The 57,671-nt window shown below is 48.6% G+C and carries 54 protein-coding genes, 1 pseudogene and 1 riboswitch (1 of these 56 running past the window's edge); of the genes and pseudogenes, 30 read left to right on the forward strand and 25 right to left on the reverse strand.

Translation table 11 applies throughout. The features are described 5' to 3' along the window. Positions 1 to 275: pseudogene (locus ACG2E4_RS05220) on the reverse strand (hypothetical protein); the annotation flags it as partial. 339 nt (positions 276 to 614) lie between these two features. Between ACG2E4_RS05220 and ACG2E4_RS05225 the strand changes: the two are divergent. Then, positions 615 to 1,493 (forward strand): hypothetical protein, encoded by an 879-nt coding sequence (locus tag ACG2E4_RS05225; RefSeq protein WP_395260902.1) that lies wholly within the window; start codon positions 615 to 617, stop codon positions 1,491 to 1,493. Positions 1,494 to 1,673: 180 nt separating this feature from the next. Further along, positions 1,674 to 2,057 (forward strand): transmembrane 220 family protein, encoded by a 384-nt coding sequence (locus ACG2E4_RS05230; protein WP_395260904.1) that lies wholly within the window; start codon positions 1,674 to 1,676, stop codon positions 2,055 to 2,057. Between the two features lie 555 nt (positions 2,058 to 2,612). Here ACG2E4_RS05230 and ACG2E4_RS05235 read toward each other — a convergent pair. Next, entirely contained in the window at positions 2,613 to 3,467 is an 855-nt protein-coding gene (locus ACG2E4_RS05235) for a ThuA domain-containing protein (RefSeq protein WP_395275912.1), read from the reverse strand. 365 nt (positions 3,468 to 3,832) lie between these two features. Between ACG2E4_RS05235 and ACG2E4_RS05240 the strand changes: the two genes are divergently transcribed. Further along, a complete protein-coding gene (locus ACG2E4_RS05240) occupies positions 3,833 to 4,624 on the forward strand; it encodes a DUF1080 domain-containing protein (protein WP_395260908.1) in 792 nt (263 codons plus the stop codon). 331 nt (positions 4,625 to 4,955) lie between these two features. On the opposite strand, the gene bioB is transcribed toward ACG2E4_RS05240, so the two are convergent. Then, positions 4,956 to 5,960, reverse strand: a complete 1,005-nt coding sequence (bioB, locus tag ACG2E4_RS05245; protein ID WP_395260909.1) for a biotin synthase BioB — start codon at positions 5,958 to 5,960, stop codon at positions 4,956 to 4,958. 194 nt (positions 5,961 to 6,154) lie between these two features. Here bioB and ACG2E4_RS05250 point away from each other — a divergent pair, with 194 nt between their 5' ends. Next, the gene (locus ACG2E4_RS05250; protein WP_395275913.1) at positions 6,155 to 6,499 is read left to right on the forward strand and encodes a dienelactone hydrolase family protein; all 345 of its coding nucleotides are present in this window, start codon (positions 6,155 to 6,157) and stop codon (positions 6,497 to 6,499) included. Between the two features lie 51 nt (positions 6,500 to 6,550). On the opposite strand, the gene ACG2E4_RS05255 is transcribed toward ACG2E4_RS05250, so the two are convergent. The 3 genes from ACG2E4_RS05255 to lysS form a co-directional block, all read right to left on the reverse strand. After that, on the reverse strand, positions 6,551 to 6,910 hold the full coding sequence (locus tag ACG2E4_RS05255) for a hypothetical protein (protein WP_395260912.1): 360 nt from the start codon (positions 6,908 to 6,910) through the stop codon (positions 6,551 to 6,553). Between the two features lie 72 nt (positions 6,911 to 6,982). Next, on the reverse strand, positions 6,983 to 8,209 hold the full coding sequence (locus ACG2E4_RS05260) for an FtsX-like permease family protein (RefSeq protein ID WP_395260914.1): 1,227 nt from the start codon (positions 8,207 to 8,209) through the stop codon (positions 6,983 to 6,985). Between the two features lie 249 nt (positions 8,210 to 8,458). Further along, positions 8,459 to 10,000 carry a lysine--tRNA ligase gene (gene lysS / locus ACG2E4_RS05265; protein ID WP_395275914.1) on the reverse strand — a complete coding sequence of 514 codons (1,542 nt, stop codon included), beginning with the start codon at positions 9,998 to 10,000 and terminating at the stop codon, positions 8,459 to 8,461. A gap of 254 nt (positions 10,001 to 10,254) precedes the next feature. Between lysS and ACG2E4_RS05270 the strand changes: the two genes are divergently transcribed. From ACG2E4_RS05270 to ACG2E4_RS05305, 8 genes are all read left to right on the forward strand, one after another. Further along, positions 10,255 to 11,286 (forward strand): TIGR00341 family protein, encoded by a 1,032-nt coding sequence (locus ACG2E4_RS05270; RefSeq protein WP_395275915.1) that lies wholly within the window; start codon positions 10,255 to 10,257, stop codon positions 11,284 to 11,286. A gap of 126 nt (positions 11,287 to 11,412) precedes the next feature. Continuing rightward, positions 11,413 to 12,048 (forward strand): 4'-phosphopantetheinyl transferase family protein, encoded by a 636-nt coding sequence (locus tag ACG2E4_RS05275; RefSeq protein ID WP_395275916.1) that lies wholly within the window; start codon positions 11,413 to 11,415, stop codon positions 12,046 to 12,048. A 197-nt stretch (positions 12,049 to 12,245) separates the two neighbouring features. Then, complete coding sequence (locus ACG2E4_RS05280) at positions 12,246 to 13,112, forward strand: Rossmann-like and DUF2520 domain-containing protein (RefSeq protein ID WP_395275917.1); 867 nt, start codon at positions 12,246 to 12,248, stop codon at positions 13,110 to 13,112. A gap of 5 nt (positions 13,113 to 13,117) precedes the next feature. Then, the gene (locus tag ACG2E4_RS05285) at positions 13,118 to 13,480 is read left to right on the forward strand and encodes an MGMT family protein (protein ID WP_395260921.1); all 363 of its coding nucleotides are present in this window, start codon (positions 13,118 to 13,120) and stop codon (positions 13,478 to 13,480) included. Beyond that, positions 13,473 to 13,988 (forward strand): TlpA family protein disulfide reductase, encoded by a 516-nt coding sequence (locus tag ACG2E4_RS05290; RefSeq protein ID WP_395260923.1) that lies wholly within the window; start codon positions 13,473 to 13,475, stop codon positions 13,986 to 13,988. Before ACG2E4_RS05285 ends, ACG2E4_RS05290 begins: the two co-directional genes overlap by 8 nt. Positions 13,989 to 13,993: 5 nt before the next feature. Continuing rightward, a complete protein-coding gene (locus ACG2E4_RS05295) occupies positions 13,994 to 14,626 on the forward strand; it encodes a thioredoxin family protein (protein ID WP_395260924.1) in 633 nt (210 codons plus the stop codon). Between the two features lie 107 nt (positions 14,627 to 14,733). Next, a complete protein-coding gene (locus ACG2E4_RS05300) occupies positions 14,734 to 15,117 on the forward strand; it encodes a 6-pyruvoyl trahydropterin synthase family protein (RefSeq protein ID WP_395260926.1) in 384 nt (127 codons plus the stop codon). A gap of 2 nt (positions 15,118 to 15,119) precedes the next feature. Then, positions 15,120 to 15,770 (forward strand): 7-carboxy-7-deazaguanine synthase QueE, encoded by a 651-nt coding sequence (locus ACG2E4_RS05305; protein WP_395275918.1) that lies wholly within the window; start codon positions 15,120 to 15,122, stop codon positions 15,768 to 15,770. A 164-nt stretch (positions 15,771 to 15,934) separates the two neighbouring features. Here ACG2E4_RS05305 and ACG2E4_RS05310 read toward each other — a convergent pair whose 3' ends face one another. From ACG2E4_RS05310 to ACG2E4_RS05330, 5 genes are all read right to left on the reverse strand, one after another. Next, a complete protein-coding gene (locus tag ACG2E4_RS05310) occupies positions 15,935 to 17,098 on the reverse strand; it encodes a citrate/2-methylcitrate synthase (protein ID WP_395275919.1) in 1,164 nt (387 codons plus the stop codon). A 188-nt stretch (positions 17,099 to 17,286) separates the two neighbouring features. Continuing rightward, positions 17,287 to 18,054, reverse strand: a complete 768-nt coding sequence (gene mazG / locus ACG2E4_RS05315) for a nucleoside triphosphate pyrophosphohydrolase (RefSeq protein ID WP_395260930.1) — start codon at positions 18,052 to 18,054, stop codon at positions 17,287 to 17,289. 112 nt (positions 18,055 to 18,166) lie between these two features. Next, a complete protein-coding gene (locus tag ACG2E4_RS05320; RefSeq protein WP_395275920.1) occupies positions 18,167 to 19,435 on the reverse strand; it encodes an asparagine synthetase B in 1,269 nt (422 codons plus the stop codon). A gap of 2 nt (positions 19,436 to 19,437) precedes the next feature. Then, complete coding sequence (locus ACG2E4_RS05325) at positions 19,438 to 21,375, reverse strand: tetratricopeptide repeat protein (protein WP_395275921.1); 1,938 nt, start codon at positions 21,373 to 21,375, stop codon at positions 19,438 to 19,440. Next, positions 21,368 to 21,991, reverse strand: a complete 624-nt coding sequence (locus ACG2E4_RS05330) for a Maf family protein (RefSeq protein WP_395260935.1) — start codon at positions 21,989 to 21,991, stop codon at positions 21,368 to 21,370. Before ACG2E4_RS05330 ends, ACG2E4_RS05325 begins: the two co-directional genes overlap by 8 nt. Before the next feature lie 554 nt (positions 21,992 to 22,545). Here ACG2E4_RS05330 and ACG2E4_RS05335 point away from each other — a divergent pair. The 6 genes from ACG2E4_RS05335 (at position 22,546) to ACG2E4_RS05360 (ending at position 29,569) form a co-directional block, all read left to right on the forward strand. Beyond that, positions 22,546 to 22,788, forward strand: coding sequence for a DUF3098 domain-containing protein (locus ACG2E4_RS05335; RefSeq protein ID WP_395260937.1), 243 nt, complete (start codon positions 22,546 to 22,548; stop codon positions 22,786 to 22,788). Continuing rightward, on the forward strand, positions 22,789 to 23,622 hold the full coding sequence (locus ACG2E4_RS05340; RefSeq protein ID WP_395275922.1) for a DUF92 domain-containing protein: 834 nt from the start codon (positions 22,789 to 22,791) through the stop codon (positions 23,620 to 23,622). It begins immediately after the preceding gene. Beyond that, positions 23,619 to 24,923, forward strand: coding sequence for a dicarboxylate/amino acid:cation symporter (locus ACG2E4_RS05345; RefSeq protein WP_395260941.1), 1,305 nt, complete (start codon positions 23,619 to 23,621; stop codon positions 24,921 to 24,923). The genes ACG2E4_RS05340 and ACG2E4_RS05345 overlap by 4 nt, the downstream gene beginning before the upstream one ends. A gap of 667 nt (positions 24,924 to 25,590) precedes the next feature. After that, positions 25,591 to 28,368 (forward strand): lamin tail domain-containing protein, encoded by a 2,778-nt coding sequence (locus tag ACG2E4_RS05350; protein WP_395275923.1) that lies wholly within the window; start codon positions 25,591 to 25,593, stop codon positions 28,366 to 28,368. Between the two features lie 70 nt (positions 28,369 to 28,438). After that, positions 28,439 to 28,642 (forward strand): PID-CTERM protein-sorting domain-containing protein, encoded by a 204-nt coding sequence (locus tag ACG2E4_RS05355; RefSeq protein WP_395260944.1) that lies wholly within the window; start codon positions 28,439 to 28,441, stop codon positions 28,640 to 28,642. A gap of 111 nt (positions 28,643 to 28,753) precedes the next feature. Next, entirely contained in the window at positions 28,754 to 29,569 is an 816-nt protein-coding gene (locus ACG2E4_RS05360) for an aldo/keto reductase (RefSeq protein WP_395260945.1), read from the forward strand. Between the two features lie 131 nt (positions 29,570 to 29,700). Here ACG2E4_RS05360 and ACG2E4_RS05365 read toward each other — a convergent pair whose 3' ends face one another. Further along, entirely contained in the window at positions 29,701 to 30,000 is a 300-nt protein-coding gene (locus ACG2E4_RS05365; protein ID WP_395260946.1) for an acyl-ACP thioesterase domain-containing protein, read from the reverse strand. A gap of 83 nt (positions 30,001 to 30,083) precedes the next feature. Further along, entirely contained in the window at positions 30,084 to 31,748 is a 1,665-nt protein-coding gene (locus ACG2E4_RS05370) for an amidase (RefSeq protein WP_395275924.1), read from the reverse strand. 397 nt (positions 31,749 to 32,145) lie between these two features. Next, positions 32,146 to 32,362: riboswitch (cobalamin riboswitch) on the forward strand. Positions 32,363 to 32,386: 24 nt separating this feature from the next. Between ACG2E4_RS05370 and ACG2E4_RS05375 the strand changes: the two genes are divergently transcribed. The 5 genes from ACG2E4_RS05375 to ACG2E4_RS05395 all read left to right on the forward strand — a co-directional run bounded on the left by ACG2E4_RS05375 (position 32,387) and on the right by ACG2E4_RS05395 (position 37,235). Further along, positions 32,387 to 33,574: an ABC transporter substrate-binding protein gene (locus ACG2E4_RS05375; protein ID WP_395275925.1), complete on the forward strand. Its 1,188-nt coding sequence runs from the start codon at positions 32,387 to 32,389 to the stop codon at positions 33,572 to 33,574. Then, positions 33,574 to 34,653 carry a FecCD family ABC transporter permease gene (locus tag ACG2E4_RS05380; protein WP_395275926.1) on the forward strand — a complete coding sequence of 360 codons (1,080 nt, stop codon included), beginning with the start codon at positions 33,574 to 33,576 and terminating at the stop codon, positions 34,651 to 34,653. Before ACG2E4_RS05375 ends, ACG2E4_RS05380 begins: the two co-directional genes overlap by 1 nt. Next, the gene (locus tag ACG2E4_RS05385) at positions 34,653 to 35,657 is read left to right on the forward strand and encodes an ABC transporter ATP-binding protein (RefSeq protein ID WP_395275927.1); all 1,005 of its coding nucleotides are present in this window, start codon (positions 34,653 to 34,655) and stop codon (positions 35,655 to 35,657) included. The genes ACG2E4_RS05380 and ACG2E4_RS05385 overlap by 1 nt, the downstream gene beginning before the upstream one ends. 70 nt (positions 35,658 to 35,727) lie before the next feature. After that, the gene (locus ACG2E4_RS05390; RefSeq protein ID WP_395275928.1) at positions 35,728 to 36,429 is read left to right on the forward strand and encodes an alpha/beta hydrolase; all 702 of its coding nucleotides are present in this window, start codon (positions 35,728 to 35,730) and stop codon (positions 36,427 to 36,429) included. A 128-nt stretch (positions 36,430 to 36,557) separates the two neighbouring features. After that, positions 36,558 to 37,235, forward strand: coding sequence for a response regulator transcription factor (locus ACG2E4_RS05395; RefSeq protein ID WP_395260956.1), 678 nt, complete (start codon positions 36,558 to 36,560; stop codon positions 37,233 to 37,235). 12 nt (positions 37,236 to 37,247) lie between these two features. Here ACG2E4_RS05395 and ACG2E4_RS05400 read toward each other — a convergent pair whose 3' ends face one another. The 6 genes from ACG2E4_RS05400 to ACG2E4_RS05425 form a co-directional block, all read right to left on the reverse strand. Beyond that, positions 37,248 to 37,697, reverse strand: a complete 450-nt coding sequence (locus tag ACG2E4_RS05400; protein ID WP_395260988.1) for a CBS domain-containing protein — start codon at positions 37,695 to 37,697, stop codon at positions 37,248 to 37,250. A 305-nt stretch (positions 37,698 to 38,002) separates the two neighbouring features. Further along, positions 38,003 to 38,977: a M23 family metallopeptidase gene (locus ACG2E4_RS05405; RefSeq protein WP_395260958.1), complete on the reverse strand. Its 975-nt coding sequence runs from the start codon at positions 38,975 to 38,977 to the stop codon at positions 38,003 to 38,005. A gap of 107 nt (positions 38,978 to 39,084) precedes the next feature. After that, the gene (hprK, locus tag ACG2E4_RS05410) at positions 39,085 to 40,113 is read right to left on the reverse strand and encodes an HPr(Ser) kinase/phosphatase (protein ID WP_395260960.1); all 1,029 of its coding nucleotides are present in this window, start codon (positions 40,111 to 40,113) and stop codon (positions 39,085 to 39,087) included. 9 nt (positions 40,114 to 40,122) lie between these two features. Further along, entirely contained in the window at positions 40,123 to 40,422 is a 300-nt protein-coding gene (gene hpf, locus ACG2E4_RS05415) for a ribosome hibernation-promoting factor, HPF/YfiA family (RefSeq protein WP_395260962.1), read from the reverse strand. Between the two features lie 28 nt (positions 40,423 to 40,450). Continuing rightward, positions 40,451 to 41,368: a tyrosine recombinase XerC gene (locus ACG2E4_RS05420; protein ID WP_395275929.1), complete on the reverse strand. Its 918-nt coding sequence runs from the start codon at positions 41,366 to 41,368 to the stop codon at positions 40,451 to 40,453. 348 nt (positions 41,369 to 41,716) lie between these two features. Then, on the reverse strand, positions 41,717 to 42,889 hold the full coding sequence (locus ACG2E4_RS05425) for a glycosyltransferase (RefSeq protein WP_395275930.1): 1,173 nt from the start codon (positions 42,887 to 42,889) through the stop codon (positions 41,717 to 41,719). Between the two features lie 96 nt (positions 42,890 to 42,985). On the opposite strand from ACG2E4_RS05425, the gene ACG2E4_RS05430 reads away from it, so the two are divergent. Then, entirely contained in the window at positions 42,986 to 44,083 is a 1,098-nt protein-coding gene (locus ACG2E4_RS05430) for a hypothetical protein (protein ID WP_395275931.1), read from the forward strand. 21 nt (positions 44,084 to 44,104) lie between these two features. On the opposite strand, the gene ACG2E4_RS05435 is transcribed toward ACG2E4_RS05430, so the two are convergent. Continuing rightward, positions 44,105 to 44,773 (reverse strand): lysophospholipid acyltransferase family protein, encoded by a 669-nt coding sequence (locus ACG2E4_RS05435; protein WP_395275932.1) that lies wholly within the window; start codon positions 44,771 to 44,773, stop codon positions 44,105 to 44,107. 84 nt (positions 44,774 to 44,857) lie between these two features. On the opposite strand from ACG2E4_RS05435, the gene ACG2E4_RS05440 reads away from it, so the two are divergent. From ACG2E4_RS05440 to ACG2E4_RS05460, 5 genes are all read left to right on the forward strand, one after another. After that, positions 44,858 to 45,490 carry an O-methyltransferase gene (locus ACG2E4_RS05440; protein ID WP_395275933.1) on the forward strand — a complete coding sequence of 211 codons (633 nt, stop codon included), beginning with the start codon at positions 44,858 to 44,860 and terminating at the stop codon, positions 45,488 to 45,490. 154 nt (positions 45,491 to 45,644) lie between these two features. Continuing rightward, positions 45,645 to 46,343, forward strand: coding sequence for a PspC domain-containing protein (locus ACG2E4_RS05445; protein WP_395275934.1), 699 nt, complete (start codon positions 45,645 to 45,647; stop codon positions 46,341 to 46,343). A 538-nt stretch (positions 46,344 to 46,881) separates the two neighbouring features. Further along, complete coding sequence (locus ACG2E4_RS05450) at positions 46,882 to 48,156, forward strand: NAD(P)/FAD-dependent oxidoreductase (protein ID WP_395275935.1); 1,275 nt, start codon at positions 46,882 to 46,884, stop codon at positions 48,154 to 48,156. A 358-nt stretch (positions 48,157 to 48,514) separates the two neighbouring features. Then, the gene (locus ACG2E4_RS05455; RefSeq protein WP_395275936.1) at positions 48,515 to 49,819 is read left to right on the forward strand and encodes a ferric reductase-like transmembrane domain-containing protein; all 1,305 of its coding nucleotides are present in this window, start codon (positions 48,515 to 48,517) and stop codon (positions 49,817 to 49,819) included. A gap of 288 nt (positions 49,820 to 50,107) precedes the next feature. Beyond that, positions 50,108 to 51,367 (forward strand): MgtC/SapB family protein, encoded by a 1,260-nt coding sequence (locus ACG2E4_RS05460; RefSeq protein ID WP_395275937.1) that lies wholly within the window; start codon positions 50,108 to 50,110, stop codon positions 51,365 to 51,367. A gap of 59 nt (positions 51,368 to 51,426) precedes the next feature. Here ACG2E4_RS05460 and ACG2E4_RS05465 read toward each other — a convergent pair whose 3' ends face one another. Together ACG2E4_RS05465 and ACG2E4_RS05470 are read right to left on the reverse strand one after the other, a co-directional pair. After that, complete coding sequence (locus tag ACG2E4_RS05465) at positions 51,427 to 51,633, reverse strand: dodecin family protein (RefSeq protein ID WP_395275938.1); 207 nt, start codon at positions 51,631 to 51,633, stop codon at positions 51,427 to 51,429. 54 nt (positions 51,634 to 51,687) lie between these two features. Further along, positions 51,688 to 51,996: a hypothetical protein gene (locus tag ACG2E4_RS05470; protein WP_395275939.1), complete on the reverse strand. Its 309-nt coding sequence runs from the start codon at positions 51,994 to 51,996 to the stop codon at positions 51,688 to 51,690. 796 nt (positions 51,997 to 52,792) lie between these two features. Between ACG2E4_RS05470 and tmk the strand changes: the two genes are divergently transcribed. Then, entirely contained in the window at positions 52,793 to 53,416 is a 624-nt protein-coding gene (gene tmk, locus ACG2E4_RS05475; protein WP_395260984.1) for a dTMP kinase, read from the forward strand. On the opposite strand, the gene ACG2E4_RS05480 is transcribed toward tmk, so the two are convergent. The 3 genes from ACG2E4_RS05480 to ACG2E4_RS05490 form a co-directional block, all read right to left on the reverse strand. After that, entirely contained in the window at positions 53,325 to 55,670 is a 2,346-nt protein-coding gene (locus ACG2E4_RS05480) for an RND family transporter (protein ID WP_395275940.1), read from the reverse strand. The two genes, tmk and ACG2E4_RS05480, sit on opposite strands and share 92 nt — an antisense overlap. Before the next feature lie 245 nt (positions 55,671 to 55,915). After that, on the reverse strand, positions 55,916 to 56,659 hold the full coding sequence (locus tag ACG2E4_RS05485) for a hypothetical protein (protein ID WP_395275941.1): 744 nt from the start codon (positions 56,657 to 56,659) through the stop codon (positions 55,916 to 55,918). A gap of 130 nt (positions 56,660 to 56,789) precedes the next feature. Then, positions 56,790 to 57,671, reverse strand: the 3' end of a protein-coding gene (locus ACG2E4_RS05490; RefSeq protein ID WP_395275942.1) for a carboxypeptidase-like regulatory domain-containing protein. Its footprint extends 1,452 nt past the window's final position; only the last 882 of its 2,334 coding nucleotides appear in the window; the start codon falls outside the window, past its right edge; it ends in the stop codon at positions 56,790 to 56,792.

The raw sequence follows: 57,671 nt of genomic DNA on the forward strand, positions 1-57,671 counted from the left end.
GAACCTATCTCAAACACGCTGCTTTTATTGTCGATGGTTTTCAGCGTGTCATTGGTTCTCACGGCCCCGTAAAAAGTGGCGGTACTGTCATGAATGAGAGCGATTGAACATTGGGTTTGATTGGGGAAATAGCGAAGGGTTTGAAAGATGCTGTCGATCTGCGTACTGGATACGCCGGGACGTGGTTCAAGGTGGTTAACAGCTGTTTCCGGATTACTTACGCTGCCACAGGCGGTACATATGGCTAAGAATATGATCAGGTGTAATCGTTTCATTGGCTTGAAATTCAATGCTTGTCTACCGTTGGCAGGTATGCACTTCTGCAAAATTTGTGCTGTTGGTTCGTTGCAAGACTGCAATAGCGAGATAAAATATAGTGTTTCAGAGGAGTTTTGAAAAACCGGGTATTCTGGCGGATTCAACCCTTGAGGGCATTCAAAACCGCAGATTGTATCTTATGGATGAAGGTTTTGATATATAAAAATACCGATTTTGGATAAACCAGTGGTTATGCAAAGTCCTGTTTCCTAATAATAAAGGCGGGGATACGCATATTGGCATAAAATTTTCGGTATCAATAAGTACATTTTGAAAGAATTAATAATCGATTCGCCATGAAATACCGGAAATCCATAACCATTCTGTCCTCGATAATAATTATTCTGGCAGTTGTCGCGGCATCGATGGGCATTTTTTCGACCGGCGGTCCCGGTCCCTATGATCTTGAAACGGTAAGAGGGGAAACGGTGACTGTTTACGGGAAAGGACTTTATAAACACATGTCGCAGGATGTTGCCCCACAGGGTATCGCCCAGGATTATGTGACTCTGTTTGCTGGAGTGCCATTGCTGTTGCTATCGCTTTTTTGGGCCCGCAGTGGGTCTCTCAAAGGCCGGTTTCTCCTGGCGGGTACGCTGGGTTATTTTCTGGTCACGTACCTGTTCTACCTTGTGATGGGGATGTACAACGTGTTGTTTTTGGTTTACGCCACACTGCTTGGTACCACCTTTTTTGCCTTCGCCCAGACGCTGCTTTCTTTCGACCTCTCCAATATTTCTGAACACTTTGGGGAAAGCACACCGGTAAAATTTATGGGCGGATTTCTGATATTCAACAGCATCGCCATTGGACTCATGTGGCTGCAGGTGGTTGTGCCGCCCCTGCTGGACGGATCGATCATCCCCGGGCAAGTGGAGCATTACACAACATTGATTGTACAAGGGCTGGACCTCGGGTTGCTGTTGCCGCTCGCGTTTGTTTCCGGGGTGTTGTTCATTCGAAAAAAGCCATTTGGGTATTTGCTTGGCCCCGTTTATTTCGTCTTTCTGTCTATATTGATGACCGCCCTGACGGCAAAAGTTGTTGCGATGGGGATGCTTGGACAAAACATTATGCCGGCAATCGTGATTATTCCATTATTCGGGATGGTCTCGATTATCTGCTCGGTTTTGATTTTTAAAAATATCAGGGAGCCAGCTCATGAATACGCCTGACAAAAGACCTGTCAGTCTTTATGGGAATAAATTTTTTTGCACGAACTGGAGCTGTTAAAGGCATTGAAATCTTATCAAAATTATCGTATTAAAGGGCAGAAGAGACAATCGTTCAATTTTTAAAAGAGATATTGGAAGTATTGCAAGCCTCGTTAAACATTGAAAAAAAATAGTTTGACCATGAGTATCATGAAAGACAAAGTTTTGACGGTGTTAAGTTATTTTATGGCCATCGTATTTGTATTTGCGGCCTTTGCCCAGTACAACGACCCGGATATGTTCGCGTGGATGGGAATATACCTTGCGGCTGCCGTGGCGAGCCTCCTGCATGCCACCGGGCACTACAGGAAAGCGGTTCCTGTTGTTGTACTGGTCGTTGCCCTGGGCTGGGCGGCATTCATATTCCCGGAATTTTTTGAAGGTGAAAGCTTCAGTTTCAGGACGTTCAGCTCCGTAAAAATGACAAATATGGAGTTTGAAACAGCCCGGGAATTTGGGGGACTCATAATTATTTCACTATGGATGGGCGTGATTACAGCGTTTCCGCCCGGAAAAGAGAAGTAAAAGCGTATTAACCCGAAGGCATGGCTGCAGGTGTATTAAAATGCCACTGTTCCCGGTTAGGTATCCTTCCTTATATCCCTATGTCCGAAAGACTCCTGGGCTGAGATTTTCGAGTTGGGGAGCCCGGTTTAGCTACACGGATTTTCTGGACTGGGGAGCTGTACAGAAATTGTATCATATCCTTCGGAATGTGGAATTATGAAGCTGGCCTGGCATACGCAGCTAGCCCGGATTTCTCACGAGTATTTCGGATAAGATCATGTCACATTATGGATGACCATACCTTATCCCATTTTTTACTGCCAAATTATCATAACAGTCTGTAAAAGGCTGCGAAATGGGCCTTTCAGCTGCGTTGAAGGGCAAATGACCTGCTCAACGTACCAACGTGCATCTGCGCGGCGATTTGCCCTTCGCCTTGCTAAAAAATAAATTTCTTGGTGAGCCGAGCCAGGCGAATAGATCTTCAGGTGAAAAATTTTTGAGGTTCGTTTTGTTTTTAAATGAGCATCTCTGCCACGGCAGTCGGCAACAAGACTTTTTGAGGAGGAAACCCTAATCAAAGTGGGGCAACCCCGTGACAGGTTCATTTTTTCCCGGAAAGTTGGAGGGGACAGGTAGGGTGACCGCACCCGTGGCTGCCCATTCGATTCCGCGGGCCAGCAGGGTGATGAAACCGACGGATGAAGCACCAGGCGCATGATGACCGGGTGTCAGACAAAAAATTCGACCTTCCCCGTGGTGGCGTACCCAGGCTTGGGGGGCGAAGGAGCCATCCGGGGCCCGGGCGGTCGCCAGCACCTGCAGGTTGGTATTTGGGCCCCGAAGATTGTAGTAGAGCTCATCAGGCGACTGCATCCACGATGCCGGCAAGTCTTTCATGATCGGATGTTCAGGAAGCCGGGTATGAATCCTGAATGTGTCAATAGAGGCGTGGGCAGAACCGCCGCCTTCGCCGGGTGGTTGTATGACTCGGTGTTGCTGCTCGTTGAAGGAAAGCGCATGGCCGTAGTCGGCATCTCGTTCCCGGTAAGCGATGCCGGTCCACTGGTCAAAGAGCGCCTGCTCCCAAAATCCGGCAAGGGAGGAGTGCACGATAACCAGGGATCCGCCTGACCGCACATATCGATCCAGCTTTTCGAGCTCCTCCCGGGGAGCCTGCGACCAGTAATAAATGATGACGATTGCGTCGTAATTGGAGTAATCTCCATCCCATTTTCGCCAATCTTCGAGTCCGCGGGCAATGTGGTATTCTGTATCAGCGACATCAAACGCCTCAAGCCGAGGTTTGATCAGTTCAATATTCTCTTCCCACGGATGATAACCATATGGAGCCGCTCCGGTAATGATAAGGGTCTGAACCGGCAAATCATCTTGAGCTGATACCTCCAGCGTTAATGAGCAACTCAATGCCAGTATTATAAACGCAAGTCTGTACACCTTCAAGATTGCACTTCTCCTTCTATTTGTCGTGGACTGTATGTTGAACGACTATCCATTGACCAATTAAATTATTACTGAGATAAGTAACAAGCTTGTATTGCCCTCTTACAATGGCTCCTGGCAGGCCTTTGTGATCCGGCCCGGTGTCGATACTTTTTCCCATCTTGTAATTATCTTGTCAGGTTCATTGTTCCTGACGTTTTGAAAATCACGGTGGAAAAGTCGCTGAATAATCCTGTTATTGGAAGTTTTCCATAAGGATTTGTCCCAAATTTGATGGACTCCGAGACGATAAGAATAAAACAAGATCAGGAACCAGACAGAATCATATAATGAAAAAAATGCAGACTATTTTATTGCTGGCCGTAGCAGCAATCATCATCTCCTGCGGCTCCAAAGATCAAAACTCTCAGAGTGGGGAGTGGAGGACACTCTTCAACGGCAAAAACCTTGATGACTGGATCGTCAAAATACACCATCACGAGGTAGGTGATAACTACGCCGGCACCTTTCGGGTAAAAGATGGGATAATACAGGTGAACTATGATGACTATGACGAGTTTAACGAGCGGTATGGGCATCTTTTCTACAAAGAGCCATTTTCATCCTTTCACCTGAAGTTTGAGTACCGGTTCACCGACCAGTGGCTTGATGACGCCCCCGGATATACCTATCGAAACAGTGGAGTCATGTTTCATTCGCAGGATCCCAACACTATTTTGAAAGAACAGGACTGGCCCATTTCTGTTGAGTACCAGATGCTTGCCGCCGCAGAAGATGGCGAGCCCAGGCCTACCGGCAATATGTGTTCGCCCGGCACCGAGGTATTTTACCAGGGGGAGATGGATCCGCGGCACTGCATCAACTCATCCTCTGAAACCTATCCGTGGGACCAGTGGGTGCAGGCCGAGCTCATAGTGCACGAAGACTCCCTGGCCATTCACAAAGTCAATGGAAACACGGTGTTGGAATATACCAAACCTCAGATAGGTGGAGGCGTGGTCAACGGGTATGATCCGGAGATTAAAGTGGATGGCAAACCCCTTACCGTGGGCTATATCGGGCTGCAGGCCGAAGGGCAGGGCGTTGAGTTTAAAAATATAAGAATCAGGAGACTGGAGTAGTGCCATGTCAACTATGACCATCAAGTTTGCCGGAACGCAGATGACATCGATGCTGCAGATCATCAGGTATACGGTTGAACAGCATTCTTTGCTATCATGCCTGCATGGATCGGCGTGACCGGTGTTTAACCGCATCCCGTCAGGTAAAAACGGAAGCAGGGATTTGACGTCACAGCAGTATGAGGGCTTTTGCAAAACCCTCAATTCCTCGTTCTGGTGGAGTTTTCCTTCCGTTTAAAAGGTCAACAAGGTCGGTGGTACAACTACCTTCCAACAAAAAGGAAGTTGGAGCAGGGTTAATCAGATTGTTGGGATTCGAATTTGATGCCGTCTACTCTGCCGCTTCGATGCTTTCGGGGAGGTGCTCCTCCCGGGCGTCTTTGAACGCTTTTCTTGGGGTTATCCCCAGGATGTCGAACATCTGTTGATCTTCAGAGAGGTCGTTGTTGTCGGTAGTCAGCAGTTTTTCACCGGTAAAGATGGAGTTGGCGCCGGCCATAAAGCAGAACGCCTGTTCCTGCATGCTCATGTTTACCCGGCCGGCGGAAAGACGCACCATGGAGTCAGGCATCGTGATTCGGGCTGTGGCAATCATCCGGGCCATTTCGTGCCAGGGCACCTGTTCCTGGGTCTCCAGCGGGGTGCCGTCAACAGGAAGCAGGGCGTTTATCGGTACAGACTCCGGGTGTTGCGGCATGGTTGAGAGATTGTGTATCAGCTCAATTCGATCTTCATCGGTTTCCCCCATACCGATAATTCCGCCACAGCATACGCTGATATCATTATTTCGGACTTTTTGGAGTGTATCCAGCCGATCTTGGTATGAACGGGTTGAGATGATTCGATTGTAAAAATCTTCACTGCTGTCCAGGTTGTGGTTATAGGCATAGAGCCCGGCATCTTTCAGCTTCCGGGCCTGCTCGTCCGTCAGCATACCGAGCGTGCAGCAGACCTCCATGTCCATGTCGGTAATCTGTTGCACCATATCGAGTACTTTTTCAAAATCCTTGTTGTCGCGAGCACAACGCCATGCAGCTCCCATGCAGAACCGGGTACTCCCGGATTCTTTGGCTTTGCGAGCGGCCCCCAGAATTTCTTCGCGGTCCAGCATCGGCTCGGCTTCAACATCGGTGCTGTGGTGAGCGCTTTGGGGACAGTAGGCGCAGTCTTCGGGGCATCCGCCGGTCTTGATGGAGAGAAGGGTACATACCTGCACCTCTCCGGTTGCGTGATGTTCGCGATGCACTGTTGCCGCCTGGTACACCAGCTCCATAAGTGGCGTGTTGTAAATTTCAGTGATCTGTTCTTTGGTCCAGTCGTTTCGGATGTCAGCCATGGAATACAGAGTTTGTCAATACCTGATTTTAATTTCGTTCGGAAACAAGCAACCCTTGGTAAAGCTATTGCCTGTTCCGTGTTTCGGTTCCAAAAGTAACAGGCGCGGAGCGCAAATACCAGTGTAAAATAGGAATCCGGGTTTGCTTCACCTTGTAAAAATCTGCTTGATGTCCAAAAGGACTGAGAGGCTGTTTGCAAAAGAGAATTCCTGTAAAGTTCTACGGCGGAGATGATCAGCGTGTGAATGCGACCATTTCCGAAACGGTGCGGATGATGCAAAAAGCGGGAATCCCATATAATTATGAAATCTACGAAGGGGCGGGACACGCTTTTATGCGCAGCGGCGGTGACCCCGGCGGGGAAAAGGCGAATGTGGGAGCCCGCAACAGAGCGTGGCAAAGGCCGTTAAACTGCTCAATGATTTATAGAGTATTCTATCAACTGGCAGTCCCTGAGCGCATTCGAAATCGCAGTTTATCCTTCATAGATGAAGATTTTACAGGAAATTCCTCAACCGTTGATTTGAGATGTTGTTAAATTCCCAAATGGAATTAAACAGCAGTGTAAGACGGACTCGCGCTATCGGTGTTATTCGAGAGGATTGGTCCACTGGTCAGATTCTTTGGGAGGCAGGGTGGCAGTAAATTCAATACTTTGCGTAATAAATTTATGGAGTGCTTTCCTGTGTTCATAGATCCCTGAAACCACTGAAAGTATCTTTCCTTCGGTATGGTCGGCCTGCCGAAAATGTTCTATACCCGGTTTTTCCGCCAGGGTATTACCCAGGGAATCACTCAGGCGCACGATGAGCAAATCATCGAAGATGCCAAAGCAGAGATTGCCATTCAGGAGCCATCCCACCCAGCCGAGATTTTTATTTTTGACCAGGCGTTCATTTTCGATCAGGTAGTGATCAATGCGGTCTTCCAGCTTTTGGTTGTAGGACATTTGGTGATACTATATGATTGACAATAGCTCGGAGCAACAAGGTCCGGCAGTACTGTGAGATCCCGATCGGGCTCAACGACCAAAAGCGATAACCTTAAGCGGATCGGTTTTGGCCGCCACTCTCGAGGGGAGCCACGATGCCAGCCCGCACAGCAGAAAAGTAACCAGGGAGACGATCACAAAATCCAGCCCGTGCGGTTCCACCGGGGCGTAGGCCATGTAATAGTTTTGTTCAGAAAGCGGGATGATATGCCAGGTCGACTGCAGCCACACAAATAACAGGGCCAGAGCGATGCCGATCAGGAGTCCCACCGCAGCCACAAAGAACCCTTCCAGCAGAAACACCCATTTGACGCTGCCGTCGGGGGCCCCGATCGTTTTGAGGATACCGATATCTTTGGTGCGTTCCAGTACCATCATCAGGATGGTGCCGATCAGGTTAAACGCCGCCACGATAATCATCACGCTGATCACAAAAGGAATGGTGGATTCCTGCAGGTCTACCCAGGCAAAAATATTGCCGTACCGGTCGTAGATGGTTTCCGTAAAATAGGGAAATGGCATATCGGAGGTCAGCTGGGCGTCGAACACCTGAATTTGATCGGCGCTCTTTAATTTTATCTCTACAGAGGTCGCCTCCCTTCCGGATATTTTAAATAGCGACCGCGCGTACTCGCGATCTACCATCGCGAAGACATCGTCAAACCGGTCGATGCCGGTCTGGTAGATGCCGGAGACCCTGAACTGCTGGATATCAGGTGAATTGAGAGGCGTGGGTATTCCATCAATGGTATAGGAGGTGAGTACGGACCCCACATCCGTTTGCAGGTTCCGGGCCAGCTCGGCGCCCAGGATGATGCCCGGCATTCCCGTGGAATCGACCTCCAGGTCATAGGCACCCCGGCTGATGTAGGAGCGCATGTCGGAGATATCTCCCCCGCGGTCCACCCCTTTCATGAGAATGCCGCTAATTTCCTCCGGCGACTGTATCATCGCCTGTCCGGAGACCACCGCCTGTGCCTTGTCTATTTGGGGATACTTCTGGAGCGTCGTCAGGAGGGTGTCAGCGCGGTAGATCGGGTCGTCGGAGAAGGTGGTTATCGTAATATGGGGTGCGAATCCAAGTATTTTGTCATTGATAACCGACTTAAATCCATGAACGATGGAGAGAGCGATCAAAAGTCCGGCAGAACCGACGGCCACCCCGGTAATGGCCATGGTTTTGATAAAAGAGAGAAAGCGGGATCCTTTCCGCTTTCCCCTGAAATACCGAAGGGCCAAATACCACTCAAAGTTCATTTTGTTATCGGTTTTTCGTTATCAGAGGACTTTGCAAACCTAACTTCCTCTTTTTGAGGGAGTTGTACTCCCGGTTAAAGATCAATACGGTCGGTGGTACAACCACCTCCCAATAACATAGTATATTCCGCAAAGGTCCCTATTCGTTATCTGGGATATTGAGAAGTTGAAAATTCAGATGAAGTTTTCAAAAAGTAGAGCATCATTGGAAGATGTGATACTAATAACTATTCAACCAAGAACAAATAACTAATCTTTTTCCGGTTTCATCTGCGGGAAGAAGAGTACGTCTCGAATGGAGTCCGAGTCGGTCATAATCATCGCCAGCCGGTCGATGCCGATACCGAGCCCGGCCGTCGGCGGCATGCCATACTCCAGTGCCCGCAGGAAGTCCTCGTCCAGCTCTTCAATCGCTTCCTCATCGCCCTGAGCCCGAAGCCTGAGCTGCTCTACAAACCGCTGTCGCTGGTCTACGGGATCATTGAGCTCGGTGAAGGCGTTGGCGATCTCCTTGCCGTTGCAAATACACTCAAACCGTTCCACCAGTCCCTCCTTTGTACGGTGCTTCTTGGCCAAAGGACTCATTTCCACCGGGTAATCGGTGATAAAGGTCGGTTGTATAAGGTTCGGCTCAACAAATTCACCAAAAATTTCATCGATAATTTTCCCTTTCCCGGTTCCTTCCTCCAGTTCAATATTGAGCTCTTCGGCGACCTCCTGCAGCTCATTGAGCTCCTTTTGATAGAGGTCGTAGCCGGTTGCTTCTTCGATCGCCTCCAGCATCGGGATGCGGGGCCAGGGACGTTTGAAGTCGACCTCGTTTCCGCCCACCGTCACTTTTGTAGAGCCGTGCAGCTCAATGGCCACCTTTTCGAGCAGCTCTTCGGTGAAATCCATCATCCAGTGGTAATCCTTGTAGGCCACATACAGCTCAACCTGGGTGAATTCGGGATTGTGAAAGCGCGAGAGGCCCTCATTGCGGAAATCTTTTGAAAACTCATACACCCCGTCATACCCGCCCACGATCAGTCGCTTCAGGTAAAGTTCATTCGCGATACGCAGGTAGAGCTTCATGTCCAGCGCGTTGTGGTGCGTTTCGAAAGGCCGGGCCGTGGCACCGCCGTAGATCGGCTGAAGGATCGGGGTTTCCACCTCCAGGTAGCCCCGCTCATTCATGATGGTGCGCATCGCCTGTACCATCTCGGTCCGCTTGCGGAAGGTCTCCCGCACTTCCGGGTTTACAATCAGGTCGAGATACCGCTGCCGATACCGTTGCTCCTTGTCGGTAAACGCATCGTACACCTTCGTTTTACCCTCGTCGGTTTCCACCTCTTTGGGGATCGGAATCGGGCGCAGGGCTTTGCTGAGCAGCACAAACTCTTCGGCGTGTACGGTGGTTTCTCCGGTACCTGTTTCAAAGACAAAGCCTTTGATACCGACGATATCCCCGATGTCAGTCAGCTTTTTGAAAACGGTGTTGTAATTTTCTTTGCCCACATCGTCGCGACGGATGTACACCTGGATCTCCCCGGCAGAATCCTGCAGGTTAAAGAAGGTCGATTTCCCCATGATACGGCGGGTCATAATTCGCCCGGCGATGGAAACGCGCTCCAGCTCTTCTTCATCCTGCCCGTCCTGGCGCATTAATTTGGGATTTTCCAGGATCTGCCGGCTGGTGTGGGTTACGTCAAATTCATAGGGGTAGGGGTCGACATCCATGGCCCGGAGCTGGTCCAGTTTTTCCAGTCGAATTTCATGTTGTTCGCTGACAGTTGAATCGGCGTTGCTCATCAGGGTATCTGTAAAATTGTTTTAAATTTGTGACTCTTTGATAGTCGCGCAAAATAGGGAATTTATTTGACAGATGAGTATATCGATTTGGGAAATCCAGCCTGCATATTCCTAGATGGAAACTTGATCATGTTCCATCCTGATATTTTAATAACTTCACTTACCAGCAGGTATGAGCCAGGGGCGAGTTTATCCTTTTTTCTTATTCATTTCCTTTGTACTCTGTCACCGAACAGTCACCAAGATTTTCGCTGATGGATTATAGAATGCTCGAGTTGATGGCACCCCCGGATACGATCAGGGAGGCGCGGAAGATTGTGGAACAGGAGCAGGTACTGGGAGTATGGACCGATACCCTGGATGACAGCTGTTCCATCCTGCGCGTATTGATTAACACCAATCGAACGGAAGCGCTTTCCGACCGGCTGACCCAGAAGTTTTCCAGTGCCGACGGATTCCGAATCATGCTTTTTTCTGTTGAGGCGACGGTACCGCAGCCGGAGGTTGACCAGGAAGATGAAACGGCGGATGACACGAACGGCGAGAACGACTCCTCGAAAAGCGACTTGGGTCGAATAAGCAGGGAAGAGCTCTATGCGGATGTATCCAGCGGAAGCGATCTGAACTGGGTGTATATCGGAATGGTTATTTTGTCGACGATTGTGGCGGGCGTGGGATTGGTTCGCGATGATGTCGCCGTTATCATCGGCGCCATGGTGATCGCCCCGCTGCTGGGTCCCAATGTTTCAATGGCGCTGGCTGCTACGCTGGGCGACCTGAAACTGGGCTGGCGGTCGCTGAAGGCCAATGCGGTGGGCGTGTTTTCATCTTTGGCAGTGGCTTTATTGATGGGATTACTTATGGAAGTGGACCTGAATTCCCAGCAACTCATCAATAAAACAAACGTTAGTATGGGAGATATCAGCATCGCCCTGGCGGCAGGAAGTGCTGGCGTACTTGCGTTCAGCCGTGGCGTGCCGGCAGCGATCGTGGGAGTAATGGTGGCGGTTGCCCTGTTGCCGCCGCTGGTTAACGTGGGGCTGCTTCTTGGGGCTGGATATACGGGCTTGGCGGTCGGATCCATGATCCTCACGTTTACCAACCTGATCTGCATCAACCTGGCCGGTATCCTTACCTTCTTGATGCAGGGCGTTCGGCCCCGAACCTGGTGGGATGCTCAGAAAGCCAAAAAGGCGGCTCGTACGGCTATCGCCATATGGTTGGTCTTGCTCATAATTTTAGCCGTTATTATCTGGTTCTGGAACCTGACTTTCAATCCCCTGTAACATTACGATTCAAGCTGGCATGGATGGTCGGCAGATATAGCCCGGATTTTTCGAGAACTTTGATGTTGGTTTTCAACCAGCGTAGTGAGACTTTCAACCAAGGATTCATTAATCAAAGGTATAAGTTTGGAAAATATAACAGCTCTGTACCGATCTCTATTACCGGAAGATTTGCATGTAGCGATGGGAGCGATTGGCCGGCAATACTCCGCTGGCTTGTTGTCCCCGCCCGAACGGGAGGAATACCGGCAGATCAGTCACCAGCGCCGCCGCGATGAGTTCCTTACCACGCGGGGCCTGATAAAAGAGCTGGTCGGAGAGATGGGGCTGGATCAAACCGTTTTTGAAATACAGAAGGATGGGTTTGGTAAACCGTTTGGGATATATAGCAATGCCCGCTATCACCTCAGTTTGGCTCATACCTCGGAAAAGGTGGTGTGCGGAATATCGCCCACTCTCCCGGTAGGGGTGGATATTGAGCCGGTCGGACGTACGGTGGCAGAACGGTTGAGGAGGCGGATTCTGCATGATGAAGAGCGCGCTTTGCTGGCCGATCAGCCGATTGTGCGGATCTGGACGCTAAAAGAAGCGATGGTAAAGCTCGAGGGAAAAGGGCTGCGCACCAACTTGAATAAATTGAAATTACAGGTGGAGAGTGACCGGCTGTTTACCGGCTTTTTTGCTGATGATAAAACGGCGATAATTTGTAGCTTACGGCATCGCAACCACTGGGTGGCGGTGGCGTATTACAGCCGGGGATAGAGCCAAAACAGGCGGTCTATTTTCTATGAAGAGAGCTCTGCCGAATCTCCGTTTCTCCCGTTATTTTAAATCAAATCCTCATTTATGAGGGATCAACTTCCGTCTCGAATTTGTTCAGTTTCCATAATGGACCACCTGGTGGTGTAAGAAATCACCTGAAATTGAATGTCTGATACTTAAAATATAATCTTCACAGTATGGGAAAAACGGTATCGATCATTGGAATCGGGGCGCTGGGAAAGACGCTGGCCCGGGCACTCGAGCTGCAGGGGTATAAAATCTACAGCCTATTTAATCGGACGGTATCAAAAGCGGAAGACCTGGGGAGTGAGCTCAATGCCGGCATCGTCGGCTCAATCCCGGAATCTGCCGGGGATTTGGGGGAACTCACATTTATAACGGTTGCTGACGATGCGATTGGAGCTGTGACAGGTCAACTGGCAGGTCAACTGTGGGACCTCTCTTCGTGTACGATTGCGCACTGCTCCGGAAACGAATCATCGGAAATACTGGAACCCCTGAGTGGCGCCGGAGCGGAAATTGCTGCATTTCACCCGCTGCAGACTTTCAATCCAACCTCTGCACCCGGTATTTTCCGGGACATCTATATTAGCCTGGAAGGACAGGCGGGAGCGGTTGATCAGCTGGAGCTGGTGGTTTCCCGCCTGGGAGCGCATCCACTTCATGTAACGCCGGAGGCCAAATCGTACCTGCACGCCGCGGCCGTGATGGCATCGAACTACCTCATTACGCTGGTGCACCTTTCCGGAGAGATTGCCGGGCTGGGAGGAGTCGATCCATGGGAGGCGCGTAAAGCCCTGCACGCGCTTGTGCGTACAACCGCCGAAAATGCGTCTGCCGAAAAGTTGTCTTCGGTGCTGAGCGGTCCCATTGCCAGGGGAGACCTGAAGACGGTGAAAAAGCATGTGCAACTGCTGGAACAAAATGAGCATCTTGCCTCGTTATACAAACGACTAGGGTTGGAAACGGTAGCTCTGGCAAGACAAAAAGAGGGGATTACCGATGAGGAAGTCGTACAAATAACGAAGTTGCTGAAGGATTGAGTACCGTGAAATATTCTGATGCTAACCGCAAAGATTTTTATGACCGTGTTTATGAGGTGGTGGAGCAGATCCCAAAAGGTAAAGTGACCACCTACGGGGCTATAGCTTCGTATCTGGGTGTGGCCTCCGGGGCGCGGATGGTTGGATATGCCCTGAATAATGCCGCCGAAGCGGAAATTCCGGCCCATCGTGTACTGAACCGGCTGGGAGAGCTCACTGGACGGGGGCATTTTCCCGGCGATACGATGCGCGAGCGGCTCCGGCAGGAAAATGTGACATTTGTTGCAGAATACACCGTTGATATTGAGCAGCATTTTTGGAATCCGGAAGAGATGAAAACCGAATCTAATCAGACTTCGCATGAGTGAAAAAATTGTGTTTCAAGCTGTGTTGGCATCTTTAATTTTCTGTTTCGTATTCCTGGAGGGAGAGCTGCGGGCGCAGCAGGTACCAGACGCGCAGCTGATAAAAGATATTAACGGGGAGGAACTGCAGGAGCTGGTCGACTCCTACCAGGGAGAGAAAGCCGTGTTGGTAAATATGTGGGCGACGTGGTGCGGCCCCTGCGTTGAGGAATTTCCTCACATCATAAAACTGCAGCGGAAATATGTAGAAAAACTGCAGGTTATTTTTGTTTCTGCGGATTTTAAAAAGGAAGATGCCCTCCGGTTCCTGCGCGAGCAGGGGGTAGACTGGACGACCTATTTTAAAACAGGCGGTGACGAGGCGTTTATCAATGCGATCTCTGACAAGTGGTCCGGCGCAATGCCGTTTACAAAGATTCTTGACGCCAGCGGTAACCTGGTGGCAAGTTGGGAAAACAAAGCTGATTTTTCTACATTTGAAACGAATGTCAAACAAGCCATAAATCCTTAAAAATCATGAAGAAAAGAACCTTGACAACTACCGCGTTATTGAGCTTGCTTATCGGAATTACAGCGTGGGCTTTTTATCCCGCCGATACTGCCCCCGTCGAGGAGCTTGAGCTCGGCAGCCAGGCCCCGATGACGGAGACCGAGGTAAAAGATGTATCAGGTGAAATGCTGACCCTTGCCGGGGTGGCTCAGGAAAACGGACTGCTGGTTATTTTCAGCTGTAATACCTGTCCGTGGGTAGAAGCGTGGGAGGATCGGTACAACCCGATTGCCAACCTCGCAGCGGAGAAAGGGATCGGGATGATCGCATTAAACCCGAATACGACTTACCGCGACAGGGGGGATGGATTTAAAGATATGAAGCAGCGTGCGCAAGAGATGAACTACCAGTTCCCCTATGCGCTGGATGAAAGCAACAGGCTGGCCGATGCGTTCGGGGCCAGCAAAACACCCCACGTATTCCTTTTTAACTCCGACCTGGAGCTCGTATACAAGGGGGCTATCGACGACAATGCCAAGTCGGCGGAGGAGGTGAGCCGGCACTACCTGCGTGATGCAATTAATGAACTGGCGGCCGGAGAAGAAATTTCGACCAGGAGTTCGCAGTCGCTGGGTTGCTCCATTAAACGGGCGCGTTAGAGCTGTTTTACATGCGGTCAACCTGAGAAATTACCGTACATCACGGGGAAAATTTTATGAGGTTTGTCTATTGGGCAAACCTCATTTTTATTTTATTTTGAGGGGTTATGCCAACATGGAAACTTCATACGGAATTTACGTTCGACGCCGCCCATTTTATTGAAGGATACGACGGGAAATGCGGTCGCATGCACGGCCATTCCTATCGGGTGCAGATGAGAGCGGAGTCAAGCGAGCTGAATCCCTCAAAATATTTGGATTCTCCGGACATGGTATGCGATTTCCGGGAACTAAAATGGGCCTCGAAAGGGGCTGAAAAAGGAGGATTGGATCACAGTCTCCTGAACGAGGAGCTGCCCTGCGCGACCACCGCTGAACGCATAGCGGAATTTATTCACCAGGAAACCAGCAAGCGCATTCCGGATAATATAAGACTGACGGTTACGGTTTGGGAAACTGAAGACAGCTGGGTTGAATACACCGAAGACTAGCCATGTTTACTTCTACAGAAATAGCAGACGATCTACTGAATGCGGAATCCTTCGGAGAGGAGGAATACCCTTTGATGGAGGATTTCTATACCATCCAGGGTGAGGGAGCCCATACGGGAAAGGCCGCCTACTTCATACGAACGGCCGGTTGTGATGTCAACTGCTGGTGGTGCGATGTCAAGGAGAGCTGGGATGAGGATGCGCATCCCCGGGTAGCGGTTGAAGAGATTGTACGCCGGGCCAGGGAGAGTGGCGCCCCGATGGCGGTCATAACGGGAGGCGAGCCACTGTTGCATGACCTCGATCCACTTACCTACAGGCTCAGGGAAGCGGGGCTCAGCGTCCATATCGAAACCAGTGGTTCTTCACCACTCTCCGGGTATCTTGACTGGATCACGCTTTCTCCCAAACGGTTTAAAGAGCCGGTCGAAGAGATTTTTCCCTACGTGGATGAACTTAAAGTCGTGGTGCTCAGGCAGAAAGATATTGAATGGGCGGAAAAAAATGCCGATAAATGCCCAGATGACACCACACTCCTGCTGCAACCCGAATGGGATACGCCCTCCTCAATGGAGCTTATTGTGGATTACGTCAAAAAAAATCCCAAATGGGGCATTAGCCTGCAGACGCATAAGTTTTTGGGGGTTAGATAGTAAAAAGTGATAAGTAACGAGTGAACCTTTGCAAAACCCTCTAACGAGTAATAGATAAGGAAGTATCACCTTTTCATTCGTTACTCCCGGCTCGTCTTTATAGTAAAAAAGCCCGCACCTTCAAAAGGCACGAGCTTTGTAAAACGTTAAGAAGTGCTAAAGAACTATCGCTCCTCAACCGGTACCCAATCCTGGTTTTTTTCTCCGATGTACAGTGCTCTTGGGCGAATCAACCGGTTGTTTTCAGCCTGTTCAATATAGTGGCCGGTCCATCCGGAAACTCGGCTCATGGAAAAGATACAGGTGTAAAGGTCAGGCTTGATCCCCATCGAGTAGTAGACTGTAGCGGAGAAAAAGTCGACATTGGGGTCGATATTTTTCTCACTTTTCATTGTTTCGAGGATCGCCTCCGACCAGTTGTAGAGCTCAACATGACCCGTTTCCTCCGAAAGCTGTTTAGACATGCTGCGCAGGATTCTGGCCCGCGGGTCCATAGTTTTGTATACGCGGTGACCAAAACCCATTATTTTTTCCTTGTTGGCGAGTCGCTCCTTGACAAACTCAACCGGGTCGGCATCTTGTTCCTCAATTTCAAGCAGCATATTCATAACCGCCTGGTTGGCTCCCCCGTGAAGAGGACCTTTCAGCGCACCGATCGCCCCGGTAATGGCAGAAAACATATCCGATTCGGTGGCACAAATGGTACGGCTGGTGAAGGTGGAGGCGTTCATGCCGTGTTCGGCATGGAGTATCAGGCAGAGATCCATGGTCTTGGCAGCCTGTTCACCCGGATGTTCGCCATTGAGCATGTAGAGAAAGTTGTGGGCGGTATTCTTGTCGCTCAGCGGCGAGACCGGTTCTTTGTCGTTTCTTATTCGATCAAAAGCCGCAATAATCGTGGGCATTTTGGCAGCGATTGTAATCGCTTTGTCAACCCAGCCGTCGGGGCCGCTTTTTTTTCCCGTTTCATAAAAGTCACCCAGCATAGACACGCCGGTGCGGAGCACCGACATCGGTTCCGCCGAGGCTGAAGTATTGCGGATATACTGGAGCACCGGTTCGGGGAGGGAGCGCGCTTTCTGCATTTTTTTGTTGAGCTCATCGAGCTCTTGTTGGTTCGGCAAACGGTCGTGCCAGAGCAAAAAACAGACCTCTTCAAAGGTGGCATTTTCAGCCAGTGTTTCTATGCTGTACCCGTCGTAGATAAGCTCACCTTTCTGTCCATCAATAAAACTTTTCCGGGAGCTAAATGCGACGATACCATCCAGCCCCTTGTTAATGTGAGGATACTGACTTAAATCAATCTCTGTTTTTACACTCTCGGCCATGCCTGTTCTCCGGTTTTAAATTGGTTTTATCGGTTATAAAATTCGGTCCAATATAATATGGAAGCGATAAAATATCAGGTCCTAACTTACGTAAATGCTTTAGCTACTTCCATTTGCTACTCTTCAAACATTCAGGAAGTTATGAACGTTTGCAATGTATTGAACAAAATTGAAGAATGTATGAAAGGTTATTCGCTGGATTTGGCCTCTTCCCAGTAGGCATCCATCTGTTCTAATGTAGCTTTGTTGATCTCAAGTCCCTCTTTGTCTAACTTTTCTTCCACGAAGCGAAATCGCTGTTCAAATTTTCGATTCGTTATCCGGAGAGAATCTTCTGCATCTAGCTCATAAAATCGCCCGAGGTTGACGAGCGAAAACAGCAGGTCCCCAAACTCGTTCCGGCACTCTTCCCGGTCTTGGTTTTCAAGCGCTTCCTTCAGCTCATCCAGCTCCTCTTTTACCTTGTCCAGCACCTGCTCTGCTTCCGGCCAGTCGAAGCCCACATTTGCGGCTTTCTCCTGCATGCGTTGGGCTTTGATCAAGGCGGGCAGATGATTCGGAACGCCCTCCAACACCGAGGTTCTGCCTTCTTTCATCTTGATGGTCTCCCAGTTTTCCGCGACCTGCTGTTCATCACGTACGACTTCATCCCCAAACACATGCGGATGACGCTGGATTAACTTCTGCTGGATTGACAAGATCACATCTTCGATCGAAAATGAATCGGTTTCCGAGGCCATGGTGCTGTGGAATATCACGTGAAGCAGCAGATCGCCGAGCTCTTTTTTGAGTTCCTCAAGATCATTTCGGTCGATCGCTTCTACCGCCTCATAGGCTTCCTCAATAAGGTTGTCTTTTATGCTCTGGTGGGTCTGTTTACGGTCCCAGGGACACTCTTTCCTGAGAATTTCAATAATTTCAACAAGATCGTTAAAGTTTTTCGATGCCTCAATCATTACAAACTCGTACGGGTTGAAGGTTGAAGGTTACAGGTTGAAGGTTATAGGTTGCAACTGTGTCAAACATCCTTCAACCTGTAACCTTCAACTTTTAACCTGTAACAGATAATCAAGTTTTCCGTTTTTTCTTTGTGGCGGCGGGAAAGAGGATATTATTGAGAATCAGACGGTAACCGGGGCTGCTGGGATGCAGACTCAGGTCGGTCGGCGGATCATCCACGCGGTGGGTGTAATCTTCGGGATCATGTCCGGCGTAAAAGGTAAAGGTGCCGCGACCGTAATTTCCATGAATATATTTCACCATATCGCGCCCCGGACTTTCCCCGAGTACTACCACCGACTCTTTAATCTTGTCTTTTTGAAAAGCGGTGGTCTGCCCGTAAAATCCCTTAATGCTGCTCACGTGATTCTGGGTAAGCATGGTGGGTACCGGGTCCCATTTTGCTGAAAATTCAAACAGGGTAAAGAAATCGAGCTTTTGATCCACCTCGTTCAGCTGTACCGGCACATCAATATCGGCGTGTTCATATTCCGTGGGATCAAGGCTGATCGTGAAATCGGTAAATGCAAGCGTTTTGGAGTAATCCAGCATTTCCTGGGCATTGGGATCGGCCGGATCCCCGTCAAAGGGGGTGGGTGCAATATCTACGCCTTCAGCGGCCAGGGCGATATCAAACGTATCGGTACCGGAGCACATGGAAAAAAGGAACCCTCCGTTTCCCACATATTCCTTGATCTCGCGGGCCACCGCTTTCTTTTCGTTGCTCACCTTGTTGTAGCCCATCTCTCTGGCCATTTGTTCCATCTGGTTAACCTGGGTGATATACCAGGGATGGTTGCGGTAGGAGACCCAGAATTTGCCGTATTGCCCTGTAAAATCTTCGTGATGCATGTGCAGCCAGTCGTATTCCGAGAGCTTCCCGTTCAGCACCTCGGGGTCCCATATTTTGTCGTAATCCACCTCCGCATATTCCAGTGCAAGTGTTACGGCATCGTCCCAGGGGAGGGCCTGTTTTGGGGTGTAAACGGCAATTTCCGGAGCCTTGTCTAGCTGTACTACGGATGTATTTGCCTGAGGCTGCTCCACGTCCGCAATTATCCTGGAAGCTTCGGCTGCTCCTATGGTGCGGGTTTTAACGTTTTTCAGCCGGGTTTCGCGGATCAGTTCGTCGGAATAGGGTGCTACAAAACTCCCGCCCTGGTAGTTCAGCAGCCATTGAACCGAGTTACCGTCTTTCAGGTAGTTGAAGACGACGCCATAGGCCTTTAAGTGGTTTGTTTGGGAAGCATCCATTGGGATGAATACTTTTTGCTGGGCAACGACCGCGGAGCCCAGACCGAATGTAAGGGCGAACAATAGCAGAAGAGTGCGTTTCATAATCAGGTTTGGGGATTTTTTAATTCTTGAATTCTATTACGTGCATAGGAGGCGTAAAAACCGTTTGGGAATTCGAGTAAAATATTTTCGTAAAGAGTCTGAACCTGTTGCTGGCTTTCGGGGAGGGAGAACTCTTCAGCAGCAGTTGCTGGAAACAGCTCCCCGGCCGGGGAAGGGGTCTCGGATGGTTGATCGATTGGTATCCTGTTGGTGACAACCTGGTCGGCTATGCGGGCTTTTTCCCACATCAGGCGTTCGCGCAGGGCAGAGGCTTGTCCCCAGCGATCCAGGTAATTGCTGATGGCCGCATAAGTGAGATAGGTTAGGTCGGGGGTAATGTGTTTGCTGAGCTCCAGCAACGCCTCATCCATCAGCGGGTGGTATGCCTTGGCGGAGATAATCGGGCTCAATGCCTTGACCGCCTCACGGTGCTTCCCCTGGTTGAAATGTTCCATCCCGCGGGCAAACGGTTCAATGATAGAGCCCGTACTATCGGCACTTAATCCTTTTTGAATCCAGATGCGGAGCTGTACTGCATCATTGGCGTAATACGAGGTTGTCTGCTTCTCCAGTGAATTCAGCTGAATCTTGGCGAATTCGTAGTCACCGGCGTAAAAGTCGGTAAGAGCCAGGTAATAGCGCGTTTTTTCCGCCAGGGATCCGATGCCTTCCTGTTTGTTGCTTCGTGTAAAGGCGATGCGAGCGCGGGCATAATCCTGTTCATACAGCTTGATCCTGCCCTCCACGTAAAATTGCTGGGCGGAGTTGGACTCATTGCTTTGGTTCTGAATTCTGGTGAGATATTTTTTTGCCAGCTCTACGTCGTGCAGGTAGTCGATCGCCAGTTCCGCCTGTCGCAGCCGCACACGCCCCATCTGGTTATAATAGGGAGCTTCAGCCTGCAGCTGCTGGAGGATATCGAACGACTGCTGGTAAAGGGAATCTCTGCGCCGGGCATGTGCCAGATTGTGTTCAGAGAGAAAGTCGGCCCACGACTGGTATACCTGCGAGAGCTGTTCCATGCTCTGGTATTTGGCTGAGACTATATCATTCCTGATATAATATTGATAAGCCTCTTCAGCCAGCTCATATTCATGTTCTGATATCAGCCTGTTGCCAAGTGCCAGCAGGCTGTATGTTACATTTTCCGATTGCTGTTCATACGCTTTGGCGGCTGCAACGGCCCGTTCATATAAGTTGCGTTCCAGCAGCAGCCACTGGTGCAGCTGGTGCAGGCGTCGGTGCGAGGGATGATCAAACGAAAGGTCGTCGAGGAACTCTTCAATTTCGAGGATGGCAATATCATGCAGGTATTCATCGCCATAGCGGATCAGGCTGCGCTGCACATAGTCGATACGGTCCGGCTCCTCGCGAACGAGTTGTAAAAATTCATTTACGGCATTCTCGTACTGAGCGGCCTGCATGTAGGTGTTGGCCAGTTCGGTGGCCAGAAGGGTTGTATTGGAAAACCGGGTTCGGGCCTGTTCATATATTTCAACTGCACGGGCAAACTCCCTGCGGTCGCTCATGGTCCGTGCCACATCCAGGTAGGTTTGAAAATTCGAATGCTGAGCCAGGGTTTGATCCCAGATTGAAAACGCCCGCGCGGTGTCTCCCTTCACGTGGTAAATCTCGGCCAGGCGTACCGAAGCCCGCCCGTCGGAGTCAGACTGTTCGATTGCTTTTTCGGCCATCGATATCGCTTCCTCATAGCGCTTGAGGTTTATCAGGCATTCGGTGGCTTTCTGCAGGAACAAGGGGTTGGCCGGGTTTTGTTGATGCAGTTTTTCAAAGATCTGGTACGCCTGTTCATATTTCTGCTGTTGCAACAGCTGGTTACCCACGTGGTATTGCTGATTGTTCTGGCCCTGCAGCGGAAGTACCGTAACAGCCAGCAAAAAAACCATAGAAAAACCGAACGTGCAAAGCTGTTTAATCATAGTGCGGAATGTTTAATCCTGGGTGGAGAAGTTCGGGTGCGAATTTCTTTAGCTTTTGATAAAAGAGACGCAGCGGAAAACCCACCACATTGTAGTAGTCGCCGTTGATCCGCTTCACAAAAAGGGAGCCTCCCTCATCCTGGATTCCATAAGCGCCGGCCTTGTCCATCGGCAGGCCGGATTGCACATATTGTTGAATTTCAATTTCATCGAGTTCGCCGAAAACGACATCGGTCGATTGAAAAAACGTGAGAATCTCCTGTTTGTTACCCGGAGATGAAGTTTTTACAAGCGCAACCCCCGTCAATACCTGGTGCGTATTTCCACTGAGTGTTCTCAGCATCTGTTCAGCTTCGCGCAGCGTTGCGGGTTTTTCCAGGATGGATTGCCCAAAAACCACGATAGTGTCGGCCCCTATTACCAGCTGGTCTGATCCACGGTGTTCTCCCGCCACTTGCCGGGCCTTCCTCAACGCCAGGTTTTGTACGATCTCTTCCGGCGGCAGATCGGGATTATAGGTCTCGCTGGCATTGCTGGCCTGCACTTCAAAATCAAGGTTAAGCTGTTCCAGGAGCCTCTTTCGACGGGGGCTTCCCGATGCCAATATGATGTTCACCGTATGTGATTTATAACTTTAAATTTTCGGGAGAAGAACATAAAAGCGTTCCTTTTGAGCAGTTTGTGTGCCAATCCTTGAACAGAAGACCTGGTAAAGCCGGTTATTTTGTCCAACGCCGGCAGGTTTATAAATTCCGCTGTTCCAATTGTGACTGCCAACCGAAGGTTACAATTGACCTGGATAAATCCCGGTTTTAAACGCCGTAGTTATGTGTCCACTAAATTTGTGATCCGGTGGCTGTTAAATTATGGATGTAATATCGGAACTGTCTTTCTTCTGGCCAAAGAAATAACGCCCACCTCAGCGGGGTGTTATTGACTTTCTTTTAACAAGTTCAGGATACGGAAAGATCCTGGAAAAGCAAGTATTTTATCCATTTAATTGCCGGGATGTAAACAGCGGTCTCCTGGACCCTCAAATAGAAATTTCGACAAGCTGCATTCAGCGGCTGGGCAGGGGATGAAATAATGAATTGCTTCTGGCGTTTTTGGAATTCCACATATTTAGATACTTTCAAGGCTCAAGAAAATTGTAACAGATCAAGACGTCAAATGGTAGCAAAGCAGAGAACAAGGTCCGGCAGCGATGAGATGTTCTTTTCATCCTGGAATTACAAAACCCTGGTGATTGGTTTTCTACTGGTCGTGGTGGGCTTCACTGCCATGTACCTGGAAAATGAGGTGCAGGGATTTATCTCACTTTATGTATCTCCCATTGTTATTATGGCAGGCTATATTACCGTGATATTTGCCATCATGAAACATGATAAAAGCAAGCCTGACAGTTCAGAGTAAGTGTTGGATCGATTAATCAATTATGCTTTCCTGCTGCTTCTTATTTTTCTGTTCGTACTGTCAGCGGGTAGCCCCGAACGATACCAGATCATCATCGCCCTGCTGGCCGCGCTGTTGTTCAGCTTTGCGGTATTCATCCTTAACTGGCTGACGCTTGACGGTGCGATGGCGGCTTCTGTTTTTGGAGGCATCGCCTTTGGTTTGGGAGGGTGGACTGTGGCGGGTCTGATACTCCTTTTTTTTATAACAAGCACCCTTCTTTCAGTGAATTCGATCGTGGTTATTGAAGCGACGGCACAGGCTTTTTCGGAGCGCAAACGAAGAGACGGGATCCAGGTGTGGGCCAACGGTTTCTGGGTGGCCGTGTGCGTTATCTGTTGGTTTGTGTTTAAGGCCGATCTGTTTCTTTTTGGGGCGGCCGGGGCGATCGCTACCGCTACGGCAGATACATGGGCTACAGAAATGGGAAGCAACAGGTTTGGTGGCAGCACCTTCCTGATTACCAATTTGAAGCGGGTCAAAGCCGGCACAGATGGCGGAATAAGCCTGCAGGGGACCGTTGCGGCATTACTGGGAAGCCTGATGATTGCAGCTGCTTCAATCCTGTTTTTCTCCATTACCTGGGGTGTAGCCCTGCTGGCGGTATTCCTGCCGGGATTTCTGGGAAATATCGCAGATTCTTATTTGGGAGCCACCTTTCAACAGGTTCGGAAAGATTCCGACACAAATGAATCCCCCTTTCAGATGAGAATAGACAATAATTTTGTAAACTGGGCTGCTACCGGTATTGGCTCACTTACAGCCGTAATCATAAACGTACTGCTATTATTATGAATGTATGGTATAAGCAACTGCACTGGCAAATTATTATCGGACTGCTGCTGGGATTGGCATGGGGACTCATCGCCAGTGTAACAGGACTTGCCGATTTTACCACGGATTACATAAGCCCGGTGGGAACGATCTTTATCAACCTGCTCAAGCTTATCGCGGTTCCGCTTGTGCTGGCCTCTCTTATTGTTGGGGTAACCAGCCTCAATGATATCGCCAAGCTTTCGAGAATGGGGGGGAAGACCGTTGCGCTCTATATGGTAACCACGGTACTGGCAATTACGATCGGTTTAACGGTCGTCAATGTGGTACAGCCCGGTAAATTTCTGCCGAAGGAGACACAAAACGAGCTGATGCAGGGATACCAGCAAAACCTGGAGGGTTCCAGCGAATCCGCCCGGGAGGTGATGGAGCGGAGTCCCCTCGATTTTTTTGTGGATATTGTACCCGAAAACTTTTTTTCGGCGGCTTCCGATAACTCCAGCATGCTGCAGGTGGTCTTTGTAGCAATTCTTTTTGGAATCGGTATTATCCAGTTGCCGCTGCAAAAGGGAGAGATCCTGATTAACTTTTTTGATGCGCTGAATGAAGTCATCATAAAGATTGTAGACCTCATTATGAAGACGGCCCCGTACGGCGTTTTTGCCCTGATGGCGGGCGTTATTGTTGACCTGGCGGGGGACGATCTCGGCAGGGCCCTCGATCTGCTTGGTGCGCTCGGGTGGTATACCATTACTGTTTTGTTGGGACTCACGCTGCACCTGACGCTGGTGTATTCCAGCCTGTTTAAGTTTTTCAGCAACATGAAATTGAGCGATTTTTTCCGGGCTATCCGGCCGGCAATGCTGCTGGGATTCAGTACCAGTTCCAGTTCGGCCACGCTACCGGTTACCATGGAACGGGTCGAAAAAAATGTAGGGGTTGATGAGGAGGTATCCAGTTTTGTACTCCCGATCGGTGCAACTATCAACATGGACGGAACCAGCCTGTACCAGGCGATAGCGGCGGTCTTCATTGCCCAGGCACTGGGAATGGATCTTTCTGTTGCCCAGCAGCTAACGATAGTGCTGACGGCCACCCTGGCCTCTGTGGGATCGGCGGGAGTGCCCGGAGCGGGCATCATCATGCTGGTGATTGTCTTGCAGGCGATTGAAGTACCGGTGGAGGGCATAGCCCTTATTCTGGGCGTAGATCGCATCCTGGATATGTGCCGCACCGCCGTCAACATCACGGGGGATGCCGCAGTATCTGTAGCAGTGGCCCACACAGAGGGACTGCTTGGAGATATGCATTTTGATGATTAGATACTCTCAGGGATCTTTGCAGAACCTGCTATGTTGTTGGGAGGTGGTTGTACCACCGATCGTTTTGACTTTTAAAACGGGAGTACAACTCCCTTGCAACGAGGAAATGAGGTCTTTCCAACGCCCTCTCTTAACAGTGATTCCACAGAGATAAATAAGATTCTTCAAAAAAATAGCTCAAGAGAATTTGGTAAAAAATAGAAGTAACTATCTGTTTTTACTGAATATAATACTGGCCGGGAAAGAATTTGACAACATTTCTCGTTACATTCCCGATACAGTTATAAGACTAAACCCGGACGGTATCAGAGGTTTGCGAAGCTCTTTTTATGCTTTTCTTTCCCAGAAAATATGGGGCTAAACAATAAGCAGGGGATTCCGGATGTTAACAGTTATATAATCGAAAGCAGGGATAGAACAGGGATCTTTAATTAAATGATAAAATATATTTTAATAATCAAAATACTTGAAATAATTGTTTCAAGTATTAAAGTGATTTATTGGTATTGTTAAAATTTTATTGAATTATATCTTAAGAATAGCTTAATTACCGACGTCGGGAAATAAAAAAAAGAGAGCTATTTTTAAGAGAAGCTATTTGGCTATGTATGTAAAGATACGATCAAAATTCTTACATAAAATATTACTTTTTTTTGTACCACTTGTCTTGACGCTGACGGGGACAACCATCAACGCGCAACCCAATGCGTGGATTAATGAAATTCACTATGATAATGAGGGGGGAGATTCGGAGGAGTTTATCGAGGTTGTCATCAAAAGTCCGGATTCATACAGCCTCTCCGATTTCGAGATAACATTGTATAATGGCAGCGACGACCAGCCCGTTGATAGTGAGACCCTGGATAGTTTTACGGTTGGTGACAGTGAACGAGACTACACCTTCTATACCTGGTATCCTCCCTCCATACAAAATGACAAGGAGGCGATCGCATTAAGCTACCAGGGCAGCCTGGTCCAGTTTTTAAGCTATGAGGGGACTCTTACGGCCGACGGGGGACCAGCGGATGGGAGCACCTCCGTTGACATTGGCGTGGATGAGGAACCGCCGCCTCCTGAAGATCCCCCACATTCACTGCAACTCACCGGTACGGGACTGCAATACGGCGATTTTTCCTGGCAGGAACCTGCCGAGGCTTCTCCCGGAGCCATCAATGCGGAACAGTACCTGAATTCCACGATACAGTTGACCTCCAGCAGCAATTCCCTGGATGAGAATGCAGGCTCATTTTCGGTAATCGTATCGATTACCAAGCCTGACGGCCACGAGGTAACGGCCGATATATCGTTTCAGACCACCCTGAGCACGTCTGTAGCGGAGGATTTTACGGGACCGGTTACCAAAACCATTACGTTTCCTGCCGACTCGGATGACGGGGATACCCAGTCCGTTAACTTCACGATCAGCGACGACAACAACTTTGAGGGACCTGAAACGGCCGTCTTTACGCTTGGCAACCTAGCTACTTCCGGGAGTGCGAAAGTGGGAACGCCGGCAACCTACGAATTGACCATCAACGACAACGATCAGCCTGATGTGGTCATCAATGAGATCCTTGCGGATCCGGGTGGGGATGCGGATGGTGACAATGAAATAGATACTGATGATGATGAATTTGTAGAAATTGTCAATAATGAACCAGTAGCCGTAGATATTAGCGGGTGGACAATTGCAGATGAAAATGAGGTGCAATTTACATTTGAGCCGGGTACTATATTGAAAGCTAATAGTGCCGCAGTTGCTTTTGGTAGTACTGGTTTTTCTGGAAACTTTGGTAACTCAATTGTACAAGGAACCAGTTCCCTGCGCCTAAATAATGGGGGTGATAGAGTAGTTTTAAAGAATAAGAGTGGATACTTAATTGACTCTCATACTTATGGAAGTGAGGGAGGGGATGGAACTTCACTTGTAAGAGAGCATGATGGATCGGGTAGCTTTGTTAAACATGATGGCATTTCAGATACTAATTTCTCCCCGGGTACAAGAATTGACGGGAGCAGCTTTACCAATTCCCTGACCGTTGAGGGAACCGCAGGATGGAGAATGCTCTCGGCACCGCGGGACGGCATGAAGATTTCGGATATTGATGCCCCAATTCAAGGATTTGGCGATGGACATGAGAAGAATTTTTTCACCGGCTATGATGGATCCGGTTTTACGGCACCAGGGAACCTGGATGGGACTTTGCCCAGCGGCAAGGGGTTTATACTCTATTTCTACAACAATGATCGAGCGGGTAGTTCCGATCTGCCTGTTACGCTGGATGCTGCGACCGGGAAAACACATACCGGAGATTTAACCGGGGTCCCTCTGCACGCCGATGGCGACAAGTGGAATTTGCTGGGCAACCCGTTTGAAACAGCGATCAATATTTCAGACATAGGTTCCTGGGTCAACGGAGGATCGTTGGCAAGCGGGATCGGTCAAGTGTGGGACAATAATACTGAATCTTATGTTTTGACCACTACAAATGATGACAAAGTGGAGTCGTGGCAGGGGTTTTTTATTGAAAACGATGATGCAACATCCATTGATTTCCCCCTTTCGGCCAAAACATCGGGGGGACGATTTTATAAGGAAAATACAAAAAGTGGCTACCTGGCTTTTACGTTGGAGGCCAAAAACTCCTCGGAGCAGGTTACCACGACCGATAAAGCGGCCGTGCTGTATTTTCATGAAAATGCAGAGCACGAACGGGATCCGTATGATGCGACTAAACTACTGCCATTTACGGCCCGTTATGCCTTGGTGGGATTTGTTTCTTTGGAGGAAAACCAGGAGGGATTAAGTACAACGCTCAAAGCACAGGATTCACGCCCGTATAACTTTGAAGGTGAACTCTCAGTGGACCTGCAGCTGGAAGCCCAGGGCATGCAGGGGGAGTTTGACCTGAGTTGGCAGAAACGGGATCTGCCTGATGACTGGAGTTTCACTCTCGTTGATAATATAACAGGACAGGAAGTGGATATGAATGTCCACCAGTCCTACAGCTTTACGTATCAGGCGCGTGAAAAAGAACTGACAACTACGGCCCAAAAGAGTGAGGCGATGCACTCCCTGCCGGCCGCTACCGAGGTAAAAGCCAAACAGGAAGAGAAGCCCCGGTTTACAGTCAAGACTTCTGCACCGGGTAGCGAACGGGATGCGTCAAGTGATATACCGGAACAGGTAAAACTGAATCCCAATTATCCCAATCCGTTCAACCCCGCCACTACTATCTCTTTTGAATTGACGGAACAAGCTCACGTAACCTTGAACGTGTATACTATTGTGGGACAAAAGGTGGCTACTCTGGTAGATGAGGTCAGGGAGGTAGGCGAACACAATGAAAGTTGGAATGCAACCGACATGCCGAGTGGAATCTATATCGCTCAGCTGGAAGTGATGGGAAAAGTATATATACGCAAAATGACGCTTATCAAATAAACTGAGAAGTCAAGAGTTTTTTCGGGTATCGTTCGACTAAACGGGAACACGCAAATAAAAAGGGAGACTTATGAGACGCATAGAAATCGTACTTGTTATTGGCCTTGTTTCACTTCTTGCAATAGCAGATATCACCATTGCTCAGCAGCCGCTGCCGGCTCCGGTGCTTCCGGAGGAACCCAGTCAGGCACCTGTTGACGGGGGGCTTGGTATCCTGGCCGCTGCCGGCGGCGCGTATGCATTAAAAAAGTTAAGAGATCGGCAAAAAGCGTAATTTTTCTTTTTTATTACCCAAAAATATATTTTACTTGAAACCCTACTGGTAATTTGACTGTTTACTAAATAGATTTTTAAGAAAAACATAGGAGTATATTTAAATAACCATATGCAATATAAAACTATTCAGGGTATAGATGTCCCGGAAATAGGGTTAGGTACCCATAAGCTTCATGACAGAGAATGTGCTAAAGTAGTGAGGATGGCACTTGATCTGGGCTATCGTCATATTGATACTGCACAAATGTACAAAAATGAGCGCGAGGTGGGAGAAGCACTCAAAATTTCAAACGTGCCTCGCGACGATATTTTTCTTACCACAAAAATTTGGCACACCAATCTTGATTCTGAGGATGTCCTTCAGTCTACGGAACAGAGCCTCCGAAACCTGGATACTCCCTATGTAGATCTATTACTTATTCACTGGCCGAATGATCAGTACGATCTGAGAAAGACGATCGAATCGATGCTGATTTTGCGGGATCAGGGTAAGGCGGTGAATATTGGAGTAAGCAACTTTCCGTTGGATCTGCTTAAAAAGGTAAATGATGATATTCGGGCCCCTATATTCTGCAATCAGGTGGAATACCACCCCTACCTGGATCAGCTGGACCTGCTTGATTATGCCATTGAAAAGGATATTCTGCTGACGGCCTACAGCCCGTTGGCTCAGGGAGATGTCATACAAGATGAGGATCTTATCCAGATGGCCAAAAAATATGAGAAAAGTCCTGCCCAGATCGCCCTCCGCTGGCTAATAGAACAGGAGAATGTAGTAGCCATCCCCAAAGCATCCAGCCGTGAGCACCTTGAGGCGAATATCGATATCTTCGACTTTTATCTCGAAGATGAGGATTTTGACAAGATTGATAATCTGAATAAGTCTAAACGCCTTGTCAATCCCAGTTTTGCTCCCAGGTGGTGATCCTGTTTACGCTTGAAATTGCTTGGTATCCTCCTTTATGGATGAAGAGCTGATAGATGCTAATAGCGGTTGAATACAAGGTGACCAGAGAATGGACGTGGCTACCGCTTGCAACAGTTAAACTAATCGGTTTAAAATAACTGTATTTGAAATGTTGACCGAAGCTTGTCACTCCCGGATGGCCATGTTTGTACTGTTACCCGGTCTCTCCACTCGGTATACTGTTCAATTTCGAGATCTAGTCTATGGAGAACCCATGTCAGATTATCGTTGTGAAACTGCGTAACATCGAAATTCAGTTGCAGGGCGTGGTTGCCCGCAATCTCCTGCAACAGGCCACAAATAGCCTGTATTTTGGCTTTTCCATCGGGGCACACTTCCGAGGACCGAATACGGCAGGATTCCGAATACACTTGTTTCTGTCGGACCATTTGTATGTTTTGTATCTGGTGAATTGTAGAGTTCCTTTATTCGTAGCTTACGTACTATCCCAGAGGCTAACTGAAATCTTATATTATCTCCCTTTAAACAGTTTCGGATGCTGCCGGTGGAACCCTGTGGCTTCCTGAAAAATGTTGGCAAATTCCAGCAGTTTTCCTTCCTCATACAGATTTCCTGAAAAAGTGATGCTGGTCGGTTCCCCGTTTTCCGTAAACCCGTTGGGCAGCACGACGGCCGGATGACCCGTGAGATTGGTCAGCAGCAGGTTGTCACCAAAGGTAGGAGACACATATATATCCACATGCCTCATCAGGGAATCCATCTTTTGGATGAGTTGGTGGCGGATTCGATTGGCCTGGATATATTCCACTGCCGGAATGAAGCGGGATGAGCGGAAAAGGTTCGGCCAGGCCTCCTGGCTTTGGCGGACCATTTTGTCATCGCGATCAGAACGGGTTAGCTGATCGAATGCGGCTGCAGCTTCGGCATTAAGTATAAAGCTGAGTGAAGATACAGGCAGCCGGGGCAGGGTTATGGATGTTAAATTAACCCCGAGCTTCCTTAGGGATTCCAGCGTAAGGCTATCTTGGCTCTGACTGGCATAATTTCGGTCGAACGAGGACTCCACGTAGCCAATAGTCAATTTGTCGAGGTCCAACTCCTGGTCATAATTAAAAGGCAGGTCCACTACGGTCTGGTCATCGCCGCCGGGACCGTGAATCGCATGGAATACAATGGCCGCGTCTTCTGCGCTGCGGGTTATCGGCCCCACCTTGTCCATGCTCCAGCTGAGAGCCATCGCTCCGTGCCGGCTAACCCGGCCATAGGTGGGTCTGAGGCCCGTTGTGCCTGTTCGGGTAGAGGGAGAGACGATGGAGCCCCAGGTTTCGGTACCGAGCGCAAAGGGTACCAATCCCGCTGCAGTTGTCGCTGCGGAGCCAGCAGATGACCCACTGGATCCCTGCCTGAGATTCCAGGGATTGCGGGTCATCCCCCCGAACCACACGTCGCCATAGGCCAGCGCACCAAGCGTGGTTTTGGCTACGAGCACCGCACCGGCTTCATCCAGTTTTTTCACAACAGTGGCTGTCTCACTGATTTGCTGATTTTTATAGGGTTCGGCGCCCCAGGTGGTTTTGTATCCATTAACAGCAAAAAGATCTTTTAAACCGTACGGAATACCGTGCAGTGGACCGCGATAATGCCCGTCTTCCAGCTCCTGATCCAGTTGCCGCGCCTGCCGGAGCGCACGTTCCTCCGTTAATGTGACGACAGCCTCCAGGGTATCGCCGTATCTCTTGAGGCGATCAAGAAAGAACCGTGTCAGTTCAGAGGGGGATATCTTCCGGTTTTTGATGAGTGAAGAAAGTTCTGCAACGGTATAAAAGGCGAGTTCTGAACTGTCGGAAGGCAGCGAGATCTCCGGTGGTATATCCCATTCAACAGGACGTTGTTCGTGGTCAAATGTTTTTCCTCTGGGGATCGGGTTAAAATCAAGCGCCGGAGGAACTTCATTTGCAATTTCCCAGTCGCGGATGGTTTGATAGTTCTTTCTGAGTCCTTCAAGCTGAGAGATCATCGAATCTTTTTCCGAGCTGGTAAATGTCAGGCCGATCAGTTCTCCTGCATGGGTTATCGTCTCGTTTGTAATAGGGCGTTGATACAGCGAATGGGCGGTGAACGCGAGAAGAAATCCCAGGGAGACACCGGTAAACAAGTAGATAAGACGTTGTTCCATAAATAAAGCCGTAGTGAAAATTTGTTGTAAAAGAGGGCCTTGAAAACCAGGAGTGTTGGTCAAGATCAACCCCTGAGGGGATTCGAAACCGCAGTTTATATCTCATAAATGAGGATTTCGAATTCGCGAAATTGACGATATTGGCCAATACAACAGTTTTGCATAGATCTCTAAAATACGATTGTAGGAACAAAATGAAACCAGATATTGACCTGCTGCAGCTTTTTTAAAAGGTCGCAAAATCCCCGGCTCGTCGTTGGTCAGGGAGTTGCACTCCCGCTTGACAGGACGCCCCGATCCCGATAAAACAGAAGGTTTTGCCCTCTCCCTGAAAATCAAAAAGCCAAATGATTAGGTTAAAAGTTGGAATACCTGTATAATTAGCACGCTAATGCTAACATACTGATTCAGTGTCGGTCACCCGTCCACTGGCGGGTGTGAAAAGGGAATCCGGTGACCAACCATAATTGGGCTGGAAGTCCGGAGCAGTCCCCGCTGCTGTGAATTCCGTTGATGATGTTACAGGCACATATCCACTGTCCCCGCACGCTGGGATGGGAAGGAGGCCTGGATCGGGATAAGCCAGAAGACCTGCCAACGCTGATGAAGGAAAAGCTTTCGGGAGAAAAGCTGTACCTATGATTGATTATACATATCTGCCACCGCACCTGGTTGGTATTATCTGCCTGCTTTTTTGGGGCAGTTGTAAAAAAAGTGATGCGGATTATACACCTGAAACAGCCCCTCAGCCTGCTGTAACCACCGTTGCCCATCCACCTGCTGAGAAGGTGGAAATCAATTTTGCACGGGGATTTGACATACATTATCGTGAAGGCTACAAACGCCTCGAAATACTGAACCCATACCAGGATCAGGCTGATACCCTGCATTACGTGCTGATACCCCGTGGGGCGAGCCTGCCCGAATTTGAAGGAGACGCCCAGGTTATCGAGATACCGATTCGCAGTATGATAGCCACATCAACCACCCACATCGCTCTAACAGATATGCTCGGGGCCAATTCCATAATTGAAGGCGTAAGTCAGCCGGATTACGTATTCAACAGAGAAATCCGCAGGGGCCTGCAGCAGGGAGATATCAAGGGCTACCCGGGGGGCGAACTTAACAAAGAGCAGGCACTTGCACAGAATCCCGACCTGGTTATGATTTCCGGAGGGCAGGCGTCGCAGTATGACAATTTCCGGGTACTGCTGGATTCCGGCATTAACGTGTTGGTAAATTCGGAGTGGTTGGAAAATACTCCGCTTGGAAAGGCTGAATGGGTGAAAATGATGGCGGCCCTGCTTGACAAGGAGGCCCTGGCCAATCGCCGTTTTGAAAAGGTGAAAAGAAGGTACCGGGAGCTCAAGACGAAGGTTGAAGATGTTTCTGAGAAGCCGCTGGTGATTAATAACATGCCCTATAAAGGGGCTTGGTTCGTATCGGGTGGAGATAGTTTTTTCGCCCGGTTTCTCCGTGATGCCGGCGCCGATTATCCCTGGTTCAACAAGGCCTCAACAGGGGGATTGAGAATGGATTTTGAAGTGGTGTATGAAGCGGGACTGCGCGCGGATATCTGGCTTAATCCGGGAAATGCAAGGACAAAAGAGGATATCCTGGCCGATGACAGCCGTTTCAGGGAGTTCAAATCGTTTGCTAACGGCCGTATATTTAACAACAACCGGCGGATGAGTAAAACCGGAGGGAATGATTTTTGGGAATCGGGGGTGGTGCGTCCCCACATAGTACTGGCCGATCTGATTAAGATTATGCATCCATCCCTGCTGCCGGATCATCAACTGTATTATTATCAAAAAATTGAGTAATGCAGGAAATACGCAAACATACGGAGTCGATACCTCAAAGCACGACAAACCGATGGTATTTTGCAGGACTTTCCGGGGGCGTGGTGCTGCTCTTTCTCGTCAACCTGGCACTGGGCTCGGTGGATATCCCGGTTGACGAGATTATCGTTATCTTGCTGGGAGAGGGAGCAACGCATGAATCGTGGACCAAGATTGTATTGAACATTCGCCTGCCCCGAGCATTGACAGCGATTTTTGCTGGCAGTGCACTCTCAATCGGCGGTCTTTTGATGCAGACGCTGTTCAGAAATCCGCTGGCGGGACCTTCAGTGCTGGGAATAACGGCGGGAGCCAGCCTGGGAGTGGCTATTGTGATGCTGGCCACAGGCACCATCACCAGTATCTTTGCAATACAACAGCTCAGCAGTGTTGGCAGCTGGATAATCGCGGCTGCCGCAAGTGTGGGTTCTTTTGCCGTCCTGCTTCTCATACTGGCTATTTCAGTGCGTATTCGTGACAACGTAACCCTGCTGATTATCGGCCTCATGATCGCCAATATTACTATTGCACTGGTCAGCATCTGGCAATATTTCAGCGAGCCGGAGCAGATACAGGATTACCTCATATGGACCTTCGGCAGTCTTGGTGGCGTTACGATGAGCCAGATATCCATCCTTTTTGTCATTATTACCATTGGAACCGGCATCGCTTTTCTGCTTTCAAAATCCCTTAATGGACTGCTGTTGGGGGAAAACTATGCCCGGAGCATGGGTATTGCCGTCCAGCAATCCCGAATATGGATCATCATCAGTACCAGCTTGCTGGCAGGCAGCATCACCGCATTTTGTGGGCCCATCGGTTTCGTGGGAATTGCCGTGCCCCATTTAACCCGCTCCCTGCTGGGCACAAACGATCATCGCATGCTGATCCCCAGTACATTCCTTATGGGCGCAATACTGATGCTGGCCTGCGACATTATTGCCCAGGTGCCCGGCAGCAGCACAACGCTCCCGATCAGTGCCGTAACTTCGCTGGTCGGTTCCCCGGTAGTCGTATGGGTCATTGTGCAGCGCAAGAATTTACAAGCTTCTTTCTCCTGATGGCAGTAAAAAATGACATACTGGCAACCCGAAAGTTGTCGATCGGCTATAAAGGAAAAAACAGACCGGCCGTGGTGGCCGGGGAGCTCAATCTTTTCTTGAAAAAAGGAGAATTGGTTGGGCTTTTGGGACCAAACGGATCGGGAAAGTCAACATTAATTCGAACGCTGGCTCGTATGCAGCGTCCGCTGAACGGTAGAATCTTGCTGGAAGGGAGCGATCTCGCAAGCCTTCCAATGAAAGAGGTAGCGAAAAAGGTAAGTACCGTTCTTACCGACCGAATCCGGATCGGCAACCTGACGGTCTATAACCTGATTGCGTTCGGCCGGTCTCCATACACCGGAATGATGGGAAAGTTGAGGGAAGAGGACCGGGAGATCGTGCACTGGGCCATCGAGGCAACGGGATTGCAACGCTTCGTGGAGCGGGATATCCTGAAATTGAGCGACGGAGAGCGCCAGAAGGTGATGATTGCCCGGGCACTGGCCCAGGATACTCCGGTTATATTGCTGGATGAACCCACCGCCCACCTGGACCTTCCCAACCGGGTGGAAATAATTCGTCTGCTTCGAAAACTGGCCCGTGATACCGGCAAGGCGATCCTGATGTCGACTCACGAGCTCGACCTTGCCCTGAAAGCATCGGACCAGGTTTGGCTTATGGACCGGGAAACCGATATCCGCTGCGGCACCCCGGAGGATCTGGTGCTAAACGGGTCCTTTGAAGAGGTTTTCCAGCAGGAGAGTTTTGATTTTGACCGGAAAACAGGTTCATTTAAGATCCATCAAAATTGCGGAAGGCAGATTACCCTGAGTGGGGATGAGGTGTCAAAATACTGGACGACCCGGGCCCTGGAACGGGAGGGCTTCATCGTGCAGGAAGTTGATACTGAAGGGAAGGTGCAGGCCCTGAATAAAGACGGAGAATTGATCTGGAAAGTGGGCAATGCGCCTGCTCTTTCCTCAGTTGAGGCCCTGATTCAGCGACTGCGAAGTGGAGGATGAGTAATCCAAGAGGATTTTGTACAACTATAACCCTGGCCAAAGTGGAAATGCTGAACATAAGCTGAATACAATGAAAAAAGAGGTGCTGACATCGGGAAAGGCGTCATTCAAAATAGAGGTTCCCTACAAATTGATTGAAGTTGGCGAAAAGGGGCCAAGGCCGCTGATCATCTACCTGCATGGATTTGGACAAAATATTGGCACATTCAGGAAACAGGTTGAAGGAATGCTGAAGATCAACGCATTCCATCTTTTTATTCAGGGTCCATACCCGATTTACGAAAGGGCGAAAGAGCGCACCGTGGATGATTGGGGGCGCGCGTGGTACCTGTATGACGGGACACAGGCGCAGTTTGCCAAGTCGCTGGAGCTTGGCTCAGAGTTTGTTCAACAGGTTGTTGACAAAATACTGAACCATATTGAGGTTACACGCATATGCATATTCGGATACTCCATGGGGGCCTATCTGGCCGGTTTTTTTGCCCTGTCCCGGTGGATGCATGTTAATGAACTTGTCATGATCGGGGGGCGGTTGAAGACGGAACTGTTTGAGGATCGAGAACATCACTACCGGCACCTGAATGTGCTTGCTTTACACGGAACCAGGGATGACACAGTGCAGGCGGAACCCCAGGAAAAATCCGTTACTCGGTTGAGAGAGTGGGGCGCCAATGTCTCTTTTATTGAATTGGAGGAAGGGCACAGGTTGACAAATGCGTATATTGATGCCGTTAAAGGATGGTTGGAGGATGGGGGTTACCTGCTATTTTAACATTTGTAAAAATTTATCTTTGAAAAAATCGAACTTATCTGTTTATTATCAGAGAGTTAGGTCAGGAATTATTTTACTCGAGTAAAACAAGTGGCCAAAGAAGAAAACAGCCTTAAAAGATAAATTCCATGGAAGTATTAGTTATTGAAGACGATCCTTCTGTTCGCACGTTAGTCAAAGCCGTGCTGGAACACAAGGGAAATGAGGTAACCCAGGCAGACAACGCCAGCAAGGGTAGAGAGCTTGCGACTTCTGATGATTTTGATATCATCATACTGGATCTTGGATTGCCAGACGGAGATGGTTTCGATATCGCCAAGGATATTCGGGACAAGGATATCACTACGCCTATCCTCGTACTTTCAGCAGAGCAGGAAACCGATGTCAAGATCAAGTGCCTGAAGGTGGGAGCCGACGACTACCTTACCAAACCTTTTAATACGGAAGAGTTGATGGCCCGTATTGAAGCTATTACCCGCCGTTCAGGAGAATCGCTTGATGACCAGGTACTTGTGTGCGGTGAATTGATGGTAAAGCTGCTGGAACGCCAATTCTCTGTTGACGGAACGGCCGTGGATCTAACCAACAACGAGTTCAACCTGCTGGTGTTCCTGATGAAGAACAAGAATAAGATTGTCACGCAGGAACAAATTGCAGAAGAGGTGTGGGATATTCATTTCGATACGCAGACCAACTATATAAATGTATACATCAGTTACCTGCGCAAGAAAATACGAGAGCACGCCGAAAATGATTATATCGAAACGGTGCGTAAAAAAGGCTTCGTGCTCCGGTGCGGGGACTAACAGAAACAGGTCTTACCCGGGGTATGAGCCAACGATATAATTTTTCAGATGATTAATCTCCACTTTTTGTTCTGAGATAATCTGTTTAACCAGGTCCCCAATTGAAATAACACCGATAACCTCGCCATTTTGCTGCTCCAGGATGGGTAAATGCCTGAATTTTTTCTCAGTCATCAATGCCATACACTTTTTTATTGGAGTATCGGGTGTTACCCAATATACTTCCGAAGTCATAATATCTTTGACAGGGGTTGTTTTAGACCTGCGGCCTTTCAGGATTACCTTGTCCCGGTAATCCCGTTCCGAGATGATCCCACACAGGGCCCCCCGTTCATCCAATACCACCAGTGCCCCAATTCGCTTTTCTGACATCAGCTTTATCGCTTGATAGACGGTACTTTCCGGATCAATATGATAGACCGTATTCCCCTTGCTTTTTAAAATATTGCTTACCAGCATAATCTACTCCTTTTTTTAGGATGGGCTAACAATAGTATAATAAAATTCGGGAATATTTTTAACAGATTGTTGGAGATGATGATAAATAGGGGAAACTTAAAAGTATTGGTGGGTCTTTTCAGGCCGAGAGTTCGTTTTGTGTGAACAAAAACGCGGTCATAGATCCAATGAAGCCGTGTGCTCAGGCAGGCAGACCTGAGACCTGAGTTATGCCGTGAAGCTACAACAATATTGCTAAACCGGGCTCAGGAGGAATCATAGACCAGATAAACCTTGCCGATTTAACTGTAGCTGCCAGGTTCCTGGTCCTAGTCCATGGACTTTTCGTTGGTCCGTGCAATTTCTTTGTACAAGAGAAATTCATCGGGCGTAATGTCCGCAAAGAGATAGTTAATGGGGTCGATAGGTTCGCCATCGTGATACACCTCATAGTGCAGGTGGGGACCTTCAACCATGCCTGAATGCCCGGAATACCCGATAAGATCGCCGCGGGAAACTTTGGCACCGGGCTTGATATTTTTGGCGTAGGAGGAGAGATGAGCATAGCGGCTTTCGTACCCGTAACCGTGATCAATAATGACGAGCCGGCCGTAGGTTCCCTTCATGCCCGCAAACTTGACCGTGCCGTCACCGGTGGCAAAAACATCATCGCCGACATTGGCCCTGAAATCAAGTCCGTCATGCATTCGGCGATACTTCAGGACAGGATGAAACCGCATGCCGTACCCGCTCAGCATGATGCCCTGAACCGGTTTGATAGCGGGAATGTGCCTCATTTTTTCCTGATTGCTGTTATAGTACTGCTTAATCTCGTTGAAACTGGATTTTTGGATATTTACGCCTCGTTCCAGGGTTTCCAGCTTTTCAGAAGTCCATTTGAGGATCTCGGCTGTTTCCTGGCTGTATACATCAAAATCAGAATAGATATCAGCACCCCCGACCCCTGCCTCTCGCTCGTCATAGGGGATCGGTTCCAGTCCAAGAACGGAACGGTACATTTCGTTGTCAGTTTGGGCCAGCTGATCCAGCTCCCCGTCGAGTTCCTGAATGGAATCTTTGGTCTGCTCCAGGTGGCTGAGAAGGGCCTGATTTTCTGCCTTGAGGGCAATTTCGGCCGGCGTTCCCACCGTGGATGAGAGAATTGAGATCCCCACTCCCGAAAAAACAACGCCGAACAGAATATAAAGGGAGGCGGTGTAAACGACGCGTTCAAACGTATTATATTGAACCGGTACAAATTCACAATTACGCTCGTCGTAAAAAAAATAATTTTTTAGAGCCATGTCTCCATTTTTATTTCAAGAGAGTAATTGCTGAATGAGAATGATGAACGTACCCCACAGCAACTCACAGATCCTTCACACTTTTTTAATATAATACATTTTACTGATTACTCAACATCCCCCTCAAAATAGTCGATGGCCCGTTTGGGCATATCGCTGGAGTTGGATTTTTTAGCGATGTGCTGTTTGATCTTGTCTTGCAAAACTTCGGCGGCGTCGTAGCCGTAGTGACGCAGCAGGTAGTTCATGGCAATGACTTCGGCAATAACGGTGATATTTTTGCCTGGTGTAATCGGGAGGTGGATCAGGGGAACTTCAACGCCGAGAATATCGGTAGAATCCTGGTCTAGCCCCGTGCGCTCAATATCTTTGGATTCATCCCACAGGGAGAGCTCCAGTACCACCTCGAGCCGTTTCTGGTAGCGAATGGCACGGATACCAAACATCGACATGACATCGACGATGCCGAGACCACGGATCTCCATAAAGTGCTGGTTCATCTCGGTGGCAGAGGTCATCAGGATGTTATTTTTTTTGGTGAGCATTACCACGTCATCGGCGACCAGCCGGTGCCCCCGTTCCACCAGATCCAGCGCCACTTCGCTCTTGCCGATTCCCGACTTTCCGGCAATAAGAATACCGATGCCGTAGACATCCACCATGGACCCGTGCACCAGCGTCTGTACGGCAAATTGATCTTCCAGGAAATCCCTGATCAGGTACATAAACCGGGTCGTTTCGATGGGGGTGTTGTAGATCGGAATTTCAGCCTCCCGCGCCATCTGAAGCAGGTAGTCGGGCAGGTTGTTGCTGTCGGTCAGGAAGATAATGGGAATGTTGAACTTGACGAGCTGGCTGAATGACTGCCGGCGCTCTTCTTCGCTCATGTTATCCAGGTACTGGCTTTCGGTGTTGCCAATAACCTGGATACGCTGGTAGGTAAACAGCTTAACGTAGCCCGCAAGAGCGAGCCCCGGCCGGTGAAGGTCGGCTTCGGTAACATACCGCTCTTCGGTAAACTCTTCGCCCGTAAGCGGGCGCAGATCGATATTAACCCGCTCCTGCAGTTTTTTTACTAAATGGGCTACACTGATTTTGTCTTTTCTGGGTATCGGTTCCAGATCTCCAAAAGGCATAAATGGATCTTAATGGTTGGTAAAATGTTTGTTTTTATACTTTTTAAGCTGGCGGGTGATATTGTCCACCACCCGGTTCATTGCCTGTTCATAGGTGGGGGCGGTTGCTTTTGCATTTAATAATTTCTGGGGAATTTTCACATTCAGTTCGGCTTGTTGCGGTTCCTCGTCATCGGGGGTAGGCTCCAGGATGATATCACAGGCCAGGATTCGGTCATAAAATTGATCCAGTTTTTGTACCGCGTCTATGCTGTATTCTTTCAGTTGTTGACTGGCATCGAAATGGCGTGCGGTGAATGTAGTTTTCATAGTTGTAAACCTCCTACTAAATATGCGATTAACTTTTAGCTCTCGGATGTGCTAATTCGTACACATTCTTGAGTCGTTCTACACTTGTGTGAGTATACACCTGGGTTGAAGCCAGGTTTGAATGTCCCAAAAGTTCCTTGATAATACGGATATCCGCTCCGCGATCGAGCAGATGGGTGGCAAAACTGTGGCGCAGTACATGGGGACTTTTTTGCGTGACTTCGCTTGCCCGCTGCATATAATCTTTGACAATGCGCTGCACCGCCCGTGGATAGATGCGCTGGCCGTGGGCGGCCAGGAACAGGGCCCGGCGTGCATCGGCATCCGTTCGTGTACCGAACAACTCTTTCCGGGTTTCCAGATGCCGCTTGAGTGCTGTAACCGCCTCACTGCCCAGCGGCACGATACGCTGCTTGGCCCCTTTACCCATTACCGTAACCTGTTGCAGGTTAAAGTTGAGTTCTTCAACATCAAGTGAAACAAGCTCACTCAGGCGAATACCGGTGCTGTAAAATAGTTCCAGGATTGCGCGGTCCTGGGCACTCCGGGGATGATCTGCCCGGGCCAGCTCCATCATTCGGCTGATATCCTCGCTATTGGCTGTTTTGGGCAGCGGCTGGTCCCGTTTGGGGACAATCAGCAGGTGCGCCGGATTTTGTTCAACGAGTCCACGCTTGAAGCAGTATTTAAAAAATGAACGGACGGCGGCCGCTTTCCTTGCAATGGAATTTTTTGCCAGGTCTTGTTCTGCAAGTTCTCCCAGCCATAATCGTATCGTGAGGCGTTCAATATGTGAGAGGTCGACCTCCCCATTTGAACGGGGTTGCATTTCAGCGCAATAGTCATGTAGCTGCATCAGATCATTTTCATAAGCGGCAAGGGTGTGTGTGGAAGCGTTCCGCTCAATTTTCAGGTAGCGCAGGTATTTATTAACAGCTTCTTTCATGCAACTAAGTAGTATATCTCGATATTAGAATGAAGAGATAAGATATTAAGTCTGCCGTCTTCCATCTCACGGTTGATCCTCGGTGTCTGTCAATGCCGTCTTGCTCTGTTTGTAATATATGTTCTCATAGAGATGTATTCCATTTTTGTTTCCCCGCGGTAGTACTTGGATATTGTCAATAATTTAAAAGGTATCCAAATGACAATTCATGTTACGGTTATGCTGATAACCGGAGCCGGATTTTGGTCCTGTCGTGTTCTCCAGCGGGAATGCGGATTTGGAAAAACGGCCCCGAAACCGAGCCGAACTCAAGGTGATTCACAGGCCGGCTCTTAAAAAGTGTGATGACTAAATCGACCGTCCTTTCCAGGTGACGCTGCTATCTCCCAGGTAATCTTTGGCGGAAATAACGGCTAGTAGCTGAAACCACAGGACACTGACAGGATGCAGCAAGCCGTACAGCGGGTTCCAGCCAAACCAGCGGGCCAGCAAAAATCGGTGGGCCAAGATCAGCAGAACGGGGATTCCCGCCCACATAAAAATGGCAACGGAACCGGCAGAGATAGCCCAAGCCAGCATGACGAAAGGGTAGACATATACCAACAAGTGGAGCAGTCCCATAAGTCCAAAGAAAGGGAGTCTGTATCCAAAGCCCGCCAGGAAATTTTTGCGAAAGCCTTCGCGAATCTCTTTTTCTGAACGATACATTCTGCAGCCTACGGCCCTGCTCCCGTAGTACATGCGCATGGAAAGACCGGCTGATTTTATTTTTTTGGCCAGTGCCACATCCTCAACAACCTGCGATTTCACGGATTGGTGTCCCCCGATTTTGTGGTAGCTATTTGCCTTGAACGCCATGAACTGTCCGCATGCCGCCGCGAATAACGGGGTGACTCTTGAATAAAGAAACGGGGGCATCCAGCGGGGTGCCCGAAAGACATAATGAACCGGCAACAGGCTCAAAAGAGCGTAATATACCAGTGGAATAAGCATTTTTTCCCAAAAGCTGCCCAGGACCTGCCGGGGCCATACAGTGACCATATCGACGACATCGCGCCCCATGGTCCGCACCACTCTTCCCACGGTCTGCTTCTCAAACCAGGTATCGGCATCGGCAAAGATCAGGATCTCGCCCTCGGCGGCCTCCGCAAGCTGCTGACACGCCCACGGCTTGCCCAGCCAGTCTGCGGGCTTGGGTTTGCCTTTCAGCAGCACAAGATTTTCGGAGCGGGGATGATTTTGTTTCAGGGAGGAGAGGATCGCTCCGGTCTTGTCGGTGGATTGATCGTCAAGGACCAGGACCTCCAGGTGGGGATATCGCTGGTCGAGTGCGGTCTCCACACATCGCCTGATATTGGATTCTTCATTCCGGGCAGGGATGCAGAGGCTTACTTTGGGAGATTCAGCGGTAAATGTAATACGCTCTGCGGGCGATAAAGAGGTGAAATTTTGCCGATTTCGCAGTAAAATGAACGAGGTTATAATCAAATAGCCGGAGGCAACGTATAAAAGATAGATCATATGGACAGGTTACAGGCTGTGTAAAAACTGGAAAATCGAAAAACTGCGTTATATTTCAGAGTAACAAGAATATACAATTTTACGTGGCGACCCATTATGCAGATACTCTCGAATTATACAAAAGATGTACGGTCCCCAAAGTTCAAGCCAGGTGCGTATGAGTGGTGGTATTTTGACGGTATCGACAGCACGGGAACCTACAGCTTTGTGATCATATTTTACGAGGGCAACCCTTTTTCGACGCGCTATATACAGCGTCTGAAGAACTGGAATCGTTCGGATGACGTCTACCCGGAGGAGCATCCGGCGGTGAGCATCTCCATCTACAAAGATCAAAAAACGATATATTACAGTTTTACTGAATTTGAGAAAGAGGATTGCGAGTTTGATTCGGACCATCCCAACCTCAAAGTCGGCAGGCACAGGATGCATTCTGTTGCCGATGAAAACAAGATCTCCTACCAGTTGACGCTGAATGAACAGCTTCCCTCGGGAGACGAAATCAGGGGGAGCATAACCTATGAGAGCCCCCGCCCCTCTGATGGGCTGCTTGAGGAGGCGCAGTCATTCGATGAGGTGGGCCATCTCTGGAACCTAGTTCAACCCCGCGCTGACGTAGCGGTCGACCTGCTCATTTCCGCCCGTGCGGAGTCCACCCGGCAAATTGTGTTTGAGGGGCGGGGATATCACGATCATAACATGGGCAACGAGCCGATGCGGAACGAATTTAATGAATGGTACTGGGGACGGTTTCACTTTGAGATGGGAACGCTGGTTTACTACGTGATGGACCGCAAAAATGAAAAGCAGCACCAGGCCTGGCTGCTAAGCCCGGATAACGCTGAACTGATTGCCACCTATCCCACTGTGGAGCTGCAGGACGAGGGGTGGAATCCTTTTGGCCTGCGTACCGCGCGCAAGCTGATGCTGAGCAATGAAAAAGCACATATCACAATACAGCAGGCCCGGGTGCTGGACAGCGGCCCCTTTTACCAGCGGTTTAGCAGCGACTCCTTTATCAATATTCCCGACAAAGACATTATGCAGGTGGCCGAAGGCATATCGGAGTATATCCGTCCAGACCGTATATACTGGCGCACGTTCTGGCCCCTGGTGAATATGCGCATCCGGTACAGCAACGAATCGCCCCACTGGGTTCAGCGGTCGAAACGTCTCTACCGGTGGACCTGGTGAAGCGGTGGGTAATCTCCAAATTTACATAAATCGTTCAAAACCGGTATCCTCAAATCCAGCCACAGAGCGGAGCCGTTCGAGCATGGAGCCAAGGCGGCGTTCAAAGAACCGGGTTTTCTCCTCGTTAGAGGCATCACATGGCGGAACGGCCGGCTCCCCGATCTCAATATGGAGTTCCGGCTTGTCGGACCGTATCGTATGGATGCAGATGGCGACAGGCACGAAATCGACCTCCGAACTCTTCACTTTTGAATGGAGCCATGCCAGCCCGCCCTGGAACTGTGGGGGATCTGGCAATGGCGTGATTTCGCCTTCTGGGTATATAAAGAGACTGGCGCCCGGCCGCTGCATCGATTGAACGGCATACCGCAGAGAAGTGATCGCTTTCCGGGGATGATCCCGGTTGATGGAAAACGCCCCGATTTTGCGGAAGAACCTGTACCGTTCCATCTGCCGGTCTTCCATCAGGGCACGCGCCTGCTGGTGGAAACGGAATTCATTGAGCAGCAGTGGTATCAAGCCATCCCACCAGGAGCTGTGATTCAGGAAATAAACCGTCTTTTGTCCGTTTTCCGGTTGATATCGCTGCCGAATCCAGACACGGCTGAAGCGCCGTTTAAACAGAAACCAGGTATACCATTTGAACAGGGCGATAAACCACTTTGACTCTTTGGCCGGTATAAATTCCACAGGTAGAAAGATTTTGTTGAACAAACGGATTGTGAATATCTTTAGCCGCTGACAAAGAATCCACCTGAACACAAAATTATACTGATGCTTCAGATTAATCCCGATATTCAAGCCTACGCCCGCGACCATACCACACCGGAACCGGAGTTAATGCAGGAACTGATCGAGGTTTCTGATCAAAACCTGGAATATATTGACATGCTCAGCGGACGCGTTGTGGGACGCCTGCTGAATATGCTGGTGAAAATGACCGGCTCGCGGCGCATTCTGGAGATCGGGATGTTTACCGGCTATTCGGCGCTGATGATGGCCGAGGCACTGCCAGACGACGGAAAGCTCATCACCTGTGACCTCAATGAAAAATATGCTTCCATAGCCCGTTCCTTTTTTGAGAGGAGTCAACATGGTCATAAAATCGAGGTTAGGATGGGAGAAGCCCTGGAAACACTCAAAACGCTTGAAGGGCCCTTCGATTTCATTTTTGTGGATGCCGACAAAGGAAACTATCCCAATTATTACCGGGAGACGCTCCCGATGCTGAAAAGGGGCGGTGTGATGGTCATCGATAATGTGTTCCTGGCGGAGAATGTACTGGCCCCCAATGACGAAAAGGCGGAAGCGGTAGACCAGCTCAATACGCTTATAGCGGAAGATGATAGCGTGGAACAGGTAATGCTGACTGAACGAGACGGGCTTACAATCGCCCGGAAATTGTAAAACAAAATCAATTAAATTGGTAAATTCAATGATGTCAGAATCTGGTGAATGAAGTCTCCCATGGACAACTTTGACACCTTTTTAAACCATTATAGTCAGACTTGCAACATTAAGGTGGCGGGAGACGTAGTAAAGGCCTTAAGGAGGAAAAATTATGGCAGAAAAAACAAGACAACGCTTTACAGAACATAACCTGGATTCACTCAGTGACTTTGAGGATCACGAACTGCAGGCCACAATGCAGGAGTTTCTCGAGGAAGAAAAAAAAGCCAACACCAATATCTGGAATGTTGCTACTATTGCCGGCATTGCTATGTTTTTCATCGGTATGGTGTACCTAATACAGGTCCTGGGGCTCCAGGTTGGTCCCGATCTCTCCGGGGTGATTGAAGTTCTGCCGATTATCGGCGGAGTGCTGGTAACATTTATCGGATTCGGTTTTTTGGTTGGTGATCGCAAAAAAGGCAAGTCAAAGAAGCAGCGCAATAAAAAAGATTTTGACAATTTTGACTTTGAGTACGACGAGGAAAGTGAACGTGCCGCTGAAGAGGAGTTTGGGCTTCACAACGATCTCGATAGTCGTTCATCGGGAAAAAAGCGGGATAAAAATGCGAAACGGGCAACCGACTATTATGCATACCGCCACGCAAAAAAGCTCTACAAATCCCGTTCTGATAAAAAATGGGCCGGCGTTTGCGGCGGACTGGCAAACTATTTCGGAATCAGTTCTACGGTCATACGACTGCTTTTCGTGATCACCTTTTTTGCGGGGTCCGGTACCTCACTTCTGGTATACCTGGCCCTGGCGATAGCCCTGGATAAAGAGCCGGTTGAATTTATGGATGATTTTTAGGCGAACCTTTTGGGTTCACGGTCTTTTTGCCGCTCATTTTCTTTAAATAAAGCCACCGAAAAATCCCGATGGTAATCCAAGGCCGCTTCCCGTAGCTTGGAACCCCATTAACTGCCTGAAATATCTGGACGTGAAGATCTCCAGCTAAGTTCCCTCCCGGCTTGTGGATTTGTGAACCGTTCCGGGTTAATGCAGCACCGACATGGTTTCGTTACGGACTGGTTATGAGTTGTTTGATTAAACGAATAACTAATTCCCGATTACCTATAACTACTTCTGCCGGTGAGTTGGGGGGCTTTGTTCGTACAGAAAAACATTTCTTGCCAGGAAAAAGGCTTTCGTGATTTTCTTGAGATAGGCTGACCAGTCTGAACCTCTTGTAGGCATTTCTCTTACAAATTCCCTATAGATTTCACCCTGCTCTACCGGGGAAGTCACTACAGGTATTCGTTCATTAAGAGGTTAAAATGGGATGACATTAGTTCATATATCCATGCTACCGAGCAATTCAATGTTAACTTCTAAAAATGTCGTAACTATGGCTGCTCAACCACATATCCTGATACTGGGAACCAATTTTGCCGGTTTAACTACGGCACGTTATATCCGCGAATTTGCAGGCGAAAATGCACGAATGACCTGCATTGACCGGAAACCATACCTGACATTTATCCCGAATATCCCGATTGAAGTCTGGAACAATAACAATCCGGAAACATCACTGCACATGCCTTTCATCAAGTTTCTGGAGCGTGACAATATTGATTTCATCCAGGCAGAGGTGGAAGCTATAGATGTTGAACGTAAGGCTGTTGAGTACAAGCCGGTTGAACGATCGGGTTCGGCAATTGAGGAAATTGACTATGATTATCTTGTCATAGCTGTGGGTAACAAACTGGCATTTGATGAAATTAAAGGTTTCGGAAAATACGGCCATACTTTTACCGACACCTATTATGGTGACAAGATTCGGAGACACCTGCACGAGGGCGGGTATAAAGGCGGACCGATTGCCATAGGATCAGATCTTTTTGTACAGGGAAAAAGTGATAAGCTGCCTGACGTGCCAGTGGCAGAGGCAGCCTGTGAAGGTCCTCCGGTTGAAATATCCTTTTCAATGGCCGAGTGGCTAAAAAAACGCGGGCTGGGAGGGGCTGAAAATATTACGATGTTTACCCCAGCCGAAGTGATCGCAGAAGATGCCGGTGAAAAAATTCTTGATGAGCTGCTGCCGATGGTAGAGGAGATGGGGTACGGCTACAGGGCACATACCCGGGGAATTAAAAGAATTTACGAGGACGGCATAGAGTTTAAAGACGGCAGCAGCCTGGAAGCTGAACTTAAGATCATATTCCCGAATTGGAGGGCGCATGACTTTCTGAGAGACCTGCCCATAACAGACGACCAGGGCTTTATCATAACGGATCTCTTTATGCGTAACCCCGATTATCCCGAAGTGTTTGCCGTGGGGGATGCCGCATCCATAACTGTTCCCAAATTGGGATCGCTGGGTCACCTGGAAGCGGAAGTACTCGCAAAAGTACTTGGAAAAGAAGTGGGAGGGTATCAGCCGAAAGAGGCTATTGAACCGCTCAAGTTTAAACTGGTCTGTATGGGAGATATGGGAGCACATACGGGTTTCTACATGCATACGGATGAGTGGTGGGGCGGAGATACCAGCATCCTGAAAATGGGTCATACTCCTCATTTGCTAAAGATGGGTTTTAAAACCATGTATTACACCCTCGGCGGAAAAATTCCGGGCTGGGGATTACCCGTTTCTGAATTTATTGCAGATCGTACGGTAATTTAAACCAGTGTGAAAAATGAGAGTTTTACTCACCTGAATAGGTGAAATGTATTGATAATGTGGAGTTCAGCATGGAAACCAAGGTATTCTCCGATCACAATTTCCGGACCATGAGACATGGTATCGTGTTAAACGGGCTGTGCCTCCCGAAGGATTGACTGATCTAAATTGGCCAAGCTGACAACTTGGTTACTGGGTATTTGTCCGATATTCGTTAAGCTGATCTACATTGCGTAATTTAATGTTGTGTTGATAATCTCACGCTGCATATTCCACAGGTTGGAACCTTTGGGGGATCCGTGGTACAGATTGCCAATAAGAAACGATAATTTCTCAACCGACCTGATCTAACCCCTTCACTTTGCCAGAAAATAATTATCATAAGAGAAATATAGGACCACAGGTATTCTGGCTGATTCCCCTGCTGGTTATCCCGCTGTGGCTGACGGCCTATCCGGAGACAACAGTCAAACACAGCGCCAAAGGATTTTTCATCTACTCCAGTCAACTGTTCGCACTTGCCGGCTTTGCTCTTTTTGCCGTTACATTTATACTGGCCGCCCGGATAAAATGGCTGGAATCTTGGTTCGGCGGGTTGGATAAAATGTATCATACCCATCACCGGATGGCCAATGTTGCTTTTGTCTTGCTGTTGTTTCATCCGATTTTGTTGGCAACAAGATGGATACCGCAGGATATAGCCAAGGTATTCTGGTATTTTTTCCCGGTACACCGCCGGTCGGCAGTCGATTTCGGCAGCTGGTCTTTGTGGGGATTGATTATCCTGATGTTGCTGACTTTGGTGATCAAACTCCCTTATGACAAGTGGAAGTTAACGCACAAATTTATGGGAGTAATATTTATCTTCGGGGTTATCCATCTGTTTTCGCTGGATAATCTGGCAACCGCCAACCCATTATTGTTGCTGTATCTGTTGATCCTGTCAGGTGCGGCTATAGCTGCATGGCTCTACAAATCATTCCTGCTGGAGCACGTACTCCAAAAACCCCAAGTTCAGGTTACAAATGTCGAACGGTTGAGTGACCAAGTAATGGAAATAGCTTTACAAGCAGAAGAAACCATAACTTTTACTCCCGGACAGTTTTACTTTTTTAGTTTTATTGCACCGGAGATTACGCGTGAAGCGCATCCATATACGGTTTGCAGTGCCTCTGGACAGAAGCAAATAAAAATAATGGTTAAGGCCCTGGGGGATTACACCCGCAATCTGTATAGAAATTTGGAAGCCGGCGCAACAGCATCGCTCGAAGGTCCATACGGTCGTTTCTATTACAGGAGGGAATCGAAAAACCAAGTATGGATAGCCGGAGGCGTGGGGATCGCTCCCTTTCTGAGCTGGATCAGAAATATGCGAGTGCAGGATTCAGATATCAAGACAGATTTGTACTACTGTGTAAACACTGAAGAGGAGGCCGTATATCTGGATGAATTTAAGGAGTTCGAGAAGCAATCTGCGAGTTTCAATATTCATCTGGTTTGTGCCGACCGCGAAGGTTTTTTGGATGCCCGGGACATTTCTGATCTGAAACAGAAAACCATTTATATCTGTGGTCCCCGACAGATGAGGCAGAAGTTATTGAGCGAGCTAAAGAAAATGAAACTATCGGAGAAGGATATTCACTACGAAGACTTTGATTTCTTTTAGTATGATATTTATTTCCTTTTTGGGCGTTAAAATTGTGTTTGCGGGGTTTGCTGAATGGAGATTCCCTCGCTTTAAACTCGTAAACCATGAATGGCTCTATGGAGAGAAAAACTATTTATCCGGATATCACGCCGTGCCCAACGGACAGTTTCATATTTCATATATCTTCAGATTGAGTGGTAGAAAATCGGTATGCAAATTGAATGTTAAAAAAAGCAGTCCAACGACTAAACTATGTCTCATCCATGTTTCAATAGAGTGAATAAGTGATTAAGCAGAAAAAATATAATGTATAGTGACGCAATAGAAATGCAGTTATTGTTAAGGATGGGTCTCATCCTGCTGCTTGGCTTTCTGGTTGGCATTGAGCGGGGATGGAGCTTTCAGAAAAAGAAGGAAGGAGAGCGTACGGCCGGTATCAGAACGTTTACGCTTATTGCCCTGTCCGGTGGATTTTGGGGAATTTTGTCTGAACATATAGACGGCATTATACTGGGATTCGCTCTGTTGGGGTTTGTCATTATTATAATGACTGGTTATTTCCATCACGCCAAAGAGACCGGTACCCTGGGTCTGACGACCGAAATCGCCGCCTTTCTAACCTTCACAATCGGTATTGCCGTCATCAAGGGATACATCATACTTTCGGTAAGTGTTACCATTATCATGGTATTGTTGCTTAGCATTAAACCGAGACTGCATAAATGGGTAAAAACGATAGAGCCTGAGGAACTCTATTCCGGAATCATTTTTCTCATTATTTCGGCAATTTTGCTTCCACTACTGCCTAATCAGGGATACGGGCCCTGGAATGTTTTGAATCCATTTGAGATATGGGGTATGGTGGTTCTGATTGCGGGCATATCCTATGTCGGCTTTTTTGCTATGAAATACCTGGGTAAAGAGAAGGGTATTTTGTTCACCTCATTTACAGGTTCGCTGGTTTCTTCTCTGGCAGTCACGGTTACACTGGGAAAATTTAGCAGTAAGGTGAAGTCAATAGATGTAGTGATAACCGGCATTCTTATAGCCACATTTACCGCCCTGGGAAGGGTACTGCTTTTGGCACTTCTGTTTAACCCTGCTCTAATCACAATTATAGGTCCTTCTGTTGCTGTCATGGCTATAGTGGCCCTGGGTGCTGCAATTTATATTAACAAAACAAGGGAGCCTGATAAATCTGTTAGCCAATTCAAGCTGCGCAATCCCCTGCAGTTGAGTACAGCTATCCAGTTTGGGATTGTTCTGGCAATGGTGATGTTGCTTTCTGAATTCAGCAGGCAGTGGTTTGGTGATACCGGCATCTACGGTTTATCACTGATATCCGGGATGATCGATATTGACTCGATTACTCTTACCCTCCTGGACATGGGAGGAGAAAATCTAGGCTCAAACATTGCCGCCAATGGGATTATCCTGGCTGCTATGACCAATACACTGGTTAAAGGGTTGATATTTACTTTTTTTATAGGATTTAAAAATGCATGGAAGCTGTTACTGTTCTGCCTGCTCATAGTTGTATCTGCCCTACCCGGAATGTTAGTCTGATTTTTATAAAACTTTGGAAAAGGCTTACAAAAAATTGTATTCCTATCATTCGGCAGCTGTCAGCCCTTTTTACCAATTATAAAGGTTACCTTTGCGTTGACTCTGTATTTGATCACTGAGTTATTCTCCACTATTGCTTGTATGTTTTCGCAATAAATACTCTTTATGTTATCGACTGTTTTTGAGGCTTCCGCGGCTACATTTTGTACGGCACCTTCCATGGTATCGCCTTCGCCTATTACTTCGATTACTTTTGCTAGTGACATATGATCCTCTTTTTTATTTTCGGTTTTAAGTAGTTATAATCTGTTTTCTTGTTTTCAGTCTATTCCCAATTCATCCTTAAGTGACTCGAGTTTTTTCTTGGAATTTTCCCACAGTTTCTGAAGATCTTTTTTTATAGAATCAAAAGCTTCTTCACTACTTTCTTCAATCCTGTTGAGTTCGTTCTTTATTTTAGGTCGGACTTCCTTAAGATTTTCAATTTTATCACGGTAGTCATTTACTAATTCCTCAAACCGTTCATCTATTTCTTCTTCAACTTTTTCCAGATCCCGGTCCCATTCTTTGAGTTTATTCGAAAGAGTGTCAATGTATTTTTCTCTTTTTGACTGCTTGATATTTTTCATAAGAATGTTTCTGTAATTAGTAAGATTGTTATGAAGGTTCGATTCCAATTCTAAAATTTTACTTCTGTCTGGCAAATGTCTGTTTCGGCAACAAGTGAATTATGAGCTTCATCCCAGCCCAAAATCTTTCATTTTTTTTCGGCTGACTATATAATTAATATCTATGTCCTTGATTATTCACAGGTTAAATCACTAAATATTTGGCGGGAGAAATACTACATCATTTTCTATTGCCAGGACCTTAATTGACTGGTTCCTGATGTATCAATCAATCATTTCTACCACTTTTGAAAGTGATTTTGCCTTTACTCTGTAGGAGGTTCTGCTAATTCTGCGCTTAGTCTGGAATATGCCGGGATTGAAGGATTGGAACCGACAGGGTAAAATAAACCGGGATATCGTATAAAACGACACGTTTGTAAAATTTTTCAAAAAATAAGAATGACCTCAAAATGAATGAATACAGGAGGGCTTTGTAAATCCAGGGGGGGGGACAGATTCAAAGCCTGAGCATATTTAAAACCACAGTTTATACCTCATAAATGAGGATTTCGAATTCGAAAAAATGCCGAAACTGGGCACAACAACAGTTTTGAAAAGCCTTCTATAAACAGATTGGAAATTAAATAACGTTTATTCAATAGAGGTGATGGGAATTGAATTCCTGCCTACTATTTTTGGGCTGTTAAAAATAGTACATTGTTGTTTTAAAATGGTCTTTTTGAATTCTACATGCGATATTCATTTTGGAAAAAGTTCAAGATGAATTTTTAATTTTTAAAAGACTCTATTTACAGTGTTTATCACCTTCGAAGGTATTGACGGCAGCGGTAAATCAACACATATCAACCTGGTACGCCATAAATTACAGGAGAACGGGTATCGCGTCGAGGTGTTCCGCGAGCCGGGAGGCACCGAGTTATCCGAAAACATTCGTTCACTATTGCTCAATTCCGATCTGGATATTGATCCGGTTTCCGAACTGTTACTGTTTTCTGCAGCGCGGGCACAGCTTATCTCAGAACGGGTACTCCCACTGCTTGATGAGGGCGCGGTTGTAATTCTGGATCGTTTTTATGATTCCACGACGGCCTACCAGGGATATGGGCGCGGCTCCGCCCCTTTGGAGTCGATTGCCCTGTTGAATGAGCTGGCAAGTCATCACCGCCAGCCCGATCTGACCTTCTACCTCCAAATTAGCCTCGAGGAGGCAAAAAAACGGATTCAGTCGCTTCCCAAAGACCGGATGGAAAAATCCGGGGATTCGTTTTTCAGGAAAGTCATCAAGGGATTTGAGAAACTGGCCGCTGCAGAAGACCGCATTGTAGCTATCGATTCGAGTCTTTCTCAAGAGCAGGTGCATGAGCTGATTTGGCATCGGATTTCGGAGGCGCTGCATCAAAACGAACATCCGGCTTGATCCAGTAAAACAGGGCGGGTAGCAAAACCAGGTCGCACAACAGGGCTGAAAGCACAGTTAGTCCCACAAGCATCCCCATGTACACGGTTGATATAAAAACACTGGTCAGCAGTGAGCCAAATCCCGCGATAAGGATAAGACTGGTAACCACAATTGCCTTGCCGGTCTTTATGGTTGTGAAATTCAGGGCCTCCGGCAGGGAACGTCCCCGTTTCATCTCTATTCGGAGGCGCGCCAGGTAGTGAATAGAATCATCCACTGCAATACCAAACGCAATGGTGAATATCACCGCCGTGGAAGCTTTGATATCAATACCGGCAAATCCCATAAAACCCGCCACCATCAGCAGGGGCAGGATGTTCGGGACGAGCGAGATAAAAACCATTCGGGCATTTTTGAACAGCAGGGCCATGATAATTGAGATGAGACCGAAAGCCAGCAGAATGCTTTTGAACAGTGAGTTTACGATCTTCCCGTTGAGATTGGCGCTCAGTATCGTGCTGCCGGTAAGAGTCACTTCATTCTCGGGAAATGCTTCCCGCAGGTAGCTCTGCAGCGAGTCGCGGAGCAGGTTGATCTGATAGGATCCCACATCAAATACATTGGCAGCTACACGGACCTGCTGGTAGGAAAAGTCGCTAAAACGGGGGAGGAGATCCGATTCATTGAATTCGAGCAACAAAATATACTGGGCGATCAGCTGTTCGTCTTGAGGCAGCGGCCGCTCGCGATACTGTTCCGGGGCCATCGCCTGGTGGACCTCTTTCAGCAATGTGTTGATCGAGATGACCCGGTCGACCTCGGGATGTTGCTCCAGGTACCGGGTAAACGTCTCCACTTTTTGGAGAAACCCGGGGTCCATAATCCCGTTTTCTGATCCCGTGTTAATGACGAATTCCATGGGATAGGGCGGAGTCAAATGCTGACTGAAAAACTCGGCATCCCTGATAGGCTGGGTATCCCGGCCGAGCTCGTCAAAAACTTTTCCGTTTACTTTGAGCAGGAATATACCGCTGCCGAGGCTAAGGGTGAGCAGAAGCGAGCCAATCACAATTTTTTTGTAGTGCTGCCGGTTGAATGAACTTATTCTCCGGAGCCCCCGGGTGAAAAAGTTGAACAGGCGGGCGCTTTTATGCCCGAATATCTTTTGACTGCCCGACATGGTAAGCACCGAGGGGAGGAACGTGATGGTAATGAAAAATGCTGCCAGGACTCCCACAGCGGTATAGATACCGAAGCGCTGCATCGGAACGATAGTGCTGGTAACCAGCGTGCCAAACCCGATGGCTGTTGTGATACTGGTCAGAAATGTGGCGCTGCCAAGCGTGAGAAGCATTTCAACAATGGATTGCCGCTTGTCCAGTCCATCCATGCGGGCATCATCGTATTTCGAAATCATGTGGATGGAATCGGCAATCCCCACGCAAAGCAGAATCGGAGCGATAGTGCTCGACATGACCTCGAAATATCCCCCCGTCAACTGCATGATCGCCAACGTAAACAGGATCGTCAGCCAGACGATCAGCATCGGGAAAAGCACACCGAGTTTACTGCGGTATAGAAGCCAGAGCAACAGGATAATCAGAACGGATGAGAGAGATATATAGAATGTAATTTCATCATTCAGGTAGTTGACATACTGGTTGCGGTAATAGGGAATCCCGGAAAGCTTGAAGTCGTACCTGGAGCGGTACTGATCCAGAATATCGTTGAGCTGGTTGATCACTTGTTGCCGGGTATCGAAATTGTTTTGGTCGCCGGCAATTTCCAGGTAGAAAGCGGTAACGGTCGCCTGCTCGTTGATTAGAAAGCCTTCAATAAGTGAATCGCTCGTCAGGGCCGTACGGATACTATCGGTTGAGACGAAGTTCAAATCTGCTGCCTGAAGGTAGGGTTCGAACTCGAGGCTGGCCCTATCTCCGCGGATATGTTCGGCCGACCACAAGCTCCGGACTTCCGTCACCAGCGGGATCATTTTCACGGAGTCAACTATTGAGCTTAAATCGGTGAGCACGGAAGGAGAGAGTAAAGAATGGTGCCTGAATCCTACCATGATGGTGTTGTCATCCCGGCCAAACTCCTGTTCAAGATACTCGTAATCCCTGATGGTGGGATCCTGTTTTGGGAAAAAATTCTCCAGGTTGAAGTCGGTTCGGATATTCAGCGCGGGGTACAACGCGGCAAGGACCAGGACCCCAGAGATAACCAGGATCGGTTTTGGATGATGAAGGATAAATTGGGCGAACCGTCTCAATATTATTGGCTTGTTTCCGAATGAAAAGCGATAACCAGAACCTGCATCAATTCATTCCGGGAAAGTCCCGGGCCGATTCACCTGGCACAATGTACAAAATCAGTATTAGTATGAAGAGGTCTAGTTCTATATTGGCCCTGGTATAGCCCCGCAAAATCCAGGTTATGTTGAAGCTTTCAACAGGGAGGGGGATGTAATGCAACCGATTGGACAGTGGCATAGAAATCTACCAAATTGCAGTGGAATTACTCAAGAGGGCAGGGAGCGTGGTCCCCGTTTTCGTCGAAGCAGCACCTGTAAGGCAGGATCTTGCTAACAATGCCGGCCAGATATCCCGCTCCGCTGGTAACGTTTGAAACGCCTTCAGGCATGGAGATCAGGTCTTCATCAATTGATCCCATCGGTGGCCAGTTCGGTCCACCGGCCGCTACAAAGATCTCTTTTCGGGTGTAGCCATCAGTATTATGCTCACCCAAAGCGGCCAGGTCTTCTGCCGGGTCTATAGCCACCACATAGTCGTCCGATCTGCGGCTTACAGTATCGCGGATGTGAGGAACGACGACGATTTCTCCCGATTCGGTATGGAAGCGGGTATGCACGTCAGCCAGCTTTTTTATCCCGTTGATATACACATAGTCGAATCCTGAACGCCCCATCTGAACTACGGGTGTTGGAAAATCCTCCGGGAGCGTCACGGTTGCACTGCTGGTGGCTCCATCTGAACGTTCTGCAGTAAGCCGGTACGTTTCTCCCGCTTTAATATTCATCGTCGACCAGTAGTTTACCGCGTGAGTATATACAAATTCAAACAGCGAGTCCTTCATAACCGCAGACTGGCCGCTTTCCGGATGTTCGAGAACAACAGTTGCAGGGGCATCCCGTTTGAGATCGACCGACTTTCGTATCGGCATCACCCGAACCCACTGGGTATCCGCAGAAGCATCCAGGTATCCCTGAATCGCAAAAATATATTCATCGTCATCGCTCACTGGGTTGAAGGCCGGGTCGCAGCTCATGAAACCTGAAGTGGCAAATACCAAAACCAGAATAAACGGGTATAAACTAAAAGGTTGATGGCGTTTTTTATTTTGGATCATCAATTGCAACATTGTATGCAGGTCAAAAATCCAGTGAGCCGGGTTCGTATTTTATTGAAAAGTAGGGGGTAAACGACAGCTGGTCGACGCCCCGGTTGTTGTATACATCATAGTAAAACAGGTTTTCCTGGTCATATAAATTGATGGCGCCCACCTGAATATTCAGGCGGCCGGAGGACAGCGCAAGGCTCCGTTCCGCCGATATATCCATCCGGTGGGTGACGGGCAAACGTCCCCTTTGGGTGATCACGCGCTGGGTACCGGGATCCTGCCGCGTAATAGGCAGATGTTCTGAAAACGGGAGGGCTTCAAAAAAACCTTGTGGCTGTATGAAGGGAAAACCGGTCCCCAGTTGCCAGCGTAGTCCCACGGTATATCCTCCGTGTTCCAGGCTGGCCAGGAAGTTGACCTGGTGCCGCTGGTCGTGGGGTGGGTGAAATCGTCTGTCGGAATCCCCCGCCCAGTCGCTTACGTTTCCAGCCCGGGTTTCATATTCAGTCCAGCTGTAACCATACCCAAGTAACCCGTAAAACAGGCCGGACTGATACTCCAGGCGAATATCGCCGCCCAGCACATATCCTTCAGCGGGAACAAGGTCGGTGGTAAAGCGGGTGGTGGAATTTCGGGTGGGCACCGACAGGTTTTGCAAACGCTTATAGTAGCTTTCTATCGACCACTCTAACCCCGTCCGGACCGATTGCTGCCAGCCCAGCAGTCCATGCCAAGCTTCCATTTCAGCTCCTCCTGTTGGGACCGGCATCCATGTTTTAAAAACTGATCCCGCATCCCGCTTGTCGCTGATGCCGGTAACCGGCTGCCGATATATTCCGCCTGCCAAATGCAATGTTTCGCGTTCAAGCCCCCGCGGCTGCCATGAGAGCCGAAGCCGGGGTTCAATGCTGAC

The organism is Halalkalibaculum sp. DA384 (assembly GCF_043951955.1).
Lineage (GTDB): Bacteria > Bacteroidota > Rhodothermia > Balneolales > Balneolaceae > JAMQKA01.

Excerpts from the sequence above, each read along its gene's own strand:
- ACG2E4_RS05225 (WP_395260902.1), top strand. The coding sequence starts at position 615 with ATGAAATACCGGAAATCCATAACCATTCTGTCCTCGATAATAATTATT.
- ACG2E4_RS05230 (WP_395260904.1), top strand. The coding sequence starts at position 1,674 with ATGAGTATCATGAAAGACAAAGTTTTGACGGTGTTAAGTTATTTTATG.
- ACG2E4_RS05240 (WP_395260908.1), top strand. The coding sequence starts at position 3,833 with ATGAAAAAAATGCAGACTATTTTATTGCTGGCCGTAGCAGCAATCATC.
- bioB (WP_395260909.1), bottom strand. The coding sequence starts at position 5,960 with ATGGCTGACATCCGAAACGACTGGACCAAAGAACAGATCACTGAAATT.
- ACG2E4_RS05255 (WP_395260912.1), bottom strand. The coding sequence starts at position 6,910 with ATGTCCTACAACCAAAAGCTGGAAGACCGCATTGATCACTACCTGATC.
- ACG2E4_RS05260 (WP_395260914.1), bottom strand. The coding sequence starts at position 8,209 with ATGAACTTTGAGTGGTATTTGGCCCTTCGGTATTTCAGGGGAAAGCGG.
- lysS (WP_395275914.1), bottom strand. The coding sequence starts at position 10,000 with ATGAGCAACGCCGATTCAACTGTCAGCGAACAACATGAAATTCGACTG.
- ACG2E4_RS05270 (WP_395275915.1), top strand. The coding sequence starts at position 10,255 with ATGGATTATAGAATGCTCGAGTTGATGGCACCCCCGGATACGATCAGG.
- ACG2E4_RS05280 (WP_395275917.1), top strand. The coding sequence starts at position 12,246 with ATGGGAAAAACGGTATCGATCATTGGAATCGGGGCGCTGGGAAAGACG.
- ACG2E4_RS05290 (WP_395260923.1), top strand. The coding sequence starts at position 13,473 with ATGAGTGAAAAAATTGTGTTTCAAGCTGTGTTGGCATCTTTAATTTTC.
- ACG2E4_RS05295 (WP_395260924.1), top strand. The coding sequence starts at position 13,994 with ATGAAGAAAAGAACCTTGACAACTACCGCGTTATTGAGCTTGCTTATC.
- ACG2E4_RS05300 (WP_395260926.1), top strand. The coding sequence starts at position 14,734 with ATGCCAACATGGAAACTTCATACGGAATTTACGTTCGACGCCGCCCAT.
- ACG2E4_RS05305 (WP_395275918.1), top strand. The coding sequence starts at position 15,120 with ATGTTTACTTCTACAGAAATAGCAGACGATCTACTGAATGCGGAATCC.
- ACG2E4_RS05310 (WP_395275919.1), bottom strand. The coding sequence starts at position 17,098 with ATGGCCGAGAGTGTAAAAACAGAGATTGATTTAAGTCAGTATCCTCAC.
- mazG (WP_395260930.1), bottom strand. The coding sequence starts at position 18,054 with ATGATTGAGGCATCGAAAAACTTTAACGATCTTGTTGAAATTATTGAA.
- ACG2E4_RS05320 (WP_395275920.1), bottom strand. The coding sequence starts at position 19,435 with ATGAAACGCACTCTTCTGCTATTGTTCGCCCTTACATTCGGTCTGGGC.
- ACG2E4_RS05325 (WP_395275921.1), bottom strand. The coding sequence starts at position 21,375 with ATGATTAAACAGCTTTGCACGTTCGGTTTTTCTATGGTTTTTTTGCTG.
- ACG2E4_RS05335 (WP_395260937.1), top strand. The coding sequence starts at position 22,546 with ATGGTAGCAAAGCAGAGAACAAGGTCCGGCAGCGATGAGATGTTCTTT.
- ACG2E4_RS05345 (WP_395260941.1), top strand. The coding sequence starts at position 23,619 with ATGAATGTATGGTATAAGCAACTGCACTGGCAAATTATTATCGGACTG.
- ACG2E4_RS05355 (WP_395260944.1), top strand. The coding sequence starts at position 28,439 with ATGAGACGCATAGAAATCGTACTTGTTATTGGCCTTGTTTCACTTCTT.
- ACG2E4_RS05360 (WP_395260945.1), top strand. The coding sequence starts at position 28,754 with ATGCAATATAAAACTATTCAGGGTATAGATGTCCCGGAAATAGGGTTA.
- ACG2E4_RS05365 (WP_395260946.1), bottom strand. The coding sequence starts at position 30,000 with ATGGTCCGACAGAAACAAGTGTATTCGGAATCCTGCCGTATTCGGTCC.
- ACG2E4_RS05370 (WP_395275924.1), bottom strand. The coding sequence starts at position 31,748 with ATGGAACAACGTCTTATCTACTTGTTTACCGGTGTCTCCCTGGGATTT.
- ACG2E4_RS05375 (WP_395275925.1), top strand. The coding sequence starts at position 32,387 with ATGATTGATTATACATATCTGCCACCGCACCTGGTTGGTATTATCTGC.
- ACG2E4_RS05380 (WP_395275926.1), top strand. The coding sequence starts at position 33,574 with ATGCAGGAAATACGCAAACATACGGAGTCGATACCTCAAAGCACGACA.
- ACG2E4_RS05385 (WP_395275927.1), top strand. The coding sequence starts at position 34,653 with ATGGCAGTAAAAAATGACATACTGGCAACCCGAAAGTTGTCGATCGGC.
- ACG2E4_RS05390 (WP_395275928.1), top strand. The coding sequence starts at position 35,728 with ATGAAAAAAGAGGTGCTGACATCGGGAAAGGCGTCATTCAAAATAGAG.
- ACG2E4_RS05395 (WP_395260956.1), top strand. The coding sequence starts at position 36,558 with ATGGAAGTATTAGTTATTGAAGACGATCCTTCTGTTCGCACGTTAGTC.
- ACG2E4_RS05405 (WP_395260958.1), bottom strand. The coding sequence starts at position 38,977 with ATGGCTCTAAAAAATTATTTTTTTTACGACGAGCGTAATTGTGAATTT.
- hprK (WP_395260960.1), bottom strand. The coding sequence starts at position 40,113 with ATGCCTTTTGGAGATCTGGAACCGATACCCAGAAAAGACAAAATCAGT.
- hpf (WP_395260962.1), bottom strand. The coding sequence starts at position 40,422 with ATGAAAACTACATTCACCGCACGCCATTTCGATGCCAGTCAACAACTG.
- ACG2E4_RS05420 (WP_395275929.1), bottom strand. The coding sequence starts at position 41,368 with ATGAAAGAAGCTGTTAATAAATACCTGCGCTACCTGAAAATTGAGCGG.
- ACG2E4_RS05425 (WP_395275930.1), bottom strand. The coding sequence starts at position 42,889 with ATGATCTATCTTTTATACGTTGCCTCCGGCTATTTGATTATAACCTCG.
- ACG2E4_RS05430 (WP_395275931.1), top strand. The coding sequence starts at position 42,986 with ATGCAGATACTCTCGAATTATACAAAAGATGTACGGTCCCCAAAGTTC.
- ACG2E4_RS05440 (WP_395275933.1), top strand. The coding sequence starts at position 44,858 with ATGCTTCAGATTAATCCCGATATTCAAGCCTACGCCCGCGACCATACC.
- ACG2E4_RS05445 (WP_395275934.1), top strand. The coding sequence starts at position 45,645 with ATGGCAGAAAAAACAAGACAACGCTTTACAGAACATAACCTGGATTCA.
- ACG2E4_RS05450 (WP_395275935.1), top strand. The coding sequence starts at position 46,882 with ATGGCTGCTCAACCACATATCCTGATACTGGGAACCAATTTTGCCGGT.
- ACG2E4_RS05460 (WP_395275937.1), top strand. The coding sequence starts at position 50,108 with ATGTATAGTGACGCAATAGAAATGCAGTTATTGTTAAGGATGGGTCTC.
- ACG2E4_RS05465 (WP_395275938.1), bottom strand. The coding sequence starts at position 51,633 with ATGTCACTAGCAAAAGTAATCGAAGTAATAGGCGAAGGCGATACCATG.
- ACG2E4_RS05470 (WP_395275939.1), bottom strand. The coding sequence starts at position 51,996 with ATGAAAAATATCAAGCAGTCAAAAAGAGAAAAATACATTGACACTCTT.